59 protein-coding genes, 1 tRNA gene and 1 pseudogene (2 of these 61 running past the window's edge) are annotated in these 54421 nt (G+C 60.5%); 32 read left to right on the top strand and 29 right to left on the bottom strand.

Going from position 1 to position 54421, the window contains the following annotated elements:
• The 5 genes from HEP89_RS09015 to HEP89_RS08995 form a co-directional block, all read left to right on the top strand.
• On the top strand, window positions 1-2016 hold the 3' portion of the coding sequence (locus HEP89_RS09015; RefSeq protein ID WP_168691821.1) for a helicase-related protein. 1116 nt of this gene lie to the left of the window's left edge; 2016 of the gene's 3132 nt are visible here — the last part of the coding sequence; its start codon lies off the left edge, out of view; it ends in the stop codon at window positions 2014-2016.
• A gap of 35 nt (window positions 2017-2051) precedes the next feature.
• The gene (locus HEP89_RS09010; protein WP_088665223.1) at window positions 2052-2417 is read left to right on the top strand and encodes an RNA-binding S4 domain-containing protein; all 366 of its coding nucleotides are present in this window, start codon (window positions 2052-2054) and stop codon (window positions 2415-2417) included.
• 215 nt (window positions 2418-2632) lie between these two features.
• Window positions 2633-2965 carry a ferredoxin FdxA gene (fdxA, locus tag HEP89_RS09005; protein WP_031270075.1) on the top strand — a complete coding sequence of 111 codons (333 nt, stop codon included), beginning with the start codon at window positions 2633-2635 and terminating at the stop codon, window positions 2963-2965.
• A 456-nt stretch (window positions 2966-3421) separates the two neighbouring features.
• Window positions 3422-4006, top strand: a complete 585-nt coding sequence (locus tag HEP89_RS09000) for a CarD family transcriptional regulator (protein WP_023002626.1) — start codon at window positions 3422-3424, stop codon at window positions 4004-4006.
• Between the two features lie 190 nt (window positions 4007-4196).
• A complete protein-coding gene (locus tag HEP89_RS08995) occupies window positions 4197-5060 on the top strand; it encodes an RNA polymerase factor sigma-32 (RefSeq protein WP_055660074.1) in 864 nt (287 codons plus the stop codon).
• Window positions 5061-5171: 111 nt separating this feature from the next.
• On the opposite strand, the gene HEP89_RS08990 is transcribed toward HEP89_RS08995, so the two are convergent.
• Window positions 5172-6698, bottom strand: coding sequence for a M48 family metalloprotease (locus tag HEP89_RS08990; protein WP_208984639.1), 1527 nt, complete (start codon window positions 6696-6698; stop codon window positions 5172-5174).
• On the bottom strand, window positions 6658-7563 hold the full coding sequence (locus HEP89_RS08985) for a hypothetical protein (RefSeq protein ID WP_168691820.1): 906 nt from the start codon (window positions 7561-7563) through the stop codon (window positions 6658-6660). Before HEP89_RS08985 ends, HEP89_RS08990 begins: the two co-directional genes overlap by 41 nt.
• Before the next feature lie 382 nt (window positions 7564-7945).
• Here HEP89_RS08985 and HEP89_RS08980 point away from each other — a divergent pair.
• Together HEP89_RS08980 and HEP89_RS08975 are read left to right on the top strand one after the other, a co-directional pair.
• A tRNA-Arg gene (locus HEP89_RS08980) sits at window positions 7946-8022 on the top strand.
• Between the two features lie 109 nt (window positions 8023-8131).
• Window positions 8132-8338, top strand: a complete 207-nt coding sequence (locus tag HEP89_RS08975; RefSeq protein ID WP_168691819.1) for a hypothetical protein — start codon at window positions 8132-8134, stop codon at window positions 8336-8338.
• A gap of 106 nt (window positions 8339-8444) precedes the next feature.
• Here the strand turns inward: HEP89_RS08975 and HEP89_RS08970 are convergent, their stop codons facing one another.
• Both HEP89_RS08970 and HEP89_RS08965 read right to left on the bottom strand, forming a co-directional pair.
• Window positions 8445-8591: a hypothetical protein gene (locus HEP89_RS08970; RefSeq protein WP_023002620.1), complete on the bottom strand. Its 147-nt coding sequence runs from the start codon at window positions 8589-8591 to the stop codon at window positions 8445-8447.
• Window positions 8592-8924: 333 nt separating this feature from the next.
• The gene (locus tag HEP89_RS08965; protein ID WP_077291434.1) at window positions 8925-9656 is read right to left on the bottom strand and encodes an FCD domain-containing protein; all 732 of its coding nucleotides are present in this window, start codon (window positions 9654-9656) and stop codon (window positions 8925-8927) included.
• 149 nt (window positions 9657-9805) lie between these two features.
• Here HEP89_RS08965 and HEP89_RS08960 point away from each other — a divergent pair, with 149 nt between their 5' ends.
• Genes HEP89_RS08960 through acuI form a run of 3 tightly spaced genes read left to right on the top strand, consistent with a single transcriptional unit; the run spans window position 9806 to window position 12276 of the window.
• Window positions 9806-10621, top strand: coding sequence for a DUF2182 domain-containing protein (locus tag HEP89_RS08960; protein WP_209014553.1), 816 nt, complete (start codon window positions 9806-9808; stop codon window positions 10619-10621).
• Between the two features lie 10 nt (window positions 10622-10631).
• Complete coding sequence (locus HEP89_RS08955) at window positions 10632-11258, top strand: DUF1326 domain-containing protein (protein WP_023002616.1); 627 nt, start codon at window positions 10632-10634, stop codon at window positions 11256-11258.
• Between the two features lie 25 nt (window positions 11259-11283).
• Entirely contained in the window at window positions 11284-12276 is a 993-nt protein-coding gene (gene acuI, locus HEP89_RS08950; protein ID WP_168691818.1) for an acryloyl-CoA reductase, read from the top strand.
• A 1-nt stretch (window position 12277) separates the two neighbouring features.
• Here acuI and HEP89_RS08945 read toward each other — a convergent pair whose 3' ends face one another.
• Window positions 12278-13204: a LysR family transcriptional regulator gene (locus HEP89_RS08945; RefSeq protein WP_168691817.1), complete on the bottom strand. Its 927-nt coding sequence runs from the start codon at window positions 13202-13204 to the stop codon at window positions 12278-12280.
• A 98-nt stretch (window positions 13205-13302) separates the two neighbouring features.
• On the opposite strand from HEP89_RS08945, the gene HEP89_RS08940 reads away from it, so the two are divergent.
• The 8 genes from HEP89_RS08940 to HEP89_RS08905 all read left to right on the top strand — a co-directional run bounded on the left by HEP89_RS08940 (window position 13303) and on the right by HEP89_RS08905 (window position 19042).
• A complete protein-coding gene (locus tag HEP89_RS08940; protein WP_168691816.1) occupies window positions 13303-13917 on the top strand; it encodes an NAD(P)H-dependent oxidoreductase in 615 nt (204 codons plus the stop codon).
• A gap of 284 nt (window positions 13918-14201) precedes the next feature.
• Entirely contained in the window at window positions 14202-14399 is a 198-nt protein-coding gene (rpmI, locus tag HEP89_RS08935) for a 50S ribosomal protein L35 (protein ID WP_023002610.1), read from the top strand.
• 26 nt (window positions 14400-14425) lie between these two features.
• On the top strand, window positions 14426-14785 hold the full coding sequence (rplT, locus tag HEP89_RS08930; protein WP_168691815.1) for a 50S ribosomal protein L20: 360 nt from the start codon (window positions 14426-14428) through the stop codon (window positions 14783-14785).
• Window positions 14786-14995: 210 nt separating this feature from the next.
• Window positions 14996-16426, top strand: a complete 1431-nt coding sequence (locus HEP89_RS08925; RefSeq protein ID WP_023002608.1) for an alanine/glycine:cation symporter family protein — start codon at window positions 14996-14998, stop codon at window positions 16424-16426.
• 156 nt (window positions 16427-16582) lie between these two features.
• Window positions 16583-17098, top strand: a complete 516-nt coding sequence (locus tag HEP89_RS08920) for an MAPEG family protein (RefSeq protein WP_209014551.1) — start codon at window positions 16583-16585, stop codon at window positions 17096-17098.
• Window positions 17099-17117: 19 nt separating this feature from the next.
• Window positions 17118-17774, top strand: coding sequence for a 3'-5' exonuclease (locus HEP89_RS08915; protein WP_168691814.1), 657 nt, complete (start codon window positions 17118-17120; stop codon window positions 17772-17774).
• A 325-nt stretch (window positions 17775-18099) separates the two neighbouring features.
• Window positions 18100-18372, top strand: coding sequence for a hypothetical protein (locus HEP89_RS08910; RefSeq protein ID WP_031270062.1), 273 nt, complete (start codon window positions 18100-18102; stop codon window positions 18370-18372).
• A 349-nt stretch (window positions 18373-18721) separates the two neighbouring features.
• Window positions 18722-19042: a hypothetical protein gene (locus HEP89_RS08905; RefSeq protein ID WP_168691813.1), complete on the top strand. Its 321-nt coding sequence runs from the start codon at window positions 18722-18724 to the stop codon at window positions 19040-19042.
• Window positions 19043-19057: 15 nt separating this feature from the next.
• Here HEP89_RS08905 and HEP89_RS08900 read toward each other — a convergent pair whose 3' ends face one another.
• Window positions 19058-20443 (bottom strand): multicopper oxidase family protein, encoded by a 1386-nt coding sequence (locus tag HEP89_RS08900; RefSeq protein WP_168691812.1) that lies wholly within the window; start codon window positions 20441-20443, stop codon window positions 19058-19060.
• A gap of 107 nt (window positions 20444-20550) precedes the next feature.
• A complete protein-coding gene (gene ggt, locus HEP89_RS08895; protein WP_168691811.1) occupies window positions 20551-22146 on the bottom strand; it encodes a gamma-glutamyltransferase in 1596 nt (531 codons plus the stop codon).
• A gap of 134 nt (window positions 22147-22280) precedes the next feature.
• On the opposite strand from ggt, the gene HEP89_RS08890 reads away from it, so the two are divergent.
• Window positions 22281-22712 carry a heme-binding protein gene (locus tag HEP89_RS08890; protein ID WP_168691810.1) on the top strand — a complete coding sequence of 144 codons (432 nt, stop codon included), beginning with the start codon at window positions 22281-22283 and terminating at the stop codon, window positions 22710-22712.
• A gap of 197 nt (window positions 22713-22909) precedes the next feature.
• On the opposite strand, the gene HEP89_RS08885 is transcribed toward HEP89_RS08890, so the two are convergent.
• Entirely contained in the window at window positions 22910-23410 is a 501-nt protein-coding gene (locus HEP89_RS08885; RefSeq protein ID WP_168691809.1) for a GNAT family N-acetyltransferase, read from the bottom strand.
• Between the two features lie 19 nt (window positions 23411-23429).
• Window positions 23430-24020 carry a polyhydroxyalkanoate synthesis repressor PhaR gene (gene phaR, locus HEP89_RS08880; RefSeq protein ID WP_023002599.1) on the bottom strand — a complete coding sequence of 197 codons (591 nt, stop codon included), beginning with the start codon at window positions 24018-24020 and terminating at the stop codon, window positions 23430-23432.
• A gap of 295 nt (window positions 24021-24315) precedes the next feature.
• Here phaR and HEP89_RS08875 point away from each other — a divergent pair, with 295 nt between their 5' ends.
• Window positions 24316-25497: an acetyl-CoA C-acetyltransferase gene (locus HEP89_RS08875; RefSeq protein ID WP_031270058.1), complete on the top strand. Its 1182-nt coding sequence runs from the start codon at window positions 24316-24318 to the stop codon at window positions 25495-25497.
• 120 nt (window positions 25498-25617) lie between these two features.
• Window positions 25618-26346 (top strand): acetoacetyl-CoA reductase, encoded by a 729-nt coding sequence (phbB, locus tag HEP89_RS08870; protein WP_023002597.1) that lies wholly within the window; start codon window positions 25618-25620, stop codon window positions 26344-26346.
• A gap of 47 nt (window positions 26347-26393) precedes the next feature.
• Here the strand turns inward: phbB and HEP89_RS08865 are convergent, their stop codons facing one another.
• Window positions 26394-27137 carry a DUF3299 domain-containing protein gene (locus HEP89_RS08865; protein ID WP_168691808.1) on the bottom strand — a complete coding sequence of 248 codons (744 nt, stop codon included), beginning with the start codon at window positions 27135-27137 and terminating at the stop codon, window positions 26394-26396.
• 139 nt (window positions 27138-27276) lie between these two features.
• On the opposite strand from HEP89_RS08865, the gene HEP89_RS08860 reads away from it, so the two are divergent.
• A complete protein-coding gene (locus HEP89_RS08860) occupies window positions 27277-27918 on the top strand; it encodes a septation protein A (RefSeq protein WP_023002595.1) in 642 nt (213 codons plus the stop codon).
• 93 nt (window positions 27919-28011) lie between these two features.
• Here HEP89_RS08860 and HEP89_RS08855 read toward each other — a convergent pair whose 3' ends face one another.
• The 4 genes from HEP89_RS08855 to HEP89_RS08840 all read right to left on the bottom strand — a co-directional run bounded on the left by HEP89_RS08855 (window position 28012) and on the right by HEP89_RS08840 (window position 30940).
• The gene (locus HEP89_RS08855) at window positions 28012-28434 is read right to left on the bottom strand and encodes a hypothetical protein (protein ID WP_055660102.1); all 423 of its coding nucleotides are present in this window, start codon (window positions 28432-28434) and stop codon (window positions 28012-28014) included.
• A 188-nt stretch (window positions 28435-28622) separates the two neighbouring features.
• A complete protein-coding gene (gene rpmF, locus HEP89_RS08850) occupies window positions 28623-28808 on the bottom strand; it encodes a 50S ribosomal protein L32 (protein ID WP_006936667.1) in 186 nt (61 codons plus the stop codon).
• Window positions 28809-28989: 181 nt separating this feature from the next.
• Window positions 28990-29733: a monofunctional biosynthetic peptidoglycan transglycosylase gene (mtgA, locus tag HEP89_RS08845; RefSeq protein WP_023002593.1), complete on the bottom strand. Its 744-nt coding sequence runs from the start codon at window positions 29731-29733 to the stop codon at window positions 28990-28992.
• The gene (locus tag HEP89_RS08840; RefSeq protein ID WP_168691807.1) at window positions 29726-30940 is read right to left on the bottom strand and encodes a cyclopropane-fatty-acyl-phospholipid synthase family protein; all 1215 of its coding nucleotides are present in this window, start codon (window positions 30938-30940) and stop codon (window positions 29726-29728) included. Before HEP89_RS08840 ends, mtgA begins: the two co-directional genes overlap by 8 nt.
• Before the next feature lie 190 nt (window positions 30941-31130).
• On the opposite strand from HEP89_RS08840, the gene HEP89_RS08835 reads away from it, so the two are divergent.
• Entirely contained in the window at window positions 31131-31991 is an 861-nt protein-coding gene (locus HEP89_RS08835; protein ID WP_286201040.1) for a polyprenyl synthetase family protein, read from the top strand.
• A gap of 107 nt (window positions 31992-32098) precedes the next feature.
• Here the strand turns inward: HEP89_RS08835 and HEP89_RS08830 are convergent, their stop codons facing one another.
• From HEP89_RS08830 to HEP89_RS08820, 3 genes are read right to left on the bottom strand one after another with little or no spacing between them, the layout of a single operon-like run.
• Complete coding sequence (locus HEP89_RS08830; RefSeq protein ID WP_197923176.1) at window positions 32099-33043, bottom strand: prephenate/arogenate dehydrogenase family protein; 945 nt, start codon at window positions 33041-33043, stop codon at window positions 32099-32101.
• Between the two features lie 6 nt (window positions 33044-33049).
• Complete coding sequence (gene hisC, locus HEP89_RS08825; protein WP_023002589.1) at window positions 33050-34186, bottom strand: histidinol-phosphate transaminase; 1137 nt, start codon at window positions 34184-34186, stop codon at window positions 33050-33052.
• The gene (locus HEP89_RS08820) at window positions 34183-35055 is read right to left on the bottom strand and encodes a chorismate mutase (protein WP_055660523.1); all 873 of its coding nucleotides are present in this window, start codon (window positions 35053-35055) and stop codon (window positions 34183-34185) included. The genes hisC and HEP89_RS08820 overlap by 4 nt, the downstream gene beginning before the upstream one ends.
• 217 nt (window positions 35056-35272) lie before the next feature.
• Between HEP89_RS08820 and HEP89_RS08815 the strand changes: the two genes are divergently transcribed.
• Together HEP89_RS08815 and metW are read left to right on the top strand one after the other, a co-directional pair.
• The gene (locus HEP89_RS08815; protein ID WP_055660107.1) at window positions 35273-36475 is read left to right on the top strand and encodes a homoserine O-acetyltransferase; all 1203 of its coding nucleotides are present in this window, start codon (window positions 35273-35275) and stop codon (window positions 36473-36475) included.
• A gap of 4 nt (window positions 36476-36479) precedes the next feature.
• On the top strand, window positions 36480-37112 hold the full coding sequence (metW, locus tag HEP89_RS08810) for a methionine biosynthesis protein MetW (RefSeq protein ID WP_023002586.1): 633 nt from the start codon (window positions 36480-36482) through the stop codon (window positions 37110-37112).
• Window positions 37113-37227: 115 nt separating this feature from the next.
• Here metW and HEP89_RS08805 read toward each other — a convergent pair whose 3' ends face one another.
• The 4 genes and pseudogenes from HEP89_RS08805 to HEP89_RS08795 all read right to left on the bottom strand — a co-directional run bounded on the left by HEP89_RS08805 (window position 37228) and on the right by HEP89_RS08795 (window position 39561).
• On the bottom strand, window positions 37228-37773 hold the full coding sequence (locus HEP89_RS08805; protein ID WP_168691805.1) for a hypothetical protein: 546 nt from the start codon (window positions 37771-37773) through the stop codon (window positions 37228-37230).
• A 229-nt stretch (window positions 37774-38002) separates the two neighbouring features.
• A complete protein-coding gene (locus tag HEP89_RS08800) occupies window positions 38003-38269 on the bottom strand; it encodes a CRISPR-associated protein Cas2 (protein ID WP_168691804.1) in 267 nt (88 codons plus the stop codon).
• Window positions 38270-38505: 236 nt separating this feature from the next.
• A pseudogene (locus tag HEP89_RS29825) lies at window positions 38506-38664 on the bottom strand (IS1595 family transposase); the annotation flags it as partial.
• Window positions 38665-38781: 117 nt separating this feature from the next.
• Window positions 38782-39561 carry a class I SAM-dependent methyltransferase gene (locus HEP89_RS08795; RefSeq protein ID WP_023002585.1) on the bottom strand — a complete coding sequence of 260 codons (780 nt, stop codon included), beginning with the start codon at window positions 39559-39561 and terminating at the stop codon, window positions 38782-38784.
• Between the two features lie 138 nt (window positions 39562-39699).
• Between HEP89_RS08795 and gloB the strand changes: the two genes are divergently transcribed.
• The 4 genes from gloB to HEP89_RS08775 all read left to right on the top strand — a co-directional run bounded on the left by gloB (window position 39700) and on the right by HEP89_RS08775 (window position 42610).
• Window positions 39700-40482 (top strand): hydroxyacylglutathione hydrolase, encoded by a 783-nt coding sequence (gene gloB, locus HEP89_RS08790; RefSeq protein ID WP_062486192.1) that lies wholly within the window; start codon window positions 39700-39702, stop codon window positions 40480-40482.
• Between the two features lie 125 nt (window positions 40483-40607).
• Window positions 40608-40823 (top strand): hypothetical protein, encoded by a 216-nt coding sequence (locus tag HEP89_RS08785; RefSeq protein WP_023002583.1) that lies wholly within the window; start codon window positions 40608-40610, stop codon window positions 40821-40823.
• A gap of 44 nt (window positions 40824-40867) precedes the next feature.
• On the top strand, window positions 40868-41311 hold the full coding sequence (locus HEP89_RS08780; RefSeq protein WP_168691803.1) for a cupin domain-containing protein: 444 nt from the start codon (window positions 40868-40870) through the stop codon (window positions 41309-41311).
• Window positions 41312-41821: 510 nt separating this feature from the next.
• Window positions 41822-42610 carry a DUF1206 domain-containing protein gene (locus tag HEP89_RS08775; protein WP_168691802.1) on the top strand — a complete coding sequence of 263 codons (789 nt, stop codon included), beginning with the start codon at window positions 41822-41824 and terminating at the stop codon, window positions 42608-42610.
• Window positions 42611-42654: 44 nt separating this feature from the next.
• Here HEP89_RS08775 and HEP89_RS08770 read toward each other — a convergent pair whose 3' ends face one another.
• From HEP89_RS08770 to HEP89_RS08750, 5 genes are all read right to left on the bottom strand, one after another.
• On the bottom strand, window positions 42655-44040 hold the full coding sequence (locus tag HEP89_RS08770; RefSeq protein WP_286201038.1) for a mechanosensitive ion channel family protein: 1386 nt from the start codon (window positions 44038-44040) through the stop codon (window positions 42655-42657).
• Between the two features lie 170 nt (window positions 44041-44210).
• Window positions 44211-45701, bottom strand: coding sequence for a signal recognition particle-docking protein FtsY (gene ftsY / locus HEP89_RS08765; protein ID WP_168691801.1), 1491 nt, complete (start codon window positions 45699-45701; stop codon window positions 44211-44213).
• A gap of 265 nt (window positions 45702-45966) precedes the next feature.
• The gene (gene mtaB, locus HEP89_RS08760) at window positions 45967-47235 is read right to left on the bottom strand and encodes a tRNA (N(6)-L-threonylcarbamoyladenosine(37)-C(2))-methylthiotransferase MtaB (protein WP_023002577.1); all 1269 of its coding nucleotides are present in this window, start codon (window positions 47233-47235) and stop codon (window positions 45967-45969) included.
• Complete coding sequence (gene dapF / locus HEP89_RS08755; protein WP_055660121.1) at window positions 47232-48143, bottom strand: diaminopimelate epimerase; 912 nt, start codon at window positions 48141-48143, stop codon at window positions 47232-47234. Before dapF ends, mtaB begins: the two co-directional genes overlap by 4 nt.
• Window positions 48144-48419: 276 nt before the next feature.
• Window positions 48420-49310, bottom strand: coding sequence for a neutral zinc metallopeptidase (locus HEP89_RS08750; RefSeq protein WP_168691800.1), 891 nt, complete (start codon window positions 49308-49310; stop codon window positions 48420-48422).
• 221 nt (window positions 49311-49531) lie between these two features.
• Between HEP89_RS08750 and HEP89_RS08745 the strand changes: the two genes are divergently transcribed.
• The gene (locus tag HEP89_RS08745) at window positions 49532-50017 is read left to right on the top strand and encodes a hypothetical protein (protein WP_055660126.1); all 486 of its coding nucleotides are present in this window, start codon (window positions 49532-49534) and stop codon (window positions 50015-50017) included.
• Window positions 50018-50033: 16 nt separating this feature from the next.
• On the opposite strand, the gene HEP89_RS08740 is transcribed toward HEP89_RS08745, so the two are convergent.
• Window positions 50034-50573: a L,D-transpeptidase family protein gene (locus HEP89_RS08740; RefSeq protein WP_035907882.1), complete on the bottom strand. Its 540-nt coding sequence runs from the start codon at window positions 50571-50573 to the stop codon at window positions 50034-50036.
• A 192-nt stretch (window positions 50574-50765) separates the two neighbouring features.
• Between HEP89_RS08740 and HEP89_RS08735 the strand changes: the two genes are divergently transcribed.
• Together HEP89_RS08735 and HEP89_RS08730 are read left to right on the top strand one after the other, a co-directional pair.
• Complete coding sequence (locus HEP89_RS08735) at window positions 50766-51449, top strand: response regulator transcription factor (RefSeq protein WP_023002571.1); 684 nt, start codon at window positions 50766-50768, stop codon at window positions 51447-51449.
• 25 nt (window positions 51450-51474) lie between these two features.
• Window positions 51475-51981 carry a cyclic nucleotide-binding domain-containing protein gene (locus tag HEP89_RS08730; RefSeq protein WP_023002570.1) on the top strand — a complete coding sequence of 169 codons (507 nt, stop codon included), beginning with the start codon at window positions 51475-51477 and terminating at the stop codon, window positions 51979-51981.
• Between the two features lie 425 nt (window positions 51982-52406).
• Here HEP89_RS08730 and HEP89_RS08725 read toward each other — a convergent pair whose 3' ends face one another.
• Both HEP89_RS08725 and leuD read right to left on the bottom strand, forming a co-directional pair.
• Entirely contained in the window at window positions 52407-53273 is an 867-nt protein-coding gene (locus tag HEP89_RS08725; protein WP_209014539.1) for a protein-methionine-sulfoxide reductase heme-binding subunit MsrQ, read from the bottom strand.
• 808 nt (window positions 53274-54081) lie between these two features.
• On the bottom strand, window positions 54082-54421 hold the 3' portion of the coding sequence (leuD, locus tag HEP89_RS08720) for a 3-isopropylmalate dehydratase small subunit (protein WP_023002568.1). 266 nt of this gene lie beyond the right edge of the window; the window shows 340 of its 606 coding nt (coding positions 267-606); its start codon lies off the right edge, out of view; it ends in the stop codon at window positions 54082-54084.

Genomic DNA, 54421 nt, shown 5'->3' with positions numbered 1-54421 from the left:
TGGGACGTGTGTCAGGTACCCGACTATCGTAAGATCGCCCCGGCGAACCACGCAGAGTTGCTCAACACCATTTACACCCACCTGATGCAGGACAATGCGATTGCCGATGACTGGTTCTCGCGTCAATTGGCCTTCGCAGACCGCACAGATGGTGATATCGACACTCTCGCAAACCGGATTGCACATATCCGGACCTGGACCTATGTCGCCAACCGTCCCGACTGGCTGGCCGATCCGGCCCACTGGCAGGGCGAGACGCGCGACATAGAAGACAAACTATCTGACGCCCTTCACGAGCGGCTGACGCAACGGTTCGTGGATCGGCGTACAAGTGTATTGATGCGACGTTTGAGAGAGAACGCAATGCTGGAAGCGGAAATTACATCGAGCGGCGATGTGCTCGTGGAAGGTCAGCACATCGGGAATCTGCTTGGCTTCCGGTTTGCCCCTGACGCGGCAGCTGAAGGACCGGACGGCAAAACCGTGCGTGCCGCCGCCCAAAAGGCCCTGACCACCGAAATCGAATCCCGTGCGGACAAGCTCGGCAAGTCCGAGAACTCCGATTTCGTGCTGACGTCCGAAGCCGTGATCCGCTGGCGCGGGGAACCCGTGGCCAAGCTCGTCTCCGGAGAAGAGGTACTGACGCCCGTCGTGCTGCTGCTGGCCGATGAACATCTGACCGGCCCGGCACGCGACAATGTACAGGCGCGGCTTGATCTGTGGGTCAAGGCACAGATCGATACCCTGCTGAAACCGCTTGTCGACCTGAAGGCCGGCGAAGGCCTGGAAGGTCTTGCCCGCGGCATCGCGTTCCGCATCGTTGAAGGCCTCGGCATCCTGGAACGCCAGGAAGCGGCTGACGAAATCCGCCAGCTCGACCAAGACATGCGCGCCAGCCTGCGCAAGCACGGCATCCGCTTTGGTGCCTACACCGTGTTCGTGCCCGCCCTGCTGAAGCCTGCGCCGAGCCAGCTGCTGGCACAGCTCTGGGCCTTGAAGCACGGATCGCTGGACATGAACGGCATGGCCGAGCTGCCACAGCTGTCCGCATCCGGCCGCACGTCCATCCCGGTTGATGAAACCATCGACAAGGCGCTTTACAAGGTTGTCGGTTTCCGCGTCTGTGGCCCGCGTGCCGTTCGCGTCGACATTCTGGAACGCCTGGCTGACCTGATCCGTCCGCTGATCGCCTGGAAGCCGCTTGATGCGGAAGTCAGCCCGCCGGAAGGCGCGGTCGCAACCGGAGGCGGCTTCACCGTCACCGTTGCCATGACATCGCTGCTCGGCTGTGCCGGCGAGGACTTCTCCGCCGTGCTGAAATCCCTCGGCTACCGGTCCGAGATCAAGGAAGTGCAGCGCCCTGTAGCAGCCAAACCGGCAACGGAAGCAACTGCAGAGGCGCCGGTGGCGGAAACTGCCGCGACCGAAGCCGACACTCCCGCCGAAGCAACCGCAACGGAAGCACCGGCTACGGAAGAAACGGTCGAAGCCGTGAGCGCCGAAGCCGCTTCCGAACCGGCCGCTGCCGAAGCTGAAGCTGTGTCCGAACCGGCGGAAGCCCCCACCGAAGCTGCTGCATCTGCCGAAGGCGCAGCCGCTGAAACCGCTGAAACCGCCGCTGTGGAAGCAACACCGGTTGCACAGACGGAAGGCGAAACCGCTGCTGCTGAGGCCACTGCGGGTGAAACCGAACTGGAAACAGTGACCATCGAGATCTGGCGTCCGGGCCGGCACGACCGCCGTCCACGCGGCCGTCAGGACCAGCGCCGAGGCGGCGACAACCGCCGGGGCCAGGGTCAAGGTCAGGGCGCCAAAGGTGGTCAGGGCGAGAAGCGTCACGGCAAGGGCGGACCGAAAGGCGAAGGCCGCGGCCGCGGTGGTCATGGCGGCCAGAAGGGCTTTGACGGTGGCAACCGCCGCGACAAGGCCCCAAGGGACAAGCCGATCGATCCGAACTCGCCCTTCGCGGCCCTGATGGCCTTGAAGGCGAATATGGACAGCAAGGACAAGAAGTAATTCCTGCGCCTGAAAACAATGCTGCCGCCGGCAGCCTGCGCATCGACAAGTGGCTCTGGTACGCCAGGGTCACCAAATCCCGCTCTCTTGCCCAGAAGCTGGCGACATCCGGTCATGTCCGGGTGAACAAGGACAAGATCGATTCCGCCAGCAAGACTGTCCGAACCGGCGACGTTCTGACCATCGGCCTGGATCGCCGTATCCTCGTCCTCAAGATCCTTGCCCTGGGCACCAGGCGCGGTCCCTATGAAGAGGCCCGCAAGCTTTACGAGGATCTCTCGCCGCCTCCCCCGCCGAAGGATGCCCCACCGCCGCCTGCACCTGCGCAGCGCGAGGCCGGCGCCGGACGCCCGACCAAGCGCGAGCGGCGGAAAATCGACGCGTTCCGCGGTGGCGATTGACACTGTTTCCTGCCAAAGCCCGGAAAACAGAAAAACTTTCTCTTTCAGGCCCGGACTGCGTCATCCAGAGCGCTTGCGCCCGTTTGACAAAAACGATACCCAACATCTGCACCAGACGTTATACGTGCGCCTTCTTTGTAAGAGCGGCACGAAACTGACCGCCAGGGCCTTGCGCAAATCGGCTGCAGGCTGCCCGGCGCCGAATGAGGATAGCGATGACCTACGTCGTCACGGACAATTGCATCAAATGCAAATACACCGACTGTGTTGAAGTCTGCCCGGTGGACTGTTTCTACGAGGGTGAGAATTTCCTCGTCATCAATCCGGACGAATGTATCGACTGCGGCGTCTGCGAGCCGGAATGCCCGGCGGAGGCAATTTTGCCTGACACGGAGCCCGGCCTCGAGAAATGGATCGAGGTCAACGCCGAATACTCTGAGAAGTGGCCGAACATCACTGAGAAAAAAGAACCGTTGCCGGACGCTGAAGAGTTTGACGGCAAGGAAAACAAGTTCGAAAAGTATTTTTCGCCGAATCCTGCGTCCTGATTCGCGAAAACTGCTTGTGCGGCAGACTGCCGCAAGACAAACAAGAACTGCTTAAAACGGCGATTCTTCCATCTTTTTCAGGTACCTGCCCGTGGCGACCGGGCGGGGCCATTGTGGTGTTTTGGCACCATTAAAGCTCAGTACTTTAATTTTCCACAAAAGTGTGGTACACATGGAAGATAGTCGCCAACCACGAGAACAACCCCCAAAACGGAGTCTTTGAAAACTGTCCCGGGTATCAACAACCGGACAGATCAAGCTCCCGGCAGCTCATATGACTGATCAAGGTTCTAAAGTGGAAAACGTCGACTGACCAGCCCTGACACGCCGCATATCAACAGGCGTTCCATTACGGATCGCTCTGCGGGGTTCGTGTCGCACAAGAACAGGGGACCGCACTGCGGTCCGTCATCGGTCCGAACCCGGACCGCCAACTGCGCAGGAGAGAATACGAGTATGGCAACGAACACCAAAAAGACCGCGCAGCGCCAAGGTTTCAAGACGGGCGAGTACATTGTTTATCCGGCGCATGGCGTCGGCCAGATTACCGCCATTGAAGAGCAGAACGTTGCAGGTCACTCTTTGGAGTTGCTCGTTATCGTTTTTGAACAGGACAAGATGACCCTTCGTGTCCCGGTGGCAAAGATTGCCTCCGTCGGCATGCGCAAGCTTGGCGACCCTGCGGCCGTCAAGAAGGCTCTCGAGACCGTTCGTGGCCGCCCGCGCGTTAAGCGGACGATGTGGAGCCGCCGCGCTCAGGAATATGAAGCCAAGATCAACTCCGGCGACCTGATCGCGATTTCTGAAGTGGTTCGCGATCTTTTCCGCTCTGAAAACCAGCCGGAACAGTCCTACTCTGAACGCCAGCTCTACGAAGCTGCGCTCGACCGTATGGCCCGCGAAATCGCGGCAGTGAACAAATGTTCCGAAACCGAAGCGGTCAAGCAGATCGAACAGAACCTGGCAAAATCTCCGAGCCGCATCAAAGCCGCTGAGGAAGCTGCAGCGGAAGACGACGAGGACAAGGAAGAAGCCGCTTGATCCAAGCGGATTTTCCGAACGCGAAAATCGACGAGGGCCTGGAGAAATCCGGGCCCTTATTCGTTTTGGCACCACCACCTCGCGCGCTGTTCACGCGAAAGTGCACAAAAACTGCCCCAACGGTAGCGATAAGTGATCTAACCTACGCTTCGGTACGTATTTCCCCCGATAACATATCGGAGCGTCGATCATGTCCCAGAGCGAGAAACGTCAACTGGTAAGGGCCGCGATGAAAGCCCCCTACCTCACGCGCGAAGAGGAACTGGAGCTTGCGATCCGCTGGCGACATAACCGGGATGAGAAAGCGCTTGAAAAATTATCGCTCTCGCACATGCGCCTGGTCATTGCCGTTGCCTCACGATTCCGCAACTTCGGGCTGTCGCTTGGCGATCTGATCCAGGAGGGCCATGTTGGTCTTCTGGAGGCCGCCGCCCGGTTCGAACCGGAACGGGAAGTGCGCTTTTCCACCTATGCCACGTGGTGGATCCGCGCCTCCATCCAGGACTATATCCTGCGCAACTGGTCGATCGTTCGCGGTGGCACCTCTTCCTCCCAGAAAGCCCTGTTCTTCAACCTTCGGCGCCTGCGCGCCAAGCTCTCCGGCAATCAGACTCCTCTGACAGACAGCGAGCTTCACCAGAAGATCGCCGACGCAATCGGCGTCAAGCAGTCCGACGTCGCCCTCATGAATGCGCGGCTGTCCGGCCCTGACACCTCCCTGAACGCCCCTGTAACCGACAGCGAAGGCTCCAGCGCGGACCGTCAGGACTTCCTGGTGTCCGATGCCCCGTTGCCGGACGAGATCGTGACCGTCAACATCGATGCCGAACGCCGACGTCGCTGGCTGTCCTCCGCCCTGGAGGTTCTCAGCGAGCGCGAATTGAAGATCGTGCGTGAAAGACGCCTGTCGGAAGAGGGCGCCACGCTGGAATCGCTTGGCGTGAAACTCGGCATTTCCAAGGAACGCGTGCGGCAGATTGAAAGCCGGGCCATGGAAAAACTGAAATCCGCCCTGCTGGCAGCACAGCCGGACAGGGCCGCCTACAGCACCTGACCTCTATCTCCTCCAAGTAACTCTGACGGGCGGACCTTCCGGTCCGCCTTTTTTTGAGCTGCGTCAGTTTTCAGCCAGACAAATGCCGGAGCCGAACCGGGAGAAAAACCATCAGTCGACGATCAGCTTAATCGCCGTGCCTGTCGGGATCGCCTGATCGGCGTTCAGATCGTTCAGGATGGAGAAGAATTCCAACCGCCGTGAAGGCTCGACACCGCTCATGCCGATCGCCAGTTTCCGCGGTGTGTCGCCCGGCTTGGAGGTGACGACCTTGATCCGGAGCGAGCGCAGGCGGGCACGCTCGGTCGGCGACAGCTGTTGGAAGCTTTCCACCGTCTGGTGGAAATCCCGGTCGAACGTTTCATTGGGCGAGCGGCTGGCAAAGATGAAGCGATATCCTGTTTTGCCGATCCGGATCACTGCAATGCGGAAGGACCAGCCCTGGGTGATGGCCGCCCCGGTGACCGCCGGCAGACCGTTGATCGTCGTTTCGCGGACGCTTTCGGGCAGCAGGCCGTTGATCCAGCCGGAGTTCATGTAATCACGCAGGCCAGAATAGCTGCTGACATCTGCTCCGTCGAACCGGATCGCCGTGCCGTCGCCATTGCTGGCCAGAACCGCTTCGGGCGTGTTTTCCAGAATGTAGCCGGAAGGCACGGTGTAGCTGATGCCGAGCGCCTTGTGCAGGAACGAACGTCCACGGACGAACCCTTCAAGCGGGTCGTCGCCGAACAGCATGCCGTCGATCTGGCTGAGATAGCGGGTGCGGTCACGTTCGCCGATGCCCGGTGCACCGATCTGCCGGGCTGCGCGGATGGCGATCTGCAAGCGCTCCGGCGTGGAAGGGTGGGAAGACAGGAAGTCTGGCGCGGTCGAGCCCGACTTGTCGGCGGACTGGTAGCGGGCGAACGCTGCCATGGACCGCAGGAACCGTGCAGCGGCATAGGGGTCGAACCCTGCCCTTGCGAGGGTCTTCACACCGATATCGTCGGCTTCCAGCTCCTGCACCTGGCTGAAGCGGGCAAAGGAAAGCTGCGACGAGATGATCGCCTTGCGGGCTTCCTCGCTGTCCTGCACCACGTCGGTCAGGATCTTGTTGGCAAGCTGCTTGGCTTCAGCACGTTGCTGGCGCTTGATTGCGTGGTTCGCCGTCACATGCGCCATCTCGTGCGCCAGCACGGCGGCAACTTCCGACGTGTCGTTGGCAAGGGCCAAGAGACCGCGCGTGACATAAAGATAACCGCCCGGCAAGGCGAAAGCGTTGATGGCCGGCGAATTCAAAATGGTGATCTTGTAGCTCTGCGAGGGGTCTTCCGATGCCGCCACCAGCCGGCCGACGACGCTTGCAACAGCCCGCTCCGCCCCGGCGTCCTTGTAGACACCGCCATAGGTCGCCACCACACGCGGATGCTCGCGCTCGCCGATATCGGCCGCAAGGTTGGGACGCAATGTACCGGGCGTTACCGTGCCGACGGTCGGTCCGTCACCCAGCAGCTGGCAGGAGGCCACCAGAAGCGCGGAACCGCCTGCAACAAGGTTGCGCAGCCAGGTCCGGCGCAGGCCGCGCCGTGCGGGCACACATGCCGGCTGACGGAAATCAGTTGCTGCTTTGGCCGTCACGTCCTGCCCTTTTGTCATTCAGTACCACCAGTTGCTCCGGATGGCGGAGCACCATAGACGGTCCGTCCCTTTCCTGGACGGAGCCGCGTATTTCGACAACCTGCCCTTCCAGGGCATCCAGCGTCCAGCCGGATCGCCCGAGGGCCGTGTTGACGTCATCCTCAGCTGAAGCCTTCAGCGTGACCGTGAAATCTGTTTTCCAGTATTTTCCGAAGTTCAGATAACGGGTGCTGCGGGTTTTTCCAAGGGAAACAATACGTCCTCTTGCAATAACATAGTGCCCGGAAGCGTCGCTGAAAGACTTTGGCGCGGCTGCGGAATAGACAAGACGCGGCGATGTCTCGCCCCAAAGGCCCGCTCGTGCCAGGCTTGCCTGCGTTTCCGCGGCTCGCAAGGTGTCTGCGCACTCAGCTCCGGCATGACCCGGAGCAAAAATGGCAACGCCTGCCTTCAAAAGCTGTTCCTGCAGAAGCGCGGAATGGCCATCATCCGAAACGAACACCCAGCCAGGCGTTAGCCCCCAGCGGTTTTCCGGTCCAGCCGCGACTGCGGCCAGCTCCAGATCAGGCTGACTTTCCAGATAGGCTTGCAAGGTGTTCCGGCCGGCATCTTCGCCGCCCGCCTGTCCTGGCGCCTGCATCGGCATCTGGATATCACTCGCGAGGAAGCGGTCTCCGGCAGCGGACACGAACAAGGCTTCACTGCTGTCGAAGGTCACCTGAACGGTTTGTTCCCGCACCCCGGCGCAAACATCGGCGGCCACGGATGTTTCCGGGCGCTCCACCCGCGCGCGCTCGTCAGCGGCAACGGCAACGGCCTGGGTCAGCAGAACGGCAGCACAGCCGGCAAGCAACGGAGCGGCAGCCATGCGCAGGGTTGTCACCTGCCCGGCCTTTCTCCATCCCGTTTTCTGTCGCCACTGTGGCACGTCCGTTTCCTTCACCTTGGTACGCGACCCTTTTCCGGAGCGCTTCCCGCAGGCAGGCAGCGCAAGGCACACGTCACCCGACAACATGCATGGCATCGGGCAAGGCTGAGAAAGCGGTCACGATGATCCAAACTGCTAAGCAGCGAATAAGGCAAGTCCAAGACACGCCAGTAAAACGGCAGTAAAAATCAGGACAACGTGGGAGCGGCCCCAAGGCGCGTCAGCATCCCCCTCGCCGTGCACCGGCGTCCTCGACAAACAATCCCCATCGGCAGCTACAGTCTGTTGCAGCCAGGGGTCGCCACGGACGTCAAATCATGCTAATCGACCGCATCAAGGCCCCGTAGCTCAGCAGGATAGAGCATCAGATTCCTAATCTGAGGGTCGCGCGTTCGAATCGCGCCGGGGTCACCAGTTTTCTCAACATTTCAAAAAATCTGGAAGATCCAGAAAGCTCGAAACAGAACCTGTTTCCGATGGGCGTGATTAGTCGCGCATCGCTTAAAGATGCGCTCGGCTCGGTATGGAAGCTGGCGACTGCGAGGTCTATTGGCAGGCCATTGAGCCTGCTGAGGCGTTGATGATCGAAACAGAACGCTCCGAGTTTACTGAATGTGACTTTAAAGAGCTTGCCCCACGCCTTGCGGAAGAAATCGCAAAGGCCATCTCAACGAAACCTGCAAGCAATCCGGAGATCAGGGCACACGCCCTTCAGATCTATCTCGGCTGAAAGACGGAAGAAGGCTGCGCACAGGGGATGCAGCCAAGCCGAGTGGCTTAAAACAGGTTTGAATGCGCAGGCAAAGGGCGCCTGCGCCGGACGTTTGCTGGTTGCCTTACGGCGTGACCGGCGTGTGCAGCGTCGTGACCGGGATGCCGGTGGCGACGGAGCCGTCGGTCAGGGCATGGCTGGGGTTGGCGGCCTTGGTGGCGGCGACACCGGCGAGGATCATGGCGACGACGGCGATGCTCCAGAATTTCATGGCACTGCTCCCTATGGTGAAGAGCGCTCCTGCCGCGCAGGCGCAAGCTCTGTTCAGACCTGTACGCCCGGCCAGGGGTGACCGGGCGTACAAAAGCCGACCTTTTCAAACAGATGGCGCATCCGGTGACCGTCTCGGCAGACGTGGGAGGCAAATTCGCCACGATTCGAACTTCGACTTTCGTCTATATTAGACTTTAGGATTAGATTGAACAATGCCGTAGAGTTACTTATTTGGCAAGCCTCTGACATGACTAGGCTTTCAGGCTTGGGCGCGACAGAAATCGCCTACCAGCTTCGCATGGACAAGGACAGACATCCCTGAAAAGGGGCGTTATGCGCTGCGCGGCTTGCGCCTTTGCGCCGCCAGTTCCCGCGTATAGGCCGACAGGGCGTCCAGATGCTGAGCGGCCCCGGCGCTGTCGCGCGCGGCCAGCGCATCGGCCAGGGCCTGATGCAGATCGGCGATCCGTTCGCGGTCGCGCAGGCGGTAGACCAGCATGTTCATGAGTGGCTGCATCGCCTCGAAGGCGGCCGACAACTGGAAAACCAGGATCGGGTTGTCCGTTGCCCGCGCCACGGCCGAATGAAAGGCGACGTCCGACGCGCAAAAGTCCTCGTCGCTTGTGTCACGGTTTCTCTGCCGGGAAATTTCACGGGCAAGTTCGGCCAGCTGGTCGTCGGTGCGTTTTTCCGCCGCCAGGGGCAGCGCGGCAGCTTCCAGCGCAAAGCGGGCCTCGATGGCGTCTTCCAGCGGAATGTCGTTCATGCCGATCAGGAGCCGCGTGGTCGTCATCAGGTTGTCCTGAGCTTCGGCCCAGGTCATGCGATTGACGAAAGCCCCACCGGAAGAGCCCCGCTCGCTGCGGATAAGGTTCTGGGCGGCAAGCCGTTTCAAGGCCTCGCGAACAGTCGACCGCGACACGCCGAAGCGCTCCGCCAGATCGGCTTCGCTCGGCAGGCGCTCCTCACCGGCAAGGCGACCTTCGAGAATGGCATTGCGGATGGCATTGGCGATCTGGACCGAAAGGCCCTCTTTTTGAATCGTGTTGAATTCAATCGCCAAAAGAACCTCCGGATTTTCGCCTGAACCCCGGCAAACCTAAAGAGACGACCCGACACGGTCAAACAAATTGTTTAAATGTCTGACAATTAAATGTTTGACTTTTAGAGACTGCCCCCGCAGCCTAGGCGAAAATTTATCGGGAGGATCGGGTGGACACCGTTGCGCGGCTCATGCCTGGCCACAGAGCGTTCTGGCTGACCTTTTATGCCGCCATTCTGGTGGCCTGGGCCATCCTGTTCGCCATGCAGGCAGACGGCCTGAGGGAAACCACGGACTGGCAGCTTACCGGGCTAACCATGGGGCAGCCGCTGGAGGCATTCCTGTCCCTGTGCTCGGCAACAGCCGCCAATGCCGGCTTCGGGGTCGCCGCCCTGATGTGGGCCCTGATGGCCCTGGCGATGATGGCACCAACAGCCTTTCCCGCTTTTCGCACCTATGCGCAGCTGACACAGACTGCCGCCGCAGGCATCTTGCCGCTGGCCGCGCTTGTGGGTGGGTATCTGGCTGTCTGGCTCGGATTTTCGCTTCTGGCCGGTTCTCTTCAGGTCTGGCTGGCAGGACAGAACTTGCTCGATCCATTCGGCAAATCCGTTTCCAACCCGTTGAACGCAGCGCTGCTGCTGCTGGCAGGGGCTTATCAGTTCAGCCGTCTCAAGCAGGCCTGCCTCAGCTCCTGCCGGAGCCCGCTGACCTTTTTCTTCAGCCATTGGCAGCCGGGGGCCCGGGGCGGGCTTTCGCTTGGCCTCAGACTTGGTACCGTCTGCCTTGGCTGCTGCTGGGCCTTGATGCTGCTCGCGTTTGTCGCCGGCACCATGAATCTCGCCTTCATGGGAGGCGCCATGGTGCTGATGACACTGGAAAAACTTCCCGACATCGGCGCGAAACTTACCGCGCCGGTCGGCGTTTTCCTCATTCTGGCCGGACTGGTCGTTCTGGTTCTGCCGTTATTACCAATAACCATATAGGGAGAAAATCATGTCCGGCTGGGCCATCAGAGGAGAACTGATCCTCAACTGCAATTGCACCGTCTTCTGCCCCTGCGTGGTGTCGCTCGGCAAACACCCGCCCACAGAGGGTTACTGCCAGGCCTGGGCGGGTGTGCGCATTGACGAAGGCCACTATGAGGGCGAGGACCTCTCTGGCCTCAATGTCGGCCTCGTCCTGGAAATTCCGGGCCTGATGGCCCGCGGCAACTGGAAGGCCGCCGCCTATATCGACGAGCGCGCCAGCGAAGCGGCCTATGACGGATTGATCAAGATCTTCTCCGGCCAGGCCAAGGGCACCACCGGCCTGTTCCGGGTTCTGGTCAGCGAGTTTCTGGGCGCCGAACGCGCTCCGGTCTCCTACACCAACGAAGGCAAGAAACGCCGCCTGATCGTCGGCAAGGCGATCAAGGGCGAGGTGGAGCCTGTGCGCGGCGCCAATCCGGACGAGGATATCGTCGTCAAGAACACCGAATACTGGATGGGTTCGGACATCACGGTCGCCACCGCCACGCAAGGCCGCGTGCGCGCTTACGGCAGGGTCTGGGATTTTGACGGCAGAAGTGCTGAAATCTGCCAGATCGACTGGTCCGGCCCGGCGGCGGAAGCCGCCGCCTGAAACCGAAGAGAAAAGGGAACAGCTCATGACCTTCAAGGCACTGATTGTCGACAAGGACGAAGACGGCAAAACCCACGCCTCGATTGAGAACATCGACGTGAGCCGGTTGCCGGAAGCCGATGTCACCGTTGCCGTGGAATACTCCACGCTCAACTACAAGGACGGCCTGTGCCTTGGCCCGGGAGGGGGACTGGTTCGAAACTATCCGCATGTGCCCGGCATCGACTTTGCCGGAACCGTCGAGGAAAGCTCCGACGACTGGTACAAGCCGGGCGACAAGGTGGTGCTGACCGGCTGGCGCGTCGGCGAAGCGTGGTGGGGCGGCTACGCCCAGAAGGCACGGGTAAAGGGCGAGTGGCTCGTCCCATTGCCGGAAGGCTTGACCACGCGCAACGCCATGGCCATCGGCACAGCCGGCTTCACGGCCATGCTTGCGGTCATGGCGCTTGAGGAGCACGGGCTGAAGCCTGAAAACGGGCCGGTTCTGGTCACCGGTGCCGCTGGCGGCGTCGGCTCCGTCGCAACCGCCATTCTGGCCAATCTCGGCTACGAGGTTGCCGCCGTCACCGGACGCGAGAGCACCTGGGATTACCTGAAGTCTCTTGGCGCCGCCCGCGTGGTGCCGCGCGATGACGTTGCCGAAACGGTCAAGCGCCCCCTGGAAAGCGAAACCTGGGCGGGCTGCATCGATGCTGTCGGCGGTCCGATGCTCGCACGTGTTCTCGGCCAAATGAAATACGGCGCATCCGTTGCAGCCGTCGGCCTTGCAGGCGGCTCCAATCTGCCGGCAACCGTCATCCCTTTCCTGCTGCGCGGCGTCAACCTGCTGGGCATCGACAGCGTCATGAAGCCGTATGACGGCCGCCTGAAAGCCTGGGAACGGCTGGCGAAAGACCTGCCGATGGACAAGCTGGAAGCGATGATCCACCCGGCAACCCTTGAAGACCTGCCGGCGCTTGGCGCCGACATCCTGAAGGGCCAGGTCAAGGGCCGTGTCGTCGTCGACGTGAATGCCTGAATCAATTCCTTGCCCGGGTGGACAATGCGTCTGCCCGGGCGAACTCTGTCTTCAGAAAATCGATCATCACCCGCACCTTGAGTGGCAGATAGGCCCTGCTCGGATAAAGGATCCATGCGGCGGTTTCGAAGTTCGCCGGAGCACACGTGTGGTCGGGAAAGAGATCGACCAGCCTGCCGTCCTTCAGGTCGCTCGCAATCAGCCAGTCGGCCAGCAATGCCGGACCAAGGCCAAGCCTGGCTGCTTCGCGTAGCGCAAGCGCGCTTGAAATTGTCGTTCTGCCCGACACTTCCACATCGAAGGGCGCGTCATCCCCAAGCCTGAAGCGCCAGGCATTGCGAAAATCCGGCAATGCAAAACACAGGCAATTTCGGGCAGACAGGTCACCCGGCGCTTCCGGATGCCCTTCCCTTTCAAGATAGTCCTGCGAGGCCACCACCCGGTAATGGGTTTGCAGCAGCTTTGTGGAAATGAGATCGCCTTTCGGCGCCGCAGCCAGGCGGATAGCAAGGTCCAGTCCTTCGGCCAGAAGATCTAGATTGCTGTCGGAGGGGAAAAGCTCGACCGAGATATCCGGGTACCGGTCGTGAAACACCGGCAGAAGCGGGACGATTCCTTCCAGCACGAAGGCAACCGACGCCGTCATGCGCAAGGTTCCCCTTGGCTGCTGGCTTCTGGCGGCAATGTCCTCGTTCGCCGCCTCGATCTCCTCCACAAGCGGCGCAACCCGCTGGAGATAGGCCTCGCCCGCCTCCGTCAGCGACAGCTTGCGCGTGCTGCGCTGGAACAGCCGCTGACCAAGCTCCCGCTCGATTGCAGAAACCGTCCGGGACACATTCGAGGCATCGAGATCCAGCGCCCGCGCGGCAGCTGCCAGGCTGCCAAGGTCGCGGACGAGCAGGATTGTCTTGAGGGCTTGCAGATCCATTCATGCAGAATAAGCACGAATATCCTGCGAGCCACAGTGTTTTTCCTCCACATGCGCAGAAATAACCTCCGGGCATCATCCAACCAGGAGATACCCGCATGACACTGCTTCTGCGCATCAATTCCAGTTCCCGCCAGACCGGTTCGCACTCCACCGCCATTGCCGATCATTTCGAGGCAAGCTACCGCCGCAAACATCCCGACTGCCGCGTCATCACGCGAAATGTTGCCGATGGCTCCATCCCGATCATCGGCCAGAAGACCATCGAAGGTTTCTATACCGAGCCCGCCTCCATGACCGCAGACCTGAAGGAAGCGACAGCCCTTTCCGACAAATTGATCGCCGAACTTCAGGAAGCCGACACCCTGCTGATTGCCGCGCCGATCTACAATTTCGCAGTTCCCGCGGCGCTCAAGGCCTGGATCGACCAGATCGTTCGTGTCGGGCACACATTTTCGTTTGACGGCAACAGCTTTCAGGGACTTGCAAAAACCCGGCGCGCGGTGGTGATCTCCGCCTATGGGGCCGAAGGCTATCTTGACGGCCAGCCCTTTGCCGCGGCCAACTTCGTTCAGCCTTACCTCAAGTTCCTGTTGTCGTTCCTGGGCCTTGAGGATATCCGCTTCATTGCCGTGCAAGGCACCGTCGCCGATCCTGAAAAGGTCTCTGCCAGCCTTCAGGCCGCCCGGCAGGAATGCGATCTGGCTGCCTGATCGGCCTTGCTGGCGTACGCCGGTCTCCGCGGCGACTGCTTTCGCCGCGGTGGACCCTGCCGCAGATCTGGCCAAAACCGCCAAAAAAGGCGCGCAAACCGGTTGCATTCCAAGGAAAGCTCCCATATAAGCGCCCGGTCCAGAGTCGTCCGGCTCGTCGTGGACTGGTTTTCTGTGTTCTTGCGCAGACCGTTTTCGACAACCGAGGGCATGCCGTGTCGGCTCTGAATGCACCAACAAAAGAGTATCCGTTCTGAACGGATGCACCAAGGAAAGGATGCAAAATGCCCAAGCTGAAAACGAAGTCCGGCGCCAAGAAGCGCTTCAAAGTGACCGCGACCGGCAAGGTGAAGACCGCGCAGGCCGGCAAGCGTCATGGCATGATCAAGCGCACGAACAAGTTCATCCGCAACGCCCGTGGCACCACCACGCTGAGCGACCAGGATGCAAAGATCGTGAAGCAGTTCCTGCCCTACGCATAAAGCCAGCCCCGAAGGAGATCACCTAAATGTCACGCGTCAAACGGGGCGTTACCGCCCACGCTCGCCACAAAAAAGTAATCAAGGCAGCAAAAGGCTATTACGGCCGCCGCAAGAATACCATCCGCGTTGCCAAGCAGGCCGTCGAGAAAGCCGGCCAGTACGCTTATCGCGACCGCAAGGCCAAGAAGCGCAACTTCCGTTCGCTCTGGATCCAGCGCATTAATGCGGCAACCCGCCAGCACGGCATGACCTATGGCCGCTTCATCGACGGTCTGAACAAGGCCGGCATCGAAGTCGACCGCAAGGTTCTGTCCGACCTCGCCATCAACCAGCCGGATGCCTTCAAGGCCCTGGTTGATCAGGCTCAGGGCTCTCTGGCCGCTTAAGGCAGGCTTCCCTATCCGATTTGAAAAACGCGGTTCATTCGAGCCGCGTTTTTTGTTGCCTGGTGGCTGCCTATCAACCCGGCAATTCAAAGCTGCATTTTCAAGCACCTCTCTTTTTTATTGCAAACCCCGGAAATTGAAGCCTACCCTTCCGGTTCCGATGAGGCTGACCCTTCGTCAGCCTTGCGGAAAACAAGGAGGGTTGGATCCATGCAGCTTGTCGAGGCGTTCTTCGCCCTAATCGGCGACCTGACCTGGGGGTGGGCACTCATCCCGTTTCTCGTCGTCATTGGCATCTTCTTCACGGTCGTTACCGGTTTCGTTCAGCTACGCTTCTTCCTGCGTATGTTCCGCGTATTGTCTTCCAAGAACCAGTCGGGTGATCCCAACGCGATCTCTGCCCGCGAAGCCCTGCTTCTGTCTGTCGGCGGCCGGGTTGGCGGCGGCAATATCGCCGGTGTCGCCGTGGCGATCACGCTCGGTGGTCCCGGCGCGGTCTTCTGGATGTGGGCCGTTGCCCTTGTCGGCATGGCAACCAGCCTGATCGAGTGTTCGCTCGCCCAGCTCTACAAGCGCTCCACGGGTGACGGTACCTATCGTGGCGGACCCGCCCGCACCATCATCCATGGCCTTGGCGCCGATTACCGCTGGCTTGCGGTGCTTTATGCACTCTGCCTCATGGCCTCCTTCGCCTTCGGCTTCAACGCCTTCCAGGGCAACACCGTGGCGGGCGCCGCGGAAGAAAGCCTCGGCATCGGCCGGTTGTGGACGGGCATAGGCCTGACCGTGCTGACCGGCCTGATCGTCTTTGGCGGCATCCACCGCATTGCAAAGGCAGCCGACGTCATCGTGCCGATCATGGCCGTCGGCTATATCGGCATGGCGCTGGTGATCATCCTTCTCAACATCACCGAGGTGCCCGGCGTCATCTATTCCATCGTTCTCAACGCTTTCGGGCTGGAAGAAGTGGTCGGCGGCGGCATGGGCGCAGCCCTTGCGCAAGGCCTGCGCCGCGGGCTGTTCTCCAACGAGGCCGGCCTCGGCTCGGCTCCCAACGTTGCCGCGACGGCGGAAGTCCGGCACCCGATCAGCCAGGGCATCACCCAGTCCTTTTCGGTCTTCATCGACACGATGATCATCTGCACCTGCACGGCGCTGATCATCCTGCTCGGCGATGTCTATGCGCCGGGCGCAGAAGGCGTTGACGGCGTCGTCCTGACCCAGCAATCGCTTGCCTCCCACCTCGGTGGCTGGACGAGCTATTTCCTGACCGGCGCGGTGCTGCTCTTCGCCTTCAGCTCCATCATCTACAACTACTACCTCGGCGAAAACGCCCTCAGTTCGATGACATCCAGCACCATGGCCCTGCACGTTCTCAGGGTCGCCGTGATGGGCGTCGTGTTCCTGGGGGCGACGGCACCGAATGCAACCTCGGTGTTCTTCTTCTCCGATCCGCTGATGGGCGTCCTGGCTGTCGTCAACCTACTGGCTCTGATGATGCTGTTCCCGACGGCAAAGCGGATCCTGGACGACTTCAAGAGCCAGCTTCGGGAAGGTGTCGCCCGACCGGTGCTGAACCCTGACAACTTCGCGGATCTCGACATCGACCGCAGCGCCTGGACCGGCAAGGCGCCGGACTGACGGGCTCAAAAACGATCTCCTGCACTGGCGCGGCCTCCTGGCCGCGCCAGTCTGCCTGCGCCGAGGCCTGCCAACGCTTTTCTTTTGAAGCCCGATGTGGTCCTGTTCCTGTGTCGGTTCCGTCAGCGAAAGCGAGGCAGCAGGTTGCCCCTGACAGTGAAACAACATGGCGTCATGAAGGGCATGATTGCGGCGGTAATCGTCGCGGCCACCGGGCTTGGCCTTGGCGCCGTTCAGTATCCGCAGGACTGGCTGCCGGACGGCTCGCCGCAAGCCCGCCTTACGCTGGCAGCCCAATGTCTGCTGGCCGGCGCTTTTTGGCTGCTTTTGTCGATAGGCCTTCTGGCGCGGCATCGCTTTTTCACACCGGAGGATATCGACGGCAGCGGACTGACCTCAGGCACCGAAAAGGCCAAGCTGTTGCAGGCCGTGCTCCAGAACACGCTGGAACAGACCACGCTGGCCGCCCTTACCTACATCGCATTCGCAGCACTGGCCCCGGCCGGGTATCTCGGCGCTTTGCCTGCCGCCGCACTCCTGTTCTGGTGCGGACGCGCTCTGTTCTGGAACGGTTATGAAAAAGGCGCGGCCGCCAGGGCCTTCGGCTTTGCCCTGACGTTCTATTCAACCGTTCTTCTGTTTCTGGCCGCCCTCGCTTTTTCTTTCTTTTGATCGGACGGACCTCTTTTTCATGCATCACGTGATCATTTACGACTGCGAATATCTGACCGCGCCCAGCGCCATGAGCCGGCAATGGTGCGGCCCGCTGGATCCGGATCCGAATGTCGCCCAGATTGGCGCGGTGAAACTCTCGCTCGGGGGCGGTTATGACATTCTCGACACATTCAATGTCCTGATCAAGCCGAGGGACAGGTTCGGCAGGCACCCGAATGTAGATCCTTTCTTCACCGAGCTGACCGGCATTACCCAGGCGGACATCGACCGCGAAGGCATTGCCCACGCCGACGCACTGGAAAGATTCTCAGCCTTCGCAGAAGGGGCGAATTTCTGGTCCTGGGGCAAGGACGAACTCACCCTTCTGGCGATCAGTTCCTATATCGAAGGCCTGACACCACCCATCCCCGCCCGCCGCTTCGGCAACGCCATCGGCCTGATCTTGAATGCGGGCACCCCCGTTGAGGATATGGGCAAAATGACGAGCGGTCGTCTGGCGGAGTATTTTGGCCTAAAGACGTCGGAAGGGCGGCAACACGACGCTCTCGACGATGCCATGTCGGTTGCCGTGAGCCTGCAGCATCTTCTGAGGAGTGAGAAACTGACCGCCGAGGACTTCGCTCTGCCACTCGCGGTCCGGCTGCCAGAACTGTCGGAACACCGTTCAGCCTGAGTCCTCCCCCCGCAGGTCAAACCTGATTCCCTTTGCCGTCAGGACTTGCCCCTGCCTGCAACGGGCCGGTTCCGGTTACCACCGCTATCCCCACTTCCCACTGAAAAGTGTCCGATTTTGCGCCACTGCATTAACGATTGTTAATGCGGATCGGCGGTTTTCTGCGGACAAAAAGTTAACAAGAGGTTAACGTGGCACGGTGATTGCGACGTTTCGGGTGAGGCAGCCTTGGGCGTGCCATTCTGAAACAATGAGGCGTTAAATCGTGCGAGTTAACCCGGTTTCTTCTGCAGGTCGTGCCAATGTGAGGCGGAAGCGTCCCTCCGTGGGAGAGACGGAGTCCGAGCGGCAGGCGACCTTTGACACGTATCTCCCCGTTCCCGTGGAACCGGAGCTTGAGCGCGAGCAGATTGCCTTCAGCGCGCGCTACCGCCCGAACTCTATTTTCCTCGCCCATCTGATCGCGACGCGAGATGGAGAGCCCCAGACAAGGTTCCGCAGGCAAACTGAGCCTCTCACCGGCGTGAACTCCTATCGGGCAACTGCTGCCTTGCCACGCCAGCGCCCTGCTGGCCGACTGCTCAAGACCGAGCGCTAGGCCAACCTGTTTTAAAGTTCCAGAAGTACCACTGGAGACCTTCAACCCGGGGCATTGCTCCGGGTCTTTTTTTGGTTTGCCCGAACATGCTTCAGGTGAGGATCCTGGAGGGGGCATATCACCCGAACTGCAGAGGCTGGAGGCAGAAGCACCGCGCGAAATGAAGGCACCGGGAACAAATTCTGCTGACAACCGTTATCTCTAGACAGCAGCGGGCAAATCCCTCTCCCGTCAAAGTGTGACGCGCGTCACATTTTTCTGTTGTCAGAGACACTATATTGAAAAACAGATCCGGACTCCCCGGACCTCCGAAAGACTGGCCACGGACTGGCCCACCCCGGAGATTGAAATGCAAGTAAGACCCGTATCGGCCATCCATCCCATGCGCATCCGGCAGAAGCCGGTAACCGCTCCGACTGAAAGAACCGGCTTCGGTTCGACCTCAAATGGTCAGTTTGGCGCTCTGGATGTCGTCCCCGCACATCTCGCCGCACAGGCTTCTCAGCGTGACGCCTATTACGGCGCCCATGCCGAATATGCCACCCAGCTTCTGGCCGGAGACTCGTTTGACGAGCAGACCTGGCTGGAGCGCCGGCAGCATGTCGCGCAATATGCATCCGCCGCCGAAGACGGCGACGAACGCTCCTACACGATCTCCCTGTCTGCCTGACCTGTCGGAAAACGCTCAGGCTTCTACACGCAGGAAACCGGCCAGGCCGGTTTTCTGGTGTTCGATCACATGACAATGGAATGCCCAGTCGCCTGGATTGTCGGCAACCAGGGCCACTTCCATGGTTTCTTCTTCCAGAAGCAGCGCGGTATCCGTCACCAGCGGCGGCAGCTTTCGCTTGTTCGACCGCAGCAACTGGAACGACATGCCGTGCAGATGGATCGGATGATCGTTCGGTGATTCGTTTCGGAAGCGCAGGATGTAGGACTTGCCGTGCCGCATGGTCGCCAGCGGATCGAACGGCCCCGGCACATCCCCACCCCAGGCCACCCGGTTGATCGACCAGAAGGTATAGCCGAGCGAACCACAGATGCTGGCCTGCGGCGCATCCCCGCCCGGAGACCAGCCGAACACGAAATCCAGAACCTCGGCATTGGCAAGGTCTGCCTGTGGCACAGGGTTCGGCTTGAGTGGCTTCAGTTCTCGCAGGTCCCTGCCGGCTGACGCGCCCTTGGGCTGGAACGTCGCCAGCACCTTGTCGCCATTCGGCTTTTTCAGAACAAGCGTGGCGACCTCGTCTTCACTGTCCGGCACACGCAGGGCAACATCAGCCCGCTGGCCGGGCGCAAGCACGATTTCGTCCATCGCCACCGGCTGCGGCAACGGGTTGCTGTCGATCGCGATTGTCAGTGCCTCGGCACCGGAAACTGTATATCTGCCGACCCTTGTGAGATCGGTAACAGCCAGACGCAGACGCACGAGAGAGCCCGCGGCAAGTTCATAAACGGGCTGTGGTTGCCAGTTGACTGTCGAAACGGTTCCGAGCGTGCCGCCTCGCGCGGCATTGCGAGGCTTGTAGAAGGCAATGAACTGGCCGTCGCCCCCAAGCCGGAAATCACGAATATTCAGTGGCAGGTCGCTGTCGAAGCCGGCATCTTCCTCGTCTTCCACCACGATCACCCCGGTCATTCCCCGGGCGATCTGTTCCAGCGTGTTGCAATGCGGGTGGTACCAGAAGGTGCCGGCGTCAGGCGGCGTGAACTCGTAGCGGAACGCGTTTCCCGCCTCGATCGGATATTGCGTCAGATAGGGTACGCCATCCATGTTGTTGGCGATCCTGAGCCCGTGCCAATGCACCACCGACGCTTCATCAAGCGCGTTCTTCACGTCGATCGTGGTGGTCTGCCCCTTGCGGAACCGCAGCACCGGTGGCGGACCACTGGGGCTGAAGCTCATCATGTCAGCCGTAACCGTTTCCGGCAGCACGGAATGATTGAGTCTTGAAAGGGTCAGGCTGTGCTCGGCGGCCAGTGCCTGCCTGGCACCAAGTCCACCGGCTGCAAACGCCGTCAGCGCCCCGGCGCCGCCAAGCAGGATCTCCCGCCTCGAAAATCCGGGCATATTGAAAACCTCATATGATTATCGGCGCGTCCAACCGCACCAAACACCCGTGAGGCGGCGATCACAAGGTTCAAATTGACGCGGTCCGGAGACCTGCAGCAGCCGGGTCAGTAGCCTCCGGCATGCCCGTCCTTGCGTGGATCGGAGCCTGCGGTCAGCAAGTGCCGGGCCTTGTCGATCATGATGGCCTGGGACCCGCCGATCGGGCCGGACGCCGGAACGACGGAATGGCCCAGCGCGCGAAGGCCATCCAGCGTGGACGGCGGCACCAGTCGTTCCGCCTGCAGTTCGTGGCTGGCGATGTCGAAGAACATGCGCGGGAAGTCGATGGCGGCCTGAACATCCATGCCATAGTCGATGATATTGGTCAGCACATGTGCATGGCCACAGGCCTGGTAGTGGCCACCCATCACGCCGAAGGACAGGAACGGTGCCCCCTCTTTCAGCACCATTGCGGGGATGATCGTATGCATCGGCCGCTTGCCGCCGTCGATGGAATTGGCATGTCCCGGCCCGGCCCGGAACGAACTGCCACGGCAATGGAGCAGCACACCGGTTTCCGGAGCGACAATGCCGCTGCCGAACCCGCTGAACAGGGAGTTGATGAAGGAAACCGCAAGTCCGTCCCTGTCGACGATCGTCAGGTAGACCGTATCCGTCTGCGGAGCCAGCGCACTTGCCGGGACCGAGTCCATCCGCTTGGTCAGCGACACCTGCCGTGCAAGCTGGTCGATATAATCCGCGCCGATCAACCGTGTGTGGCAGACATCCATGTATCCCGGGTCGGTGATGAATTGCTCCCGGACGCCATAGGCCAGACGCGCGGCTTCCATTTCCAGGTGAAAACGTTCCGGACCGAGCGGATCAAGACTTTCCAGGTCGAACTGTTCCAGAATACCGAGCATGATCAGGGCAACGATCCCCTGCCCGTTTGGCGGCAATTCGGCCACCGTGTGACCCTTGTAGTCCCTCAAGACCGGTGACACCGCTGTCGTGTGGCAAGCGGCCATATCGTCCTGGGTCATCAGCCCGCCGCGTGACTGCAGCGCGCTCACGATGTCGTCGGCAACCGGGCCAGAATAGAAGGCATCCGCCCCGCCCTCGGCAATTGCCGAGAGAGTGTCTGCCAGACGCGGATATTTCAGAACCGTGCCGGTTTTGGGTGCTTCGCCCTTGATCAGGTAGCGCGCGGCCGAAACCTCGTCGGCGCGCAGCTTGTCGACATCCCCGGCCCAGTCACGCGCGACACGCGGGGCAACCGGAAATCCGTCGCGGGCATATTGAATTGCCCGTTTGAACAGGGATTTGAAACTCTTGGTGCCATGCGCCTTCAGCAGCGTTTCCCAGGCCCGAATGGCACCGGGTACGGTCACGGCATGCGGCGACGTGTCGGTGATGTCCTTGACGCCGAGCTCTGCAAGCTTTTGCGGTGTCGCGGCCCGCGGGGCTGCACCTGAGCCATTGAAACCCGTCAGGCGTCCATCCGGCTCCATGACAATGGCAAAACAGTCGCCGCCGATACCGGTCATATGCGGTTCGACAACACATTGAACGGCAACTGCCGCGATCGCGGCGTCAACCGCGTTGCCACCTGCCTGAAGCACTTCCAGAGCCGCGCTCGTTGCCAGCGGATGAGAGGTCGCAGCCGCTGCTTCGCGTGCAAAAACCGGGGACCGGCCCGGGGCCTGAAAATCACGCTTCACTGAATTCCTCCTGGCCGAAGTGTCTTTCTTTCCGAATCGCAGCAATAGCTTCTCGGGAATGCCGCCTATTCGCCAATGCCATGTTCTGTTAGCAAATCGGTATCGCGGTCAGCACCTTAAGGAGAAGTGGGAAAATGCGCAAACTGACATTATCAACGGCAGAGACCATCATTTCTGCCGCTTATGAAAAAGCAGCCGAGCTGAATCTGAAACCGCTTACCGTTGCTGTCCTCGATGCGGGTGGTCATGCCATCCTGCTCAAGCGGCAGGACGGATCCTCGATCATGCGTCCGCAGATCGCCACGGGCAAAGCGATCGGTGCACTCGCTGTCGGCACCGGCACCAGATGGCTGAACGCCAATGCAGAGTCCCGCCCGCATTTCGTCAACGCTCTGAACGGCGTTTCCGGCGGGGCCATCGTACCGGTGCCCGGCGGCGTTCTGGTGAAGAACGACGAAGGCGAAACCCTTGGCGCTGTCGGCATTACCGGCGACACGTCCGACAATGACGAAGCCTGCGCAGTCGCCGGCATTGCCGCTGCAAGCCTTGTTGCCGACTGCGGCTAAGGAAAGTCTCTTCCACTCGACGCCCTCTTGAGTGGCGCCCGGGTCAGCGTTCTGAAGGATGGGCCGGTTGCTATCCAGCAAGTCGCCCATTTTTCGGAACGGGCTACCGGCGCTCGTTAGGATGGGTGTCAGTGTTTGCCCGGCCGATCAATTCCGGGCTTCGGCACCGTCTCGGAAAACAGGTCACCTGCTTCCGCTCACGTAGTTTCCAGGGCTTTGCGATAGATATCCAACGGCCCCGAAGCCGATTGAAGTGTTTTGACCTGCTGCCAATCTCGTCTGAGGACGAGCGACCCGGCCGTTGCCGTTGCAGTCAGAATTTCCGGAAATCCGATCCTGGTGGCTTCCCGTTCTGCGGCAGCGATCAGCTTGATGCCGATACCTGCTTTCCGGAAATCGCGATGCACAAGCAATGCGGTCAGCCAGGCGCCGGAATAAAGGTCCGACCCCGGCGAGGTATCGCGCAGGGAGACCGTTCCCAACGGCCTGCGATTTCCGTCCAGCGCAACCAGACAGCGCGGCAGGCGAGCATTTGGCAGAAGGCACTTTTCCAGATCTTCCCGCGCATCGCCGGGTTGCCCCGGGCCATACCAATCGGCCCATTCCTCGACAAACCACGTCTCGAGGATTTTCAGCAACACGGGATCATCGCCAAGCGCAATGATGGCGATGTTCATGCGGTCCAGATCACGGCTCATTGCAGGTCGCGTAAACGCCTCAGGACTTTTCGCTGAGCTGGTTGATCTTTTTCTGCATGTCTTCCAGCTGGCGCTTCATGTCGTCGAGATCGTTCCCGCCGGACTTTGCCGGCTTGGCCTGGCTCGCCGGGTTGGCAGTCGCAGCCGGATCTCCCCCTGCGGCCGGAAAGGGCATGAACATCTTCATGGCCCGCTCGAACATCTCCGTGTTGCGCTTGACCTGGTCCTCGATGGCCTCGAACGCCGTTGCGCCGAAAGCTTCGCTCATTTGCGAACGCAGCTTCTCCTGCTCCTTGGTGAGCGAGGTCATGGAATATTCCAGGAAGCTCGGCACGAGTCCCTGCATGCTGTCGCCGTAAAAACGGATCAGCTGGCGCAGGAACGTGACCGGCAGAAGATTCTGCCCCTTGCCTTCCTGTTCGAAAATAATCTGGGTCAGGACCGACCGGGTAATATCCTCACCGGACTTCGCGTCATAGACGACAAAGTCCTCCTCCCCCTTCACCATCACCGCCAGGTCCTCAAGCGTGACGTAGGTGCTGGTGCCCGTGTTGTACAGGCGCCGGTTGGCGTATTTCTTGATGATTGTCGGCTCGTTGGTCTTGGCCATCCGTGAATTCCGCCTATCAGCCTTGTGGCTAGTTTCCCATTTGACGACAAGGCTTTCGCAGGCCTGTCATCTCCTCCGTGTAAGAGACTAAGCCAATCGTATCGGATCGTGCCAGCCTTTTTATGTGCGCTGACGAAAGGATTATACCGCAAATGCGAAAACAGGCCTTCGATACGGAGTGTTACGGTTGACACAAATCTCAGCGCAGTTTCTAGTCCATGCATAATAAGCATCGACAGGTGCCCCTGCGGCACCAGTCCACTACGGTCAATTGGCCTCAAGTCTGGAGAGTATGATGAGCGCTTTCACCGATATCGTCATTGTCAGTGCGACCCGCACGCCCGTGGGGTCGTTCAATGGCGCCTTTGCCAACACCCCGGCGCATGACCTCGGTGCCATTGTCATGAAGGCGGCCATGGAACAGGCCGGCGTCGAAGGCGGCGACATCGACGAAGTCGTGTTTGGTCAGGTTCTGACGGCCGGTCAGGGCCAGAACCCGGCGCGTCAGGCTGCCATTAAGGCAGGCATTGCCGATAGTGCGACGGCATGGACGCTCAACCAGGTCTGCGGTTCCGGTCTTCGCACCGTTGCCATTGCAGCGCAGCAGATCATCTCAGGCGACGCCACCATCATGATGGCAGGCGGCCAGGAAAACATGTCGCTGTCGCCGCACTGCGCCCACATGCGCGCCGGCTACAAGATGGGCGACTACAAGATGATCGACACCATGATCAAGGACGGCCTGTGGGATGCCTTCAACGGCTATCACATGGGCCAGACCGCCGAGAACGTCGCCGAAAAGTGGCAGATCAACCGCGACCAGCAGGACGAGTTCGCAGTTGCTTCCCAGAACAAGGCGGAAGCTGCCCAGAAGGCCGGCAAGTTCAAGGACGAGATCACCGCGGTAACCTTGCAGGAACGCAAGGGCGAGCGCGTCGTTGCCGATGACGAATATATCCGTCACGGCGCCACGCTGGAAAGCGTCGCCAAGCTGCGCCCGGCCTTCACCAAGGACGGTTCCGTGACCGCCGCCAACGCCTCCGGCATCAACGACGGTGCAGCCGCCATTCTGGTGATGAGCGCCGCCGAAGCCGAAAAGCGCGGCCTGAAGCCGCTCGCCCGCATCGCCTCCTGGGCAACTGCGGGTGTCGATCCGGCAATCATGGGCTCCGGCCCGATCCCGGCATCGCGCAAGGCGCTTGAAAAAGCCGGCTGGTCCGCTGCCGATCTCGACCTCGTGGAAGCCAACGAAGCCTTCGCCGCTCAGGCTTGCGCGGTCAACAAGGACATGGGCTGGAACCCGGACATCGTCAACGTCAACGGCGGTGCGATTGCCATCGGCCACCCGATCGGTGCGTCCGGGGCTCGCATCCTGACCACCCTGCTGCACGAAATGAACCGCCGCGACGCCAAGAAAGGCCTTGCAACACTGTGCATCGGCGGCGGCATGGGTGTCGCCATGTGCCTGGAGCGCTAAGCCGCAAAGGCAAAGAAGGATCATGGCCGGGCCTCCGGCCATGATCGGGAACAGCAAACAAGACTGAATTGATGTCAGAGAGCCCAAAGGGCCCGGAACTGGAAGTCAGGAGGAAGGGGAATGAGCAAGGTCGCATTGGTCACGGGTGGTACGCGCGGTATCGGCGAAGCAATTTCGCGGGGTCTGAAAGACGCAGGCTACACCGTGGCGGCCACATATGCCGGCAACACCGAAAAGGCCGAAGCCTTCAAGGCCGAGACCGGTATCCACGTTTTCAAGTGGGACGTTTCCGATCCTGACGCCTGCGCGGCAGGCATTGCCCAGGTGGAAAGCGAACTGGGTCCGGTGGAAGTGCTGGTCAACAATGCGGGCATCACCCGCGACGGCATGTTCCACAAGATGAGCTTCGAGCAGTGGCGCGAAGTGCTGTCGACGAACCTCGATTCCATGTTCACCATGACCAAGCCGGTGATCAACGGCATGCGGGAACGGTCTTCGGGCCGCATCATCAACATCTCTTCCATCAATGGCCAGAAGGGCCAGATGGGCCAGGCGAACTATTCCGCGGCCAAGGCCGGCGTGATTGGCTTCACCAAGGCACTGGCGCAGGAAAACGCCTTCAAGGGCATCACCGTCAACTGCGTCTGCCCGGGCTACATCAACACCGACATGGTTGCCGCCATGCCGGAAAAAGTGCTGCAGTCGATCATCTCGGGCATCCCGGTCGGCCGCCTCGGCCATCCGGAAGAAATCGCCCAGACGGTGGTCTACCTGGCGTCCGACGCCGCCGCCTTCATGACCGGCGCGGTGATGACCATCAACGGCGGCCAGTACATCGCCAACGGCTGAGCCCAAAAGCTCAATCACAGGAAAAGGCGCCCGTTGCGGCGCCTTTTTTATGGGTGCTTCCAGGAGTTTTCCGGAACGGGCCCCTTGAAGAACTTCCAGATCCGGCTCATCGGGTCCGGGGTGGTCTCCTCACCCAGGCTTTGAGCGCCTGTGACCTCCATCTCGAAGGCTGCAATCATGTCGACCTGACCGTCCAGAAGCGTGATTTCCTGTCGGGTTGTTTTCAAGGACAAGCGCCCGGTTAGCCGGACCGGTTCATAGACATACTCCGCCCTCCAGCCTGTCGACAGCCGGTACCGGATCATCTGGTTGGGATCGGGCGCCGGCATGTGGCTGCACATGCCCTGCTCGGGAACAAGGTAGCCGGCGATTACCTCATCGCTGCCGGGTTCCTGCACGGGGATCACATACCCGGTAATCTCGATGTCCCTCCCGGCCAGAGCCTTGTTGCCGGCAAGCGACGCAGCAGCCCGTTTCTTCGCAACCTCGAAGCGTTGCGACAGCAATTTGTCCGTCGGCACGCCGGCCGCTGCAAGCTGCGCCTCTTCCTGCTGAAGACGACGTTTCAGCGTTGAACGGTCCGCGTCAGTCGCAGTCATCTCGTCCAACTGCTGGCGAAGCCGCAGCACCGTGCCCAGCGACCGCAGCTCTGTGCCGCTCAGCGCGGCAAAGGGGTCCTCATAGGCTGCGGCCTCCGGATCCTTGAGCTGGTCCCAACGAACAGGCATCGCCGCGAAGGCAGAGACCGTAAACAGCAAGGTGGCTGCAAGGCACAGCATCCAACGTTTCATCTTCACGCTTCCCGGCGCCTCTCTACTGGCCCTGAAATTTTCCGGCTCTATTTTCCGAATCGGACCGGGGTCCTTGACCCTGGCACCCTCCATCACCTATGTCCGGAAGCAGACTTCCTGAACAGGATAACGGAAAAACATGGAATTCGAACACGCCCCGAACGACCCCACCCGCAAGGAACTTTCCCCGCTCCTGAAGCTGGCGCTGGAATTGGGACCGCTCGGCGTGTTCTTCCTGTTCAATGCCCGCGGCGAACAGATCGCAGCGGCCTTCCCCGTGCTGCAACAGGTCGGCAAGCCTATCTTCCTGGCAACTGCCGCCTTCATGGTGGCCATCAGCATCTCGCTGGTCGTGTCACTGTGGCTGACGAAGCGCCTGCCGATCATGCCGCTGGTGTCCGGCGCGGTGGTTCTGGTTTTCGGCGCCCTGACGCTGTGGCTGCACGACGAACTGTTCATCAAGCTGAAGCCGACCATCGTCAACTGCCTGTTCGGCACGGTTCTGCTGGGCGGATTGCTGTTCGGCAAGGCGCTGCTCGGCTACGTCTTCGACAGCGCCTTCCGGCTGACGGACGAAGGCTGGCGCAAGCTGACATTCCGCTGGGGCGTGTTCTTCTTCGTGCTTGCCGCGATCAACGAGATCGTCTGGCGCAGCTTCTCGACCGATTTCTGGGTCAGCTTCAAGGTCTTCGGCATCATGCCGATCACCCTTGTCTTCACCCTGACCCAGCTGCCTCTGATCCAGAAACACGCGATCGTCGAGGACGGCAAAGACGCCTGATCCCTTCGGTCATGGCACTGCTCCCTCATTCCGGTTCTGCGCTCGGCCACGTCACCCTTGTCCGGAATAGCGGCGGTCGGCCGGCAAGCAGTCTTAGTGCATGTCCCCATGGCCGAAGGAAACGTCCCGCCGCGCGCCGGTGATGGAGATCGAGAACCCCGCGATCACGTCGATCAGGGAGATCGCCATCAGGATGAAGAACAGCGACGTCGCCGCGGGCTGCAGCACCAGGAACTCCACCAGGTAGGCGACGAACACCAGCACCGAGAACATGTGGTCCAGCAGGGCCGTCGTGCCGATGCGGGTCGCCTTCAGAATTTCGATGAACAGGAAGAACAGCCCGACCGTGATGAGCAGATCGCTCGCCAGAAGCTCGAAGGTTGCGCCGGAAACCATCTGTATGGTGATCATCGGCTGCGCCCAGAAGCCAGGCTCTCCCGCGCCCACCGTGAAAGCAAGGGCGTTATAGATCAGCAGCGAGAAAAGCGTGAAAGGAACGGCTGAAAAAAGGCGCATGAACGGCTCCCGAATTCAAGGACACCCGAAGCGGGCGGAAATCGGAGCGAGCTGACACGATCTTGATAGCCAATTCAAGGCGCTGAAAAGAAAAAGGCCGGCCCGTCGAAACAAGGCCAGCCTCAATCTTGATTTGCCATGCGGCGATCCGGTCCGGACGCTACCTGCATTCACGAAGAATACGGGTGTTATGCGTCGTCTTTTGCGGAAAGGATCTGACGGCCCCGGTACATGCCGGTCTTCAGGTCAACGTGATGCGGACGGCGCAGTTCGCCCGAATCCTTGTCCTCGACGTAAGTCGGCTGCTTGAGGGCGTCCGCGGAACGGCGAAAACCGCGCTTGGAGCGCGAGGTTTTTCTCTTTGGAACGGCCATTTTGTTTTTCTCCGTGGTCCATAACCGCGCGGCCCGGACCGGGTTAGCCCGGGGCGTGGCGTCACGCAGCGTGTTGGAATGCGCGGCGTTATACAGGCAACGCCAACGTTTTGCCACCCCATAGAGAAAAAATTCTTGGTCTGGATAGAACAGGCGGTGGCGAAGCGCTATCCACCTTCGTCTATTTCCCCAGAACACAGCCGAAAATCGGCCCCGCGCCTTTCACACGGGCCAGGTTCGTGCCGGCCAGTTTCCGGTGTCCGGAACCTGGTTTGGCGGGGTTCCGGCCACGTGGATTTGGCAAGGCTGTCGCCAATCTGGCAGCTTCGGTCCGTGTCAGGTCCTTGGCGCTCTTGCCGAACCAGGCCTGCGCGGCCGCTTCGGCGCCGAAGATACCCTCGCCCCACTCGGCAATATTGAGGTAGATTTCCAGGATCCGCTTCTTCGTCAGTATCGCATCCAGCATCAGGGCCAGCGGCAGTTCCAGCCCCTTGCGGATGTAGGACCGCTCGCCCCACAGGAACAGGTTCTTGGCGGTCTGCATCGTGATGGTGCTTGCGCCGCGAGGCTTCTCGCCTTCGCTCAGTGCTTCGACCTGATCCTGAAGCGCGTCCCACTCGACGCCGTCGTTTTCGCAAAAGCCGCTGTCTTCCGAAGTGATGACCGACCGGACGAGGTTTGGCGAAATCTGCTCAAGCGGTACCCACTGCCGGTCGACCCACAGAAACTGGACATAGCGCCCGATCATCAGCGTGCTTATGGGCGGCACGACGGAATAGATGACGGTGAGAACAGGCGGAAGCAGGACAAGGACCAGCAGCAGCTGCAACAAGCGCTTGCGGACAAGGCCGATCATGCCACGGCGGCGCCCCGGCGCGCCCCCGGAGCCTGACTTTCCACCCGTTGCAGGTTTGACCCTAACCATTCAGTTCCCGTTCGTTATCGACGATGAAGTCGCGGACAATCGGCACGGCATCCCTCTCCTTCGACAGGAGGAGCTGGAAGACCATGTTGGATCCGTGCAGGAAACCCAGCTCGACCGCACAGAGATAAAACTCCCACATACGGCAGAAAGTTTCGTCATAAAGATCAGCGGCAATCGCCCTCTTGTCTTCAAAGCGAATGCGCCAGTCGCGAATGGTGTAGTAGTAGTGCAGCCGCAGGATTTCCGCATCGCAGACCCATAACCCAAGCCGTTCGGTAGACGCAAAGACTTCCGACAGCGCAGGAACGTAGCCCCCGGGAAAAATATACTTGCGAATAAAAGGCCCCGTCGTGCCCGGAGGCGTCATGCGACCGATGGAATGCACGACCGCATAGCCTTTTTCGGTCAGGCATCTGCGGATCTGGCCGAAATACTCGTCGAGATGGCCGATGCCGACATGTTCCATCATGCCGACCGAGATGATCCGGTCGAATTGCCCTTCGAATTCCCGGTAATCCATCAGAACGAATGTCACCTGGTCCTCAAGACCCGCAGCGCGCACGCGTTCTTCGGCGATCTTCACTTGCTCTGGCGAGACGTTGAGCGAGGTAACCTTTGCACCGGCCTGAGCCATGCGAATGGCGAGCGATCCCCAGCCGCCGCCGATTTCAAGAACTTCCATCCCTGGTTTCAGGTCCAGCTTGGCGACCAGATGGGCCAGCTTGGCCGCCTGGGCTTGTTCCAGCGTGTCGTCAGGCGAGGTGTAATAGGCACAGCTGTAGTTGAGGCCCTCATCCATGAACAGCCGATAGAGGTCGGTTGACAGGTCATAGTGATGCCGCGCCTGCGACTTTGCCCGTTCGACGCTGTTCTGCTGCTGGCGCCGCCGCAAGAGCTTCCAGCCCTTCCGCAGCAGGCCCTGTACGGGATTGGCCCCAAGCGGCGCCCTGTTGATGGAAAACAGGAACATGAAGTCATAGCAGGTCGACCCTTCCTCCATCGTCAGGGTTCCATCCATATAGGCTTCGCCCGCGGCCAGCTCCGGATTGAGAAAAAGGGATCGGTAAAGCTTTTTGTCATGCAGCCGGATGGTCACTGTCGGACCGTCCTCGCCCGACCCGAATTCGTGCACGGCACCCGCGACGTCGATCACACGCATGCGCCCGCGCTTGATGAAGGATCGCAGAAGGCTCGACAGCAGTTTCATGGAAAAATCTCCAAATGGGTCAGTTTGAAAAGATCGGGCAGGTAGCTCCCGCATTTTTTTGAAATTCGAGCCTTGACGATACAGAGAATTGGTTTCAGGGAAACCCGGACTTTGAAAATGTTGCCGATCCGTCCCGGAGCCAATCGTGACCCTTGACCCAAACCAGCATCTGACATTCCAGGCCAAGTTTGTGGAGGCCACGCTGGAAACGCTTCTGGCCACCCAGGCGCTGCCGGATGAAACCGTGCGCCCCCCAAGGCTGCTTGCCGCCATGCGCCACGGCGCGCTGAATGGCGGCAAGCGACTGCGGCCGGTTCTGGTTATGGAGGCTGCCAATCTGTTCGGGCGGGCGGATGACGGCGTTCTGCAGGCCGCCTGCGCGCTGGAACTGATCCATTGTTATTCGCTGGTCCATGACGACCTGCCAGCCATGGACGACGACGATCTTCGCCGGGGCCAGCCAACCGTGCACAAGGCCTATGACGAGGCGACCGCCATCCTGGCCGGCGATGCGTTGCTGACGCTCGCCTTTGACGTGATCACGGGCGAGGCGGTGCATGCGGATGCAGCCGTGCGCCTGCGGCTATCGCGCGAACTGGCCCGCGCGTCGGGCATCGGCGGCATGGCGGGCGGGCAGATGCTCGACCTGGAGTCCGAACACCGCGAGCGCTCCGAAGCGGAGATTCGCCAGCTTCAATCCATGAAGACCGGTGCGCTGCTACGCTACGCCTGCCGGGCGGGCGCCATTCTGGCGGATGCAGCGGAAGCGGATATCGACCGGCTGACCCGCTTCGGTGAAGTGATCGGCCTTGCCTTCCAGCTCGCAGACGACCTTCTGGACGTGGAAGCCAGCGCGGAAACAATGGGCAAGGCCACCGGCAAGGATGCGGAGGCCGGCAAGGCGACGCTTGTAGGCCTCTGGGGCGCCGACAGGACGCGCAACGAGCTTGGCCGGCTGGTGGAGGAAGCCGAAACGCTTCTCGCGCCCTACAGCGGCCGTGCGGCGATCCTGAGCGCCCTTGCCCGTTTCATCGTCAACCGGACCAACTGACCAGACAAAAAAGCCCTTGAGGGTCGAGCGATCCTCAGGGGCTAGAATGCAATGGGGGCTCAACGCCCGGGAAATTCTCTGGCAAGACCGGTTCCTGATGGAAGCGGTCACTCTGCCGGTGCGCCGGCCTTGTCCTTGGCATGACGGCCGAAGTCGGGGGCGTCGGTTTCCTGACCGGCCTCGATGATCGAGCGGCGGATACCCCGGGTGCGGGTGAAGAGGTCGAACAGCATCTGGCCATCGCCCCAGCGGATTGCCCGCTGAAGGGCGGAAAGATCTTCGGAAAACCGCGCCAGCATTTCCAGGATCGCGTCCTTGTTGTGCAGGCAGACGTCCCGCCACATGGTCGGATCGGACGCCGCCAGACGCGTGAAATCCCGGAAACCGGACGCCGAATACTTGATGACTTCCGACTTGGTGACCGTCTCCAGATCGTCCGCGGTGCCGACGATGTTGTAGGCAATCAGATGCGGCAGATGCGAAACGATGGCCAGCACCAGGTCGTGGTGTCTGGCGTCCATCGTGTCGACGTCGGAACCGCAGGCGCGCCAGAAGGCGCTGAGTTTTTCGAGGGCCTCGGGATTCGTGTCCTCTGCCGGTGTCAGGATGCACCAGCGCTGGTCGAACAGCGTCGGAAACCCGGCATCGGGTCCGGACTGTTCGGTCCCGGCAATCGGGTGACCCGGAATGAAATGCACGCCCTCGGGCACATGGGGGCTGACCTGGTCGACGACGGAGCCCTTGGTGGAACCCACATCGGTCAGGATCGCGCCTTTTTTCAGCGCAGGCGCAATCCACTTGGCAATGGCCTCATTGGCACCCACCGGCGCGCAGAGGATCACCAGGTCGGCCCCCTCCACCGCCACGGCGGCGTCGAGCGCATAACTGTCGCCCAGGCCCAGCTCCTCCGCCCTTTGCAGGGTATCCGCAGACCGGGTGGAAATCGCGATTTCCTTGACCAGGCCGCGTTCGCGGGCGACCTGTGCGAGCGAGGAACCGATCAGGCCGATGCCGATCAGGGCCATGCGCTCGAAAATGGGGGCAACAGTCATGTGTTCTTATTTCTGTTCCAGAAAGTCCTTCAGGTGGCCAATGATGGCCCGGTTGGCGTCTTCCGAGCCGATCGTCATGCGGATCGAGTTCGGCAGCCCGTAATTGCCGACCATGCGCAGCACGCAGCCGCGCTCCAGCAGATAGGCATCGGCATCCGCCGCGCGCTTGCCGTCCTCGTCGGGGAAGTGAACCAGCACGAAATTGCCGACGCTCGGCGTCACCTTCAGGCCGAGCTTTTCCAGCTCCGCCGTCACCCAGGGCAGCCAGGTGTCATTGTGCTCGATCGAGCGCGTGACGAAATCACGGTCACGAACAGCGGCCATACCGGCGGCAATCGCCATGCCGTTGACGTTGAACGGACCCCGGATGCGGTTGAGCGCATCGATCACATGGGCCGGACCGAAGCCCCAGCCGAGACGCAGATTGGCAAGGCCGTAAATCTTGGAGAAAGTCCGCGTCATGATGACGTTGTCGGACGTTGCTGCCAGCTCGAGACCGCTTTCATAGTCGTTGCGGCGGACATATTCCGCATAGGCGGCATCCAGAACCAGCAGGACGTTGGCCGGCAGGCCCTCATGCAGCCGCTTGACCTCCTCGAACGGCAGATAGGTGCCGGTCGGATTGTTCGGGTTGGCGATGAAGACCATGCGGGTCTTGTCGGTGACCCTTGCCAGGATCGCATCGACATCCGTCGTCAGGTCCTTTTCAGGCGCAATCACCGGCGTTGCCCCGGCGGCGCGGATGGCAATGTCGTAGACCAGGAAGCCGTGTTCGGAATAGATCGCCTCGTCGCCCTGGCCGAGATAACCGTAGGCGATCAGGCTGAGAACCTCGTCGGACCCGGCGCCGCAGATGATGCGGTCGGGATTGAGGCCGTAGACTTCGCCGATGGCCGCACGCAGTTCGGCAGAGGATCCGTCCGGATAGAGTTCCAGGTTCCGCGCCACGGCTTCAATGGCCGCGCGGGCAGCATCGCTCGTGCCGAGCGGTGTTTCGTTGGACGAAAGCTTGTGAACGGTCTTGCCGTGGCTGCCCTTGGACTTGCCGGGAACATAAGGCGCAATATCCAGAACGCCCGGCCGCGGCTGCGGACGGTTTGCGGTTGCCTTGCCGGCTTCAGTCACTGTCGTCATCTCGTTCATCCCTGAGGCTCCTCGTCCTCGGCAGCAAATGTGTCGTCCGGATCGCCATTCCCGTCGATCGGTGCGGCGTAGCCGCCGACACGTCTCAAAACTTCCGGGGCGGCGCCTGCGGCGAGGCAGGCGGCGCGCACATCCTCTTCCGTCAGCTCGCCGGAAATCGCAAGCAGTGCGTCGACACCGGCGGCGGACCGGAAGAAACTGAGCACTTCAATGCCTTCGTCCATCAGGTTGCCCGGCAGAAGATCCGACCAGCGGGCGTCATAAACCGCAATATCGGCGTTGTCGATCATGCTGTCGGCCTTGGCCAGCACAAGCGCCGGCAGGTCGGCGGGACGCTCGTCCAGAATGACGAAGGGCAGCCGCGCCCGCACCAGTGCGCCGGATTCGCTGAGGCCACGCCACCAGGGCAGCTCCGCCCGGTCGATCAGTGCCACAAGGCCCAGGTCACCGGCTGACGCCGTCACGGCGCCGACCACGTCGGCCGCATCGCTTCCCGGCACCAGCTCCACGGAAAAACCGAAGTAGAAACGCGCCAGGTCGAGCATCTCGATCAGATCGGCGCTGCCGTCCAGATGGACGGCGGTATCTGCCTGCAGGCTGGTGCAGGCACAGATGAGATCACGCCAGATGTGTTCGACGGTTGCCAGCGGCAGGTCGCCCTGGTGGCGCTCCACCATCTGGCGCATCAGGTCGGCGTCACGTTCGGGTTGAAACAGGGCGGGTGCAGCTCCTGCGGCGCGGCCGGCAGCCTGGATACCGGCTTCGGCCTGGGCGCGTTCCATCAGGGCGGTGTGGATGCGTGCATCGATCTCGTCGACCCGTGTCCTGAGGTCGTCCAACGACAGCCCGCTGTCCGGCAAGTGAGACATGAGGTGGCTCCGGCCTTCGTTTGGGTTCAGCGGCGCATAGTCATAGGCATGTGATTGCCCAAAGGCAAAAGAAAACATTGACTCAGGCGTTCCGGCACGGCTAGGTCGCCAGTCTGGCCGTTCTGCCGGGTGCCTGCCGTTTCCCGGTGGCGGACCGTGGCCCGCTCAACCGGCCTGAAATATTCCCGCCCGGGACAACAGATAATTCTTTAGAGCCATGTCCGCAGACACATCACGTCCAGCCACCCCGGAGGATCTGAAGGCAAGCGAAGCGGTTTCGCCCTCGAGCAAACTTGCGCGCTTTCCCGCAGAAGAACCGCTGGAGCTCGATGCCGGCGTAAAGCTTGGCCCCTGGCAGATTGCGTATGAAACCTATGGCGAGCTCAACGCGGACAAGTCCAACGCCGTCATCGTGTGCCACGCCCTGACGGGCGACCAGTATGTAGCCTCCACCAATCCCGTGACGGGCAAGCCCGGCTGGTGGAGCCAGATGGTCGGCCCCGGCAAGCCGGTCGACACCAATCATTATTTCGTTATCTGTTCCAACGTTCTCGGCGGCTGCCTCGGCACCACAGGACCGGCCTCCATCAACCCGGAGACAGGGCAGCCTTACGGCCTTGCACTGCCTGTCATCACCATTCGCGACATGGTCCGGGCACAGGCGCGCCTTGTCGATCATCTTGGCATCGACACGCTGTTTGCGGTCATCGGCGGCTCCATGGGCGGCATGCAGGTGCTGCAGTGGGCAGCCAGCTATCCCGAGCGCGTGTTCTCGGCCGTACCGATTGCCGCGGCAGCGCGGCACACGTCCCAGAACATCGCCTTCCACGAAGTCGGCCGGCAGGCGATCATGGCCGACCCGAACTGGTGCGCCGGCAGTTACCTGCAGGAAGGACAAAGGCCGACAAAGGGTCTGGCGGTTGCCCGCATGGCGGCGCATGTCACCTACATGTCCGACGAGTCCCTGCACCAGAAATTCGGCCGCAACCTGCAGGACCGGGACAATGTCACCTTCGGTTTCGACGCGGATTTCCAGATCGAGAGCTATCTGCGCCACCAGGGCATGACCTTCGTCGACCGGTTCGACGCCAATTCCTATCTCTATGTCACCCGGGCGATGGACTATTTCGACCTGGCGCATCAGTTCGGTGGCTCTCTGGCCAACGCCTTCAAGGGAACGAAAACGCGTTTCTGCGTCATGTCGTTCACATCCGACTGGCTGTTCCCCACGTCCGAAAGCCGGCGCGTGGTCAAGGCGCTCAATGCGGCGGCGGCCAACGTCTCCTTCGTCGAGATCGAAAGCGACCGGGGTCACGACTCGTTCCTGCTGGACGTACCGGAGATGTTCCAGACGATTTCCGGCTTCGTCACCGGCGCAGCACACGCCCGCGGCCTGCCCGCGCCCGGCGAGGAGGCCTGATCCCGTGAACCTGGCTCCAAGACAGACCAAGAGCGGAGACGTGCGCGGTGACCACAAGGTTGTCGCCTCACTGGTACCGCACAATGCCCGCGTGCTCGACATCGGGTCGGCCGACGGTGAGCTGCTCGACCTTCTGGTGCGCGAACGCCAGGTGGACGGACGCGGCATCGAACTGTCCCAGGAAGGCGTCAATCGCTGTGTTGCCCGCGGTCTGTCGGTGATCCAGGGCGATGCTGACCAGGACCTGTCCGACTATCCGGACGGCGCGTTCGACGTCGTCATCCTGAGCCAGACCCTGCAGGCGACCCGCGAACCGAAAAAGGTCGTCAGCGAGCTCCTGCGCATCGGCAATCAGGTCGTGATCTCGATCCCGAACTTCGCCCACTGGCGCAACCGGGCCCAGCTCCTTTTCCGCGGCCGCATGCCGGTGACCAAGTACCTGCCCTACGAATGGTACGACACGCCGAACATCCACTTCTGTTCCCTGCGCGATTTCGTCGAGCTTTGCCGGGAACTGGACGCGAATGTCGAAAAGGCCATCGCCCTCAGCGGCCGGGGCAACAAGATTCCGGTCAACGCCCCCTGGTGGGTGTGGAACATCGTTGCAGAACAGGCCGTTTTTCTGCTGAAGCGGTAAGCGGATGGGTCAACCGGTGGCAGGCCGGTACGTGGAGAGGTTGAAATCACCCCTGAGATGATCGAAGTCGGGTCGCAAGTTCTGTCATCTTGGGATCACGACTTTGATACTCCGGTCACCTTGGCTCGGAAGGTTTTCGTGTCGATGTAGTGCGCTGCTCCCAAGAGTGCATAGGTTTGAATAGGTCGTAGCGAACTGCAAAACGCGTCAGTGAATCTAGGTAATCAACGATATCCTGAACTAATAAGGCGATTGCATCTAGGTCCCACACCTCTTCGTGCACCCTAGATTTCCCTTTGAATCTGACAACCAATGCCACGGCCTGTTCGTCAGAAAGATTTTGTGGCCAAGTGTTGTGAACAATTCTGTTTCTAATTCCGAGTAGACGGTCGAATTCATTTGCTAATAATGTTAGCTCGCTCCCATAGTCTTCTGTTGCTTCGCTGGATTTAATTTCGGACGCGTATGTTTTAACGAAGTCAGAAATTGTTCTGTTGCCTAAATTAGAGGTCAGCATGAGCCCAGCAGCGCCGTCTGCATCTATAATTGCGATTAGGATTTTTTGAAAAGTGAACTCAATACGAGCCCATTGAATCGCTATCATTCCAACTGAGTGTACGAGCCTTGGGTTTACGTCGAGAGGTTCAACAGTATTAGCCATGTCAGACACCGATAAAAAACCAGATTAGGAAAAGGGTGACGAGATCCTAAGACGGATGCTCAACACGCCGCCAGATCCGAAGGTTAGCAAAGGCAAGCAAACCAAGAAGTCGAAAGATGAAAAGAAGGATCGCTAACGTCATACTTTCGTTGCTTGGGCTATCTGCTTGGGACGAGCGCGGCCTTCTGCTCGGTCGAAAGCCGCGCTGCTCAGGAGAGATAGATGAGCTTTAGCCGAAGCGTTCGCTGATCCAGTTGTTAGTGCCCTGATACGCCCTGTGATGATATGGGCGCTGATCGAAAGGAACGACCATCACCGCGTCGTCATCATCGATAAACCCTTGAAGGTGGTCCCGAACTTCTGACGCAGTGTTGTTCAGGTCCAAGAAATAGAACGAGCGCATCACCTTGTGTGCATTCAGGCGCTTCATCTCGTCCCAAAGGGTAGGGTAGTCCTTGGAGTTATTCAGCTGATAGCTGACTGCAAAATAAGCCATAAAAGGCCCTTTCTGTGCTGTTCGCAGAGAGAGGGCTTGCATACTCAAACGAGTCAGGTAGTTTCGGTTGCGTAATCACTAGCGAGCCCTCTTTCGGCTTGTTTCAGTGAGTGGTGGGCACCTGGACCGTGCCCACCACTTTTCAACGAAAACCGATTCTTACTCTCGGGCAAGCTGTAGATTAGGTTGTCCCCGCAGTTCTTGTTCATTTTCGAAACAATTTGGGCGCTTTCTGCTTAAGCGTGCACGCTTTCGTCAATCCGCCGACAGATAAGACGCTTGCCTCGGGCGCCTTCCAGAAGCTTATCGGTGCGCTCTTTGTCGGAAACCTTGAGCGAAGCACGGTAATTGTAACGGAAATTAAACTCCACCAGATAGCACTTCAGGTGCGCTTCTGAAACGTGGCGGTCAACACCGATATTGCGTTCGCTGCGCTCACACTGGCGCGCTGGATTCCGGATCGTCGCGCAGCCTTCTGCAGCGCTAGTCCGGAATGACGGGCTCAGAGGCTGTTAGAAGTCGCCCGTCTCCGCCCGATGCACGGACCTGACAGGTTTCAGCCCTGTCGCGACGCCTTCGGGAATGAAGACAGGCCGCAGAACGCGGAAGCGGCTTTTCTTGCCGTCGACGGGCAGGCTCTGGAACACGACCTTTTCCGCTTCCATGATCAGAACACCGCCAAAGGCGGGCCAGATGCGGCGGCCGATGCCTTCCCAGGTGCGGGCCGCGCGCAGGATGGTGCGGGCGCGCGAGGGCGGCATGAAGAGGGCTTCCTTGTCCTCGGTCACGTTGAACTGGCAGCTCTTCAGAAGATCCTTGAGCTGGCTGCCCGAATAAGGCCGGCCATAGCCGAAGGGGGAAAGTTCCGACTGTGCCCACAGGCCGCGCCGGTTCGGCACGACGGCAATCAGTCGCCCGCCCGGCACCAGCACCCGCCAGGCCTCCCTGAGGACGGCCGCCGGGTCGGAACAATGGTCGAGAGCGTGTACCAGCATCACTCGGTCGAAATAGGCATCGGGAAACGGCAGGTCCTGGTCTTCCACCAGCGCACAGGCGCTATCCCGCTCGCGCGGCCAGTGAACCGCACCCTGGGGAGCGGGCATGGCGGCGATCGCCCGGTCGACCGTGTCGAGGTAGGGCCGCATGAACGGGCCCGCGTAACCGATACCGAGCAGAGCCTGGCCGGTAAGGTCCGGCCACATCTTGCGGATAGGCGCGCCGATCAGGCTGCGAAGCAGCCTGCCGAGTGGCAAATCGTAAAAAGCGCGCAAATGAACGACGTCGAGATACATTCAGCCTTGCTCGGTCAAGAAGGGTCGCGGCGATTGAACATGGAACGGCGGGAGAGCGCAAGATCTCTTGCCTTGCCCTTGGCGCCTGACTTTGCCAGTCTGCATCTCAACCAACAGATCTCAGCAGGGAGCCGTTTCATGGCCTTGAGCGACACCACCGAAATTCACCAGTTTACCTGTCTCGACGACAATTTCGGCGTGCTGATTCACGACACTGACAGCGGAACGACCATTGCCGTCGACGTGCCCGACGCCGATGCCTACGAAAAGGCGCTGGAGCAGACCGGCTGGTCGTTGACGCATATTCTGATCACCCATCACCATTGGGACCATGTCCAGGGTCTCGGCACACTCAAGCGGAAAACTGGCGCGACCGTCATCGGTCCCGAGCGTTCACGCCTGAAGATTGCCGAGTTCGATCGCACCGTGGAAGACGGCGACGACGTCCGGTGCGGACCTTACGAGATCAAGGCGATCTCGACCCCGGGCCACACGCTGGATCAGATCTCCTGGTACATCGCCTCCATCAAGGTGGCCCACACCGGCGACACTCTGTTTTCGCTCGGGTGCGGCCGTGTGTTTGAGGGTGACAGGGACATGATGTGGTCGTCGCTTGCCAAACTGATGCGCCAGCTGCCCGATGACACCACCATCTACTGCGGCCATGAATACACGCAGGCCAACGCACGCTTCGCCCTGACAATCGACCCGGACAACGCCGATCTGAAGGCGCGGGCAGACGAAGTTGCCGCGCTGCGCGAGAAAGGAGCCGCGACACTGCCGACGACCATGGCGAAAGAAAAAGCAACGAACCCGTTCCTGCGTGCAGGTGAAGCTTCTGTCGCCGCTGCACTCGGCATGGAAGGCAAAAGTGCTGCCGAAGTCTTTTCCGAGATCCGCATGCGCAAGGACAACGCTTGATCATACCTATAGGTCCCGCAGCAGAATTCTTGCACCGCCTTCCGGTTTTTCTTGGCCGGAAGGCTTAAAACAACGACTGGTTGCCCCCATATGCACGCCATCGTGATCATGAAGGGGCACACACCATGACACCTGCGAGTTCCGAAGACCACTTGACACGCTCCGCGGAGCAGCGCGCACGGGACGTGGTCAGCCGCATCGTCGGCCAGGCCGAACCGATACCGGGTCATCTGGGCGGCGGACACAGGCTGGACATGCAGCTCCTTTACGAGGAAGTGGTTGCGGCCCTGCGCGAAACCATTGATGATCTGGCTTTCTGCACCGGGTCGAAATCCTCCTGAGCGATCCCGTCCCGGAAATCCAGTTGATCCAGCCGGGACTTTTCATGACTTCTACTGCCAGCCTGACCGCCGAAAAGATCGTCGACCTTCTCGACATGCAGCCGCACCCGGAAGGTGGCTTTTATGCCGAAACCTTCCGCGACAGCGTCACCGATGATGGCGGCCGGGCTGCATCTACCCTGATCTATTTCCTGCTTCCCGAAGGCATTCTCTCCCGCTGGCACAAGGTTGACGCGGTCGAGACCTGGCACTGGTACGCCGGCAGCCCGCTGGAACTTTCCATCAGCACCGACGGCACCACCCGGGAGGTGCTGACCCTGGGCAACGACCTTCTGGCCGGCGAGCGCCCGCAAGGCATCGTTCCCCGTGACGGCTGGCAGCAGGCCCGCTCGCTCGGTGCATGGACCCTGGTCGGCTGCACGGTTGCTCCCGGATTTCAGTTCGAAGGCTTCGTCATGGCACCGGAAGACTGGCAACCGGGGAGCTGATTTTTCGCTCCCTGTTCGATTCCTTGGAACCAATTCCTGTTTGACGAGTTCTCTCTCCAACGAAAGGAGAGAGGCATGAACGGTATCATCTATCTGGTCGGTCTCGTCGTCGTTGTCGGCGCGATCCTGTCCTTCATCGGACTGGTCTAACCTAGCCCCGATAACCCTGCCGCGCCCCCGGCAGACGATCTCCAACAGTTTGGGCCGGACGCAAGCCCCCGCCACGAACGGCCGCCCCCTGCCGTTCACCCAGCGTCCGGCCCTTTTCCGTTTCTGGCAAGGAATTGAACATGCACAACATTATCTATCTCGTCGGACTTGTCGTCGTGGTTGTTGCCATCCTGTCGTTTCTCGGCCTCGGCTGAGCCGGGGTAACCTCCCGATTATCGCAGGTTTGGCAACCACGCCCTCTGGCACCGCCCGCTGGTCGGCCCGCCAAACATTCTGGCGGAGCCGACTTATAGCGTTCACCGATCGTGAAAATGCCGGGATGGCGGAAAGACCAGGGGAATGAAGTACTCGCACTGGTTACAAGCTGCCGCACGCGCGGGATATCTTTCGCGCGGTATCGTCTATGGCATCATATCCTTCTTTGCCATTCTCGCGTCCATCGGCGCAGGCAGCAGCAAGGGCACCAAAGGTGCCCTTGTCACTCTCTTGTCCCAACCCTTCGGCTCTGTTCTGGTGGCTGTCCTAGTGACAGGCCTGTTCAGTTTTGTCGTCTGGCGGCTGGTTCAGGCCGTTCTGGACGCGGACAACCATGGACGGGACCTGCAGGGGATCGTCGTGCGCCTGGCCCTTCTGGCAAGCGCCGCCACCTATAGCGCGCTCGCACTCTACGCCATTGGCCTGCTCGGAATTACGGGCACGGATGACGGCAAACTGCTGCCGGGCCTGATGAACGCTATCTCGCAAGCTCTCGGCCAGCGGATATTCGTGACTGGCTTGTCCCTTGTCTTTCTGGGAATAGCGGTTGCGCATTGGTGGAAGGCCTGTTCAGGCCGATACAGCAAGCACTTCGATGAAAACGAAGCCCCGATGCGGATTGTTCACGTCGTGTCGGTTCTTGGCCTCGGTGCACGCGGGATCGTGTTCGCCCTTCTGTCGGCAATGATCTGGCTTGGCATCGAGGGCGCCTCAACCTCCGGCGGCGATCTGCCGAGCACGCTGGATGCTCTGAAATACATTCAGGGTTTGCCTTATGGGCAGGTCATGCTGTTCGCGCTGGCGGTTGGCCTGATGGTTTTTGCCATCTACTCCTTTGTCGAATCCCGGTGGCGCAGGGTCAGCCTTTCCTGACACGCTGCTCAGGATTTGCTTTGTTAAACGCCTGTCTGTCAGGATCACCTTGCTGATTTAGCCCCGAATTCCTTCGGCGCATGCTCATCGAGAAGGTCGTCCGACTGGGCGGCTTTTCGTTCCAGTTCAACCTGCTTTTCAAGATCCCGGTCGGCTTCCGTATCGTTCGGCACTTCTGCCGATTGCGGAAACGCCGCCTCTTTACGGGTGATCTTCCCGCGTTCCCGATCCCCCTCCTGCCTGTCCGGCAGGAGGTTTTCCAGCGCAGGCGCATCATCGAACCTCAGCCGGTAGATGGGCTCCGGCAGGGAGAAGCCGTTTGATTCAAGCGCCAGCTTGACGAGGCGCATCGCCTCGGAACGCGCCTTTTGGAAATCGGTCCGCGTCTGGTCAATCCAGCCCACAAAACTCAGAACAACGTTGGAATCTCCCAACGCTTCGATCCAGGCGTCGGGAGAGGGATCCTGAAGAATGAACTCCTGGCGGCGAAGCGTCATCAGGCCAACGTCCAGCGCCTTGTCCAGGTTGCTTTCCGCATCGACGCCCAATTCGAAGACGAAGCGGCGCCGTGGATTGGTGGAAAAGTTGACGAGGGTGCTCTTGAAGACGATGGCGTTGGGGATGCGGATATGGTTCCCGTCCTTTTCCATCAGGATCGTAGCACGCGACGTGAGACTGATGACAAAGCCCTCGTAGCCTTCAATCCGGACGAAGTCCTTCGGGTTGAACGGCTGCCGGATGCTGAGCATGATACTGGCAATGTAGTTTTCGACCGTGTCCCGGACAGCAAAGCCGACCGCCAGACCCACAATGCCGGCTGCTCCAAGCAGTGTGCCGATGACGGCAGTGGCGCCCAGCACATCCAGCGCAAGAACGATCCCGATCGTGAAGAACAGGATCCTGATCAGCTGCCTGACAAGATCTGCAATGAAGGCATTGGGCGTGAGCCTGTTCCAGGGCCATTCAAACCGCGCGATCAGCAGTCCGGCCGCACTGGCCAGCATCCAGACGAGCAGGGCAACCAGGGCAAGCGGCAGATAGTTCACCCCTTGGGACAGGCGCGCCTGCAGGCGCTCGTAAACCGGAACGAGACGTTCCTCCAGCGCGGTTTCCTCGGTGAGATTGTTCTGGACCGCGACGACGCCGTCGACACGGCCGGCAAGCTCTTCGGCCTTTGTGGCAAGGCTTGCCTCGGTCACGGTTCCGTTCAGATTAACCACGCCTGATCTTACGACGACCGAAATTCCGGAAAGTCCGTCGAGCTGGTCATAGATGCCGTTGATACGCTGCTCGATGGCCTGATCGTCGCCGGCACCGGGCATGGCGGTGATAGCTCCGGCGGGGCTTTCCGATTGTGAAGATGCAGGCAGTGCTCCGGGCAGAAACAGCAGCAGAGCAACAACAAACGAGTGCAACAATCTGGAAATCATGACGGCCTTTCCGCGCTTGTGCCCGGCTGCCGTCAGTAGAAGGGTTTCCGCGCGCGCCAGACTTCGACGCTAACTAAACGCACGTCGGGCTGCGAGGTTCCCCGGCACTGCTTTGCAAATATCGCAAGGCGCCCAAACGAACGGGTCCAGCACCTTGCGGGACGCTCGCGTTAAGCCATGCCTGCAATCGCGCTGGCAAAATCCTTGGCCGAGAAGGGCTCGAGATCTGCCACACCTTCACCGACACCGATGAAATGCACCGGCATTGCGTGCTTGGCGGCAATCGCGACCAGGATCCCGCCCCGGGCGGTTCCGTCGAGCTTCGTCATCACCAGTCCGGTCACGCCGGCAACCTTGCCGAAGATCTCGACCTGGTTGAGCGCATTCTGGCCTGTCGTCGCATCGAGCGTCAGCAGGACCGTGTGCGGAGCTTCCGGGTCGTGCTTCTTGATCACGCGGATGACCTTCTCCAGCTCATCCATCAGCTCGGCCTTGTTCTGAAGCCGGCCGGCGGTATCGACCAGAAGCACATCGACGCCCTTCGCCTGCGCTTCCTTCATCGCATCATAGGCAAGTCCGGCGGCATCCGCGCCCGTATCGCGCGCAATCACTTCAGCCCCGGTGCGCTCACCCCAGATCTTCAGCTGTTCCACTGCGGCCGCACGGAAGGTATCGCCGGCCGCAAGCATGACGGTCTTGCCTTCGGAACGCAGCTTCTGTGACAGCTTGCCGATGGTGGTGGTCTTGCCCGTACCGTTGACCCCGACCATCAGCACCACATGCGGCTTCTTGCCGGTATCGAGATCGAGCGGCTTGGCGACGGGAACCAGCACCTTCTCAACCTCTTCGGACAGGATCGCCCGGACTTCCTCCGGCGAAATTTCCTTGTTGTAGCGCCCGTCGGACAGACGGTCGGTAATCGCCATCGCCGTGTCGACACCAAGGTCTGCCTGGATCAGGATATCCTCCAGCTCCTCCAGCATGGAGGCGTCCAGTTTGCGCTTGGTGAAGATCGAGCTGATGCCTTCGGTGAGCGATGCGGAAGACCGGGACAGGCCGTTCTTCAATCGCTGGAACCAGGACAGTTTCGGCTCTTCGGCAACAGGTTCAACCGGTGCGGCGGGCACTGGCGCGGCAACAGCCGCTTCTGCGGCGGCCGGCTCGACAACCGGTTCCGGGGCGCTGGCCGTTTCAGGCGTATGTATTTCTGGCACCTGCGGTTCTGATGCCTGGGTTTCTGGTGTCTGGGTTTCTGGCGCCTGTGTTGCAGGTTCTGGTGTTGCAGGTTCTGGCGTTGCGGGTTCTTGGCTTTCGGGCTCTTCCGGCCGGGGCGCTTCAGGTTCCGGTGTTTCTGCCTGCTCGGGCTCGACGTCGGGTCCCGTATCGGTTGGCAGAATGTCTTCCGGCTCCACCGCCGGCTTCATTGGCGAAAGTTCCGGAACGATACCAGGGCTGACATCCATTGCGATCGGCTGGAACGGCTCGTTCAGCGCCGCGACAGGCCGAACGTCCATCTCGACGTCGAGTGCCGGGTCATCTTCCTGCGGTTCTGCGGATGTTGCTTTCTGTGCCGCATCCTCTGCGGCCGGAGCAGCCTCGTCTTCCGGTTTGCTTTTGCCGCCGAAGAGACGTCCAAGAAAGCCGCGCTTTTTCTCGCTCATGAACCTGCCTTAAAAAATCTGCCCATTACTGCGTTCTTAAACTCTCGGCATCCACCGCCGAAGCCAAACCCTATACCTCATCCTGAGAAAGCGCTCAGCGCTGTCTCGAAGGATGGGCCACTTGCGCCGAGACTGCCGCCCATCCTTCGAGACGGCCCTGCGGGCCTCCTCAGGATGAGGGGTACATTGCAATTCGCCCCGGCTTCAATCCAATCTGACACACACCTCAGGCCAGCTCGTCACCACCCGAACCCTGAACCTTTCCTCAGGCAGCCCTGGAAAGGGCTTCGCCCAGAAGATGGCGGCCGGTATGTCCGATAATTCTGGTTTCGACAATCTCACCGGCATTGCCGCTGCCCAGCTCGACCTGCGTGAATTGTTCAGTCCGGCCAAGGCCTTCCTTCTCGATCAGCACGGGGCGGGTCTTGCCGACCTCGGCCTGAAGATGCCTGACCAGCGCTTCCTCGCCCTTGGCCCTGAGGCGCGCGCCGCGTTCCTTCACGACATTGCGCGGCAGCTGCGGCATGCGCGCTGCCGGTGTACCCTTGCGCGGCGAGAACGGAAAGACGTGCAGATGCGTCAGGCCGCATTCGTCGACGATCCGGAGCGAGTTCTGGAACATGTCCTCGGTTTCCGTCGGGAAGCCGGCGATGATGTCCGCACCGAAAACCATGTCCGGCCGCAGGCGGCGAACCTCTTCGCAGAAGCGGATCGTGTCGGCCCTCAGGTGGCGCCGCTTCATCCGTTTCAGGATCATGTCGTCACCCGCCTGGAGCGACAGATGCAGATGCGGCATCAGCCGTTCGTCTTCGGCAATTACCCGCATCAGGTCGTCATCGGCCTCGATGGAATCGATGGAAGACAGCCGCAGGCGCTTCAGGTCCGGAACCATTTTCAGGATCTTCGCCGACAGCGTGCCCAGCTTGGGGGTCCCCGGAAGGTCCGCGCCATAGGAGGTGATGTCGACACCGGTCAGCACGATCTCGTTGTAGCCATTGTCGACAAGGCGCTTGATCTGGTCGATGACCACGCCCATCGGCACGGAGCGGGAATTGCCTCGGCCATAGGGAATGATGCAGAAGGTGCAGCGGTGATCGCAACCGTTCTGGACCTGCACGAATGCCCGCGCACGGCCCGTCAGCCCGTCGATCAGATGGCCTGCGGTCTCCTCGACACTCATGATGTCGTTGACGCGCACTTTCTCGGTTTCGGAAACGCCGAAGGCGGCAACGTCCTGATAGGACTTGCGCTCAAGCTTTTCCGTGTTGCCGAGCACCAGATCCACTTCCTCCATGGAGGAGAAGGTCTCGCTTTCCGTCTGCGCGGCGCAGCCGGTAACGATTACCCTGGCGTTCGGATTGTCGCGCTTGGCCTTGCGCACGGCCTGGCGGGCCTGACGAACCGCCTCGCCGGTAACGGCACAGGTGTTGATGAGGATGGCGTCCTTGAGGCCGGCAGCCTCCGCCTCGCGCTTCATGACTTCCGACTCATATGCATTGAGCCGGCAACCGAAGGTCACGACATCGATGCTCATGACGCGGCTCCAGCCGCCAGCGGGGCGTCGCCCGTGGCGGTCTTGCGCCAGGCCAGGGTATCGAGATCGACCTCACCTTCGAATTCCACTTCCGTCAGACCGGTCATCAGCACGTGGTTGTCGCTCTCGCGCCATTCGATCCCGATGGGACCGCCCGGCAGATGGATGGTGGTCTTGCGGCTGGTCCGGCCATCACGCGCGGCAGCAACCCCAACCGCACAGGCAGCCGTCCCACAGGCCAGCGTCAGACCGACGCCGCGCTCCCAAACCTTTACCCGGATCTGGTCGGTATCAAACACATGGGCCAGCGAAATGTTGGCGTATTCCGGAAAGATCGGATGGTGTTCCAGCAAGGGACCGACCCGCTCAAGCTCATAGGCTTCCACGTCGTCGACCCAGAAGATCGCGTGCGGATTGCCCATGTTGACGACGGCCGGCGTGTGCAGGATCGGATCATCGATAGGCCCGATCTGAAGTTCGATCGCCCGGGTGTCGGCGAACTCTTCCGCAAGCGGAATTTCGTTCCAGGCAAGCCGGGGTACCCCCATGTCGACAGTCACGCTGCGCGGGCCGTCGGCATCGAAAGCGTGCAGCAGCCCGGCACCGGTCTCGATGGTAACAAGCTCCTTGCCGGCTTCTTCCATCAGCAGACGGCCGATGCAACGCGTGGCGTTGCCGCAGGCCGATACTTCACTGCCATCGCGGTTGTGAATGCGCATGAAGGCATCGACACCCAGCGAGGACCGTTCAACGGTGATCATCTGGTCGAAACCGATGCCCGTCTCGCGGTCGCCCAATGCGGCAATGGCTTCGGGTGTCAGGCGCAGCGGTTTTTCACGCGCATCCCAGACCACGAAATCATTGCCAAGGCCGTTCATCTTCAAAAAGGGTCTGGTTTCAGACGCCATACCGGTCGCACTTCTTCAAAGCTTCAAGGAAAAGCGTCCGCCATCTTGCGGACATTTGCCCCTATATGGCGGAAAATACCGCAAATTACCAGTGGGGCAGGCAGTCATCGCAGATATGCGTAAACGCGCCAGCCCGTTATCACTTGGTCGTCATTGCAGGGCTTGCCCCTGCAATCCATCCGTGGCCTTTCAAAGCCGGAAGCGTACGGAAAAGAACCGATCAAGCGGCATGGATGCCATGGACGTGCCATGGCATGACGCGAGGTGTTGGTGCCCTTACAGGCTCGCCGCGCTGAACGTGTCGCAGGTATTGAGGTCGCCGGACTGGAAACCCTTCTTGAACCAGCTTGCCCGCTGCGCAGAGGTGCCGTGGTTGAAGCTTTCCGGCACGACATAGCCTTGAGCCTGGCGCTGCAATGTATCGTCGCCAATCCGGCTGGCCGCGTTCAGTGCCTCGTCGATATCGCCTTCCTCGACAAACCCTTTCTGCCGGGCGGCATAATGCGCCCAGATGCCGGCATAACAATCGGCCTGCAACTCGACACGTACCGATAGAGCGTTGCCTTCCGCCTTGCTGAGCGTACGCCGGGCCTTTTGGAATTCCGGCAGCACGCCAAGCACGTTCTGGATGTGGTGACCGACTTCATGCGCCAGCACATAGGCCTGTGCGAAATCACCCGGCGCATTCAGCTGGTTTGCCAGTTCCTGATAGAAGGACAGGTCGATGTAAAGCTTGCTGTCGGCTCCGCAGTAGAATGGGCCGGTGGCCGCACTGGCATATCCGCAGGCTGATGATACCGACCCTGAAAACAGCACCAAAGTCGGCTCCGGGTACGTCGCACCACCGTTTTCGAAGATCTGGCCCCAGGTGTTTTCCGTGTCGGCCAGAACGACGGAGACAAATTGCGCGGTTTCCTGGTCGGCCGCACTGCGAGGGGCCTGCGTCTGATAGGACTGCGTATCGTAACCCCCCCCGCCATCCAGCTGTCCGAGAAGTGTCAGCGGGTTGATGCCGGTCAGCCAGGCAATGCCGACGATTATCAGGAGGCCCGTCAATCCGAGGCCACCACCTCTCACCCGGCGGCCACCGACGCGCATGCGTGGTCTCCCGCCCATGGAACGCCTGTCTTCAACGTTGCTGCTGCCGCGGCGGCCTTTCCAGCGCATGTCGTGATTATCTCCGTGAGCCCGAACTTCGTCATATCAGACAAGACCGCGGAAACCTATGCGGTTGGCCACCGTCTCTGCCTGTGAGACACTTTTCAAAAAACGCGGCAAGGCGCGTTCGGTTGCCCTCATTGCCAACGGAATCGTGATGCGGGTTACAGAGTTGGCGGTCATGCCGACCTAAAATTGCGTCCATGGGGCAGTTATGAAGGATAACGATCATGCCCGACGTAAACGCTCAACAGGCGCAACGCCTGATCAATTTCGCCACCGAAAGACTTGGCCGGGTGGAAGGCGATGGCCAGTGCTGGACGCTGGTCGACAACGCTTTCCGGCACGTCGGCTTCAACAAGCCGGCCTCCACCTATGTCTGGGGACGGGTGATCAACAATCTGTCGGACGCCCGGCCGGGTGACGTCTTCCAGTTCACCCGCTTTGAAGTCACGGTTCGTGTAACCCAGCCCGACGGTAGCTGGGAGGAACAGACGATGTCCCGCGGCGAACCGCGGCACACGGCGATCCTGGAAAGTGTCAACGGCAACAGGGCGACCTTTCTGGAAAGCAACGTCACCGACGACCAGACCGTCAAGCGCAACGGTTTCGGAATTCGCACGGCAACGACGACCGATGACGCCGGTGTCAGGACCTCGACCACGGTCAGTGGCAGCTTCACCATCTACCGGCCACAGGTCAGTGCCAATCCTTAAGACTGTTCGGGCCGGCTCAGGCGTGGATCACCATCTCCGCGCCAAGGCCGATGTTCTGAAGAATCAGGCGCATGTGTTCCGGCGAAACGGCAACGCAGCCTTCCGTCGGCGAATAGCCCGGCCGCGCGATGTGAAAGAAGATCGCGCTACCCTGCCCCTTCACGGCCGGGTTCAGGTTGCAATCCAGCACCACGACGATGTCGTAGAGCCTGTCGTCGCGCCACATTTTCTCGTGGCTGGCCGAAAAAGGCAGTTGCACCGGCCTGTTGTAGAGACGATGGCCAGGGTCGTCACACCAGCCGGACGCCGGTGTCAGCGGCTCCGTCGGCAGCAGCGTTGCCGGCGGCAAGCCCCGGTCCGGGCGATAGTAGACGTGCAGCAATTCGAACCGGCCCACCGGCGTGCCGCCATCGCCTTCGCGCTTGCGCATGACAATGCCCGACCGGCCGAGCGCACACGGGACCGTGATCCGCCCAAGACTGAGCACGCCGCGTGTCCTGTTCAGAGGCGACGCACGAACTTCCAGCATTCCCGCCGATTTTTTCAAGGTTTTCATGATCCTGTCCGTTCCGCCTGTCCGCTCCGCCGGTCTTCTTGATAAACCACCCCTAAACCCCGCGTGAAGAAGAATTGACGGGACACCGCTTGTGCGGGAACAATTTCCCACGCACATAGAAGCAGGAACGCGCTTGTGTCCTTTGCACAAGTCGTCGTGAAGAGATTTTGGATTCTGGCGAGGGACGCGACGATGACCGCCCGCACGATTTTGATTGTCGATGATGATACCGAACTGCGCGAAGCGCTGGTGGAGCAGCTGTCGCTCTACGATGAATTTGAGACGATCCAGGCGGATTCGGCCACGTCCGGCATCGCAATGGCCAAGGAAGAGCACGTCGATCTGCTGCTGATGGACGTCGGCCTGCCGGACATAGACGGGCGCGAAGCGGTCAAGCTGCTGCGCAAGGGCGGTTTCAAGGCACCGATCATCATGCTGACCGGTCATGACGGCGACAGCGACACGATCCTGGGGCTTGAGGCCGGTGCCAACGACTATGTCACCAAGCCCTTCAAGTTCGCCGTGCTTCTGGCCCGTGTCCGGGCACACTTGCGCCAGCACGAACAGAGCGAAGACGCCACCTTCGCCATCGGCCGCTATTCGTTCCGGCCCGCCGCCAAGGTGATGCAGGACGACAGCGGCTCCAAGGTTCGTCTGACGGAAAAAGAAACCTCCATCCTGAAATTCCTCTACCGTGCCGGCGAAAAGCCCGTGACCCGCGACGTGCTGCTGCACGAGGTCTGGGGCTACAATTCCGGCGTGACCACCCACACGCTGGAAACGCACATCTACCGCCTCAGGCAGAAAATCGAGCGTGACCCGTCCAATGCGGAGCTTCTTGTCACAGAAGCCGGTGGATATAAGCTTGTGCCGTAACCGGTAATCGGCGTATTTCTTGGGCATGAGCCTTGCCCAAGACATTGCGATTCTCAAACAAATCCCGATGCTTTCGGACTTTCAGGACGATCAGCTGCGTCTGCTCGCCTTCAGCGCCGAAAGCATGGATTACAACCGCGGCCAGCGCCTGTTCGATCAGGGCGACCGCGCCGATGGCGGTTTGGTAATCACCAGCGGCACGGTCAGCCTGCAGACGAGGACCAAGGACGGCTTTGAGGAAATCGAGCGCGTCGGTCAGGGCACACTGCTGGGCGAGACAGCTCTTCTTGCAGAAAACAAGCGCCCTTGCCGGGCAGAAGCCGTTGACGGCGTACGCATCATCCGCATTCGCCGCGCGCTCTTCAAACGTATGATCCAGGAATTCCCGGAACTTGCACAGCGCATGCTCGACCAGCGCGCCAACCAGTTTCGCCAAACGGTTTCAGCCCTGCGCCCCATCGGCGAAAAGATGGCCGAACTGGAGCAGATCAACGCCGAACGCCGCGTGCGCGACGACGAGAAACAGTCGTAGGGCAAAAGTCCCGACGCTGATTGTCTCGCAATTCAAACAGCGATGGCTGGATCTGATTCTCGGCTGGTCTTCGAATTCCCTAGAGATAATCTTCACCTGTCGCCGTCATTGCCGGACTTGATCCGGCAATCCTGGCCGTTCCACACATCCAAGCTCATCAGAAGATAAGGGGATCGGCGTGGATCCCATGGTCGAGCCATGGGATGACGGGACTGGGAAACCTGGAAACTCGGCTTAACCCGTCATGGGCTGGCTCCCCAACCAGACCGGGCCCAATTCCTGTGGCCACACACTCTTTCCGTCATTGCCGGGCCGGACCCGGCAACCCATGCCGTGATCTTCCGCATGGAACCACCTGACCTGGGTGGAGGACGCTCGACTTGGGTCCGATGCAAAGCCAGGGGTGGTGAAGGCTCGACGCTATTCTATGCCCGCTTCAATCCCAGCTTGGGGCCAAGCAATCCGCCGATCCATTGAACCATTGCCGCCACGCCAACCCCGAGCCCGATGATCCCGACCCAGATAGCCGGACGGATTGCAACGGAAAGGGCGAAGTTTGCCTGGAACACCCGGTCGGCAGGAATGCCGGTGGCAAGTGCGTACCAGGCAAATTCGATCCCGGCAGTCCCTGCAGCTGCCAGCAGCGCGCAAACCGCCAGAACCAGCGGGTTTGCAAGGCTGAAGCCTGCCTTGACCGCAAGTCTGTAGATTATCAGCAGCACGAACAGGCCTGCCATCAAGGTGGCCTGCGTGACGTCCGACTTGGACTGCAGGAAGAAGTGGAACAGCATGAGACCGCCGATCGGATAGATCAGGGTGTGCAGCCGCTGCCAGTTCCGCCCGAGTTTGCGGATGGCACTGTCGAAGGAGGTCGCACCCAGCACCGCCAGCCCGAACAGCGCGACAAAGCCGATGGTCAGATAGAAACGCAGAACGATTTCAGACACGACCTTGCCGAGGTTCCAGCTTTCCTGCGCAGCGTAAAGCCCCAGGTGCAAGAGCGCATAGGCAAGCACTGTCACACCCAGCATGCGCCTGACACCGACGATCCTGTTCCAGGAGAAAATCCTCCGGAGCGGCGTTACCGCCAGGGTCACAAGCAGGAAGCGCACCGTCCAGTCGCCACTGGCATGAAGCTCCATCTCGTAGGGCTCCGGCAGCACCGGTCCGAAGGCGAGGCTGTAGAAGATCTGCAACGCCGGAAGAAGCAAGGCAATGAATACAGCCAATCGCAGACCGGAAAGGTTGCCGCGTCGGTCGGTCCAGGGAGCGTATGGTGCCAAGGTCATCATATCCATGCGTTCGGACTATCGCACGAAACGTTCAAGGACACTGAAAAGCTTTTCAAGCCTGCGTGAAGAAGATGAGAGGCGGTTATCCAGCTTTCCCTGTCCCGCTTCACCGGCAAGCTCCTTTCGGCGCCGCCCGTTTGTATTCAATCCGACAGGAACCACTCATTCCCGCTTTCTTTGTCATCCCGGTTTGACGCGTCAGCGGCAAGACCGGGATCCAGTACGCCATGGGAACAGACTTCGAAAACCTCGCGAACACAATGAATACTGGATCCCTGCCTTCGCAGGGATGACAAGGTTGATGGGCTTCAGGACAACACGGCTGAATGCGGTTCTGCGATCATGCAGCGGAGGTTCGGTCACAGGGGTGAAGAAGCGAACCAAGGCGGAAAGCGGCGCACCAGAAAACTCCATTTAGCCCATTTGTCGACCCAGTTTTCAGCACGCCCGACTTGTATCCGGTCGGAGCAGGACATCCAATTTGGAACCACTCATTCCCGCATTCTTTGTCATCCCGGTTTGACGCGTCAGCGGCAAGACCGGGATCCAGTACGCCATGGGAACAGCCCCGGAAAACCTCGCGAACCCAATAAATACTGGATCCCTGCCTTCGCAGGGATGGCAAGGTTGATGAGCTTCAGGACAACACGGCTGAATGCGGTTGTCGTGATCGAAATCCGGAGGATTGACCCTGTGAGTGGAGGATCATGTCTTGGCGACGCGTCGCGCGCCTTAAAGAACCTGAGGCAACCAAAACAAAAAAGCCGGGTCGTGAAACCCGGCTTTTCAAAAGTCTTTGCAGTCCGGCTCAGACCCAGGGACGGTCGTTGCCCATCTTGCTTTCAAAGGTGTCGATTTCACCGGCCTTCGCCATGGTCAGGCCGATGTCGTCGAGGCCGTTGATCAGGCAATGCTTGCGGAAGCTGTCGATCTTGAAGGCGATGTCACCGCTCTCAAGACCTTTGATTTCCTGGCTTTCCAGATCGATCGTCAGCGTGAAGTTGGCGCCGCGCTCTGCCGCATGCATCAGGGTTTCCAGCTCGTCTTCGGAGACCTGGATCGGCAGAATGCCGTTCTTGAAGCAGTTGTTGTAGAAAATGTCGGCGAACGAGGTGGAGATCACGCAGCGGATGCCGAAATCAAGCAGC

The organism is Labrenzia sp. 5N, assembly GCF_012395805.1.
Classification (GTDB): domain Bacteria; phylum Pseudomonadota; class Alphaproteobacteria; order Rhizobiales; family Stappiaceae; genus Roseibium; species Roseibium algicola.
This window is presented reverse-complemented; position numbering and strand designations above follow the sequence as displayed.

What these genes read in the sequence shown, in the direction of transcription:
- HEP89_RS08805 (WP_168691805.1), bottom strand. Translation starts at nt 37,773, where the DNA reads ATGGCTAATACTGTTGAACCTCTCGACGTAAACCCAAGGCTCGTACAC.
- HEP89_RS08855 (WP_055660102.1), bottom strand. Translation starts at nt 28,434, where the DNA reads ATGCGCCTTTTTTCAGCCGTTCCTTTCACGCTTTTCTCGCTGCTGATC.
- HEP89_RS08915 (WP_168691814.1), top strand. Translation starts at nt 17,118, where the DNA reads ATGCATCACGTGATCATTTACGACTGCGAATATCTGACCGCGCCCAGC.
- ftsY (WP_168691801.1), bottom strand. Translation starts at nt 45,701, where the DNA reads ATGAGCGAGAAAAAGCGCGGCTTTCTTGGACGTCTCTTCGGCGGCAAA.
- mtaB (WP_023002577.1), bottom strand. Translation starts at nt 47,235, where the DNA reads ATGAGCATCGATGTCGTGACCTTCGGTTGCCGGCTCAATGCATATGAG.
- HEP89_RS08970 (WP_023002620.1), bottom strand. Translation starts at nt 8,591, where the DNA reads ATGAAATTCTGGAGCATCGCCGTCGTCGCCATGATCCTCGCCGGTGTC.
- HEP89_RS08945 (WP_168691817.1), bottom strand. Translation starts at nt 13,204, where the DNA reads ATGGATCTGCAAGCCCTCAAGACAATCCTGCTCGTCCGCGACCTTGGC.
- HEP89_RS09000 (WP_023002626.1), top strand. Translation starts at nt 3,422, where the DNA reads ATGGCAACGAACACCAAAAAGACCGCGCAGCGCCAAGGTTTCAAGACG.
- HEP89_RS08780 (WP_168691803.1), top strand. Translation starts at nt 40,868, where the DNA reads ATGACTTCTACTGCCAGCCTGACCGCCGAAAAGATCGTCGACCTTCTC.
- HEP89_RS08815 (WP_055660107.1), top strand. Translation starts at nt 35,273, where the DNA reads ATGTCCGCAGACACATCACGTCCAGCCACCCCGGAGGATCTGAAGGCA.
- mtgA (WP_023002593.1), bottom strand. Translation starts at nt 29,733, where the DNA reads ATGGTTAGGGTCAAACCTGCAACGGGTGGAAAGTCAGGCTCCGGGGGC.
- HEP89_RS08800 (WP_168691804.1), bottom strand. Translation starts at nt 38,269, where the DNA reads ATGGCTTATTTTGCAGTCAGCTATCAGCTGAATAACTCCAAGGACTAC.
- HEP89_RS08900 (WP_168691812.1), bottom strand. Translation starts at nt 20,443, where the DNA reads ATGCCCGGATTTTCGAGGCGGGAGATCCTGCTTGGCGGCGCCGGGGCG.
- phbB (WP_023002597.1), top strand. Translation starts at nt 25,618, where the DNA reads ATGAGCAAGGTCGCATTGGTCACGGGTGGTACGCGCGGTATCGGCGAA.
- HEP89_RS08860 (WP_023002595.1), top strand. Translation starts at nt 27,277, where the DNA reads ATGGAATTCGAACACGCCCCGAACGACCCCACCCGCAAGGAACTTTCC.
- gloB (WP_062486192.1), top strand. Translation starts at nt 39,700, where the DNA reads ATGGCCTTGAGCGACACCACCGAAATTCACCAGTTTACCTGTCTCGAC.
- HEP89_RS08830 (WP_197923176.1), bottom strand. Translation starts at nt 33,043, where the DNA reads ATGACTGTTGCCCCCATTTTCGAGCGCATGGCCCTGATCGGCATCGGC.
- rpmF (WP_006936667.1), bottom strand. Translation starts at nt 28,808, where the DNA reads ATGGCCGTTCCAAAGAGAAAAACCTCGCGCTCCAAGCGCGGTTTTCGC.
- HEP89_RS08770 (WP_286201038.1), bottom strand. Translation starts at nt 44,040, where the DNA reads ATGATTTCCAGATTGTTGCACTCGTTTGTTGTTGCTCTGCTGCTGTTT.
- HEP89_RS08940 (WP_168691816.1), top strand. Translation starts at nt 13,303, where the DNA reads ATGACACTGCTTCTGCGCATCAATTCCAGTTCCCGCCAGACCGGTTCG.
- HEP89_RS08775 (WP_168691802.1), top strand. Translation starts at nt 41,822, where the DNA reads ATGAAGTACTCGCACTGGTTACAAGCTGCCGCACGCGCGGGATATCTT.
- fdxA (WP_031270075.1), top strand. Translation starts at nt 2,633, where the DNA reads ATGACCTACGTCGTCACGGACAATTGCATCAAATGCAAATACACCGAC.
- rpmI (WP_023002610.1), top strand. Translation starts at nt 14,202, where the DNA reads ATGCCCAAGCTGAAAACGAAGTCCGGCGCCAAGAAGCGCTTCAAAGTG.
- phaR (WP_023002599.1), bottom strand. Translation starts at nt 24,020, where the DNA reads ATGGCCAAGACCAACGAGCCGACAATCATCAAGAAATACGCCAACCGG.
- HEP89_RS08955 (WP_023002616.1), top strand. Translation starts at nt 10,632, where the DNA reads ATGTCCGGCTGGGCCATCAGAGGAGAACTGATCCTCAACTGCAATTGC.
- HEP89_RS08785 (WP_023002583.1), top strand. Translation starts at nt 40,608, where the DNA reads ATGACACCTGCGAGTTCCGAAGACCACTTGACACGCTCCGCGGAGCAG.
- HEP89_RS08995 (WP_055660074.1), top strand. Translation starts at nt 4,197, where the DNA reads ATGTCCCAGAGCGAGAAACGTCAACTGGTAAGGGCCGCGATGAAAGCC.
- HEP89_RS08925 (WP_023002608.1), top strand. Translation starts at nt 14,996, where the DNA reads ATGCAGCTTGTCGAGGCGTTCTTCGCCCTAATCGGCGACCTGACCTGG.
- HEP89_RS08730 (WP_023002570.1), top strand. Translation starts at nt 51,475, where the DNA reads ATGAGCCTTGCCCAAGACATTGCGATTCTCAAACAAATCCCGATGCTT.
- HEP89_RS08750 (WP_168691800.1), bottom strand. Translation starts at nt 49,310, where the DNA reads ATGCGCTGGAAAGGCCGCCGCGGCAGCAGCAACGTTGAAGACAGGCGT.
- HEP89_RS08990 (WP_208984639.1), bottom strand. Translation starts at nt 6,698, where the DNA reads ATGACAAAAGGGCAGGACGTGACGGCCAAAGCAGCAACTGATTTCCGT.
- HEP89_RS08865 (WP_168691808.1), bottom strand. Translation starts at nt 27,137, where the DNA reads ATGAAACGTTGGATGCTGTGCCTTGCAGCCACCTTGCTGTTTACGGTC.
- HEP89_RS08735 (WP_023002571.1), top strand. Translation starts at nt 50,766, where the DNA reads ATGACCGCCCGCACGATTTTGATTGTCGATGATGATACCGAACTGCGC.
- rplT (WP_168691815.1), top strand. Translation starts at nt 14,426, where the DNA reads ATGTCACGCGTCAAACGGGGCGTTACCGCCCACGCTCGCCACAAAAAA.
- HEP89_RS08840 (WP_168691807.1), bottom strand. Translation starts at nt 30,940, where the DNA reads ATGAAACTGCTGTCGAGCCTTCTGCGATCCTTCATCAAGCGCGGGCGC.
- hisC (WP_023002589.1), bottom strand. Translation starts at nt 34,186, where the DNA reads ATGAACGAGATGACGACAGTGACTGAAGCCGGCAAGGCAACCGCAAAC.
- acuI (WP_168691818.1), top strand. Translation starts at nt 11,284, where the DNA reads ATGACCTTCAAGGCACTGATTGTCGACAAGGACGAAGACGGCAAAACC.
- HEP89_RS08875 (WP_031270058.1), top strand. Translation starts at nt 24,316, where the DNA reads ATGAGCGCTTTCACCGATATCGTCATTGTCAGTGCGACCCGCACGCCC.
- HEP89_RS08745 (WP_055660126.1), top strand. Translation starts at nt 49,532, where the DNA reads ATGCCCGACGTAAACGCTCAACAGGCGCAACGCCTGATCAATTTCGCC.
- HEP89_RS08795 (WP_023002585.1), bottom strand. Translation starts at nt 39,561, where the DNA reads ATGTATCTCGACGTCGTTCATTTGCGCGCTTTTTACGATTTGCCACTC.
- HEP89_RS08905 (WP_168691813.1), top strand. Translation starts at nt 18,722, where the DNA reads ATGCAAGTAAGACCCGTATCGGCCATCCATCCCATGCGCATCCGGCAG.
- HEP89_RS08975 (WP_168691819.1), top strand. Translation starts at nt 8,132, where the DNA reads ATGGAAGCTGGCGACTGCGAGGTCTATTGGCAGGCCATTGAGCCTGCT.
- HEP89_RS08725 (WP_209014539.1), bottom strand. Translation starts at nt 53,273, where the DNA reads ATGATGACCTTGGCACCATACGCTCCCTGGACCGACCGACGCGGCAAC.
- HEP89_RS08820 (WP_055660523.1), bottom strand. Translation starts at nt 35,055, where the DNA reads ATGTCTCACTTGCCGGACAGCGGGCTGTCGTTGGACGACCTCAGGACA.
- dapF (WP_055660121.1), bottom strand. Translation starts at nt 48,143, where the DNA reads ATGGCGTCTGAAACCAGACCCTTTTTGAAGATGAACGGCCTTGGCAAT.
- HEP89_RS08740 (WP_035907882.1), bottom strand. Translation starts at nt 50,573, where the DNA reads ATGAAAACCTTGAAAAAATCGGCGGGAATGCTGGAAGTTCGTGCGTCG.
- HEP89_RS08890 (WP_168691810.1), top strand. Translation starts at nt 22,281, where the DNA reads ATGCGCAAACTGACATTATCAACGGCAGAGACCATCATTTCTGCCGCT.
- HEP89_RS08885 (WP_168691809.1), bottom strand. Translation starts at nt 23,410, where the DNA reads ATGAGCCGTGATCTGGACCGCATGAACATCGCCATCATTGCGCTTGGC.